The sequence below is a fragment of the Bacillus sp. USDA818B3_A genome, from assembly GCF_009928415.1.
In the GTDB taxonomy this organism is placed as follows: Bacteria; Bacillota; Bacilli; order Bacillales; family Cytobacillaceae; genus Neobacillus.
The window spans coordinates 549,188-606,858 of sequence record NZ_JAABNN010000003.1 but is presented as its reverse complement, the minus strand read 5'-3'; the positions used below and the strand labels follow the sequence as shown (position 1 = coordinate 606,858).

Annotated in this window: 51 protein-coding genes, 1 other RNA gene, 4 pseudogenes and 2 other annotated features (2 of these 58 running past the window's edge); of the genes and pseudogenes, 49 read left to right on the top strand and 7 right to left on the bottom strand. The window is 41.4% G+C overall.

Going from position 1 to position 57,671, the window contains the following annotated elements:
* From pilM to pheA, 23 genes and pseudogenes are all read left to right on the top strand, one after another.
* Positions 1–978 carry the 3' portion of a type IV pilus biogenesis protein PilM gene (gene pilM / locus GXK58_RS09370; RefSeq protein ID WP_160721987.1) on the top strand. The gene continues 18 nt to the left of window position 1, outside the view, so the window shows 978 of its 996 coding nt (coding positions 19–996); the start codon falls outside the window, past its left edge; the stop codon is at positions 976–978.
* Positions 978–1,871, top strand: coding sequence for a PilN domain-containing protein (locus GXK58_RS09365; protein WP_160721985.1), 894 nt, complete (start codon positions 978–980; stop codon positions 1,869–1,871). The genes pilM and GXK58_RS09365 overlap by 1 nt, the downstream gene beginning before the upstream one ends.
* The gene (locus GXK58_RS09360) at positions 1,868–2,659 is read left to right on the top strand and encodes a pilus assembly protein PilO (RefSeq protein WP_160721983.1); all 792 of its coding nucleotides are present in this window, start codon (positions 1,868–1,870) and stop codon (positions 2,657–2,659) included. Before GXK58_RS09365 ends, GXK58_RS09360 begins: the two co-directional genes overlap by 4 nt.
* Positions 2,660–2,793: 134 nt before the next feature.
* The gene (locus GXK58_RS09355; RefSeq protein WP_160721981.1) at positions 2,794–3,879 is read left to right on the top strand and encodes an SPOR domain-containing protein; all 1,086 of its coding nucleotides are present in this window, start codon (positions 2,794–2,796) and stop codon (positions 3,877–3,879) included.
* Positions 3,880–4,311: 432 nt separating this feature from the next.
* Entirely contained in the window at positions 4,312–4,884 is a 573-nt protein-coding gene (locus GXK58_RS09350; RefSeq protein WP_160721979.1) for a Maf family protein, read from the top strand.
* Between the two features lie 50 nt (positions 4,885–4,934).
* Positions 4,935–5,465: pseudogene (gene radC, locus GXK58_RS09345) on the top strand (RadC family protein); the annotation flags it as partial.
* 571 nt (positions 5,466–6,036) lie between these two features.
* Positions 6,037–7,919, top strand: a pseudogene (locus GXK58_RS09340) (reverse transcriptase domain-containing protein).
* Between the two features lie 79 nt (positions 7,920–7,998).
* Positions 7,999–8,139 (top strand): annotated as a pseudogene (locus GXK58_RS09335) (JAB domain-containing protein); the annotation flags it as partial.
* A gap of 166 nt (positions 8,140–8,305) precedes the next feature.
* Positions 8,306–9,328: a rod shape-determining protein gene (locus GXK58_RS09330; RefSeq protein WP_160721977.1), complete on the top strand. Its 1,023-nt coding sequence runs from the start codon at positions 8,306–8,308 to the stop codon at positions 9,326–9,328.
* Positions 9,329–9,385: 57 nt separating this feature from the next.
* Positions 9,386–10,261, top strand: coding sequence for a rod shape-determining protein MreC (gene mreC, locus GXK58_RS09325; RefSeq protein WP_160721975.1), 876 nt, complete (start codon positions 9,386–9,388; stop codon positions 10,259–10,261).
* Positions 10,261–10,779: a rod shape-determining protein MreD gene (gene mreD, locus GXK58_RS09320; protein WP_160721973.1), complete on the top strand. Its 519-nt coding sequence runs from the start codon at positions 10,261–10,263 to the stop codon at positions 10,777–10,779. The genes mreC and mreD overlap by 1 nt, the downstream gene beginning before the upstream one ends.
* 146 nt (positions 10,780–10,925) lie before the next feature.
* Positions 10,926–11,606 carry a septum site-determining protein MinC gene (minC, locus tag GXK58_RS09315; protein WP_160721971.1) on the top strand — a complete coding sequence of 227 codons (681 nt, stop codon included), beginning with the start codon at positions 10,926–10,928 and terminating at the stop codon, positions 11,604–11,606.
* Positions 11,607–12,410: a septum site-determining protein MinD gene (gene minD / locus GXK58_RS09310; protein WP_160721969.1), complete on the top strand. Its 804-nt coding sequence runs from the start codon at positions 11,607–11,609 to the stop codon at positions 12,408–12,410.
* A 111-nt stretch (positions 12,411–12,521) separates the two neighbouring features.
* Positions 12,522–13,322 (top strand): M23 family metallopeptidase, encoded by an 801-nt coding sequence (locus GXK58_RS09305; protein WP_202171324.1) that lies wholly within the window; start codon positions 12,522–12,524, stop codon positions 13,320–13,322.
* Positions 13,315–14,184, top strand: a complete 870-nt coding sequence (locus GXK58_RS09300) for a M50 family metallopeptidase (RefSeq protein ID WP_160721967.1) — start codon at positions 13,315–13,317, stop codon at positions 14,182–14,184. The genes GXK58_RS09305 and GXK58_RS09300 overlap by 8 nt, the downstream gene beginning before the upstream one ends.
* Positions 14,185–14,629: 445 nt before the next feature.
* Positions 14,630–16,081: an Rne/Rng family ribonuclease gene (locus tag GXK58_RS09295; protein WP_160721965.1), complete on the top strand. Its 1,452-nt coding sequence runs from the start codon at positions 14,630–14,632 to the stop codon at positions 16,079–16,081.
* An 81-nt stretch (positions 16,082–16,162) separates the two neighbouring features.
* Positions 16,163–16,251, top strand: a sequence feature (ribosomal protein L21 leader region).
* Between the two features lie 13 nt (positions 16,252–16,264).
* On the top strand, positions 16,265–16,573 hold the full coding sequence (rplU, locus tag GXK58_RS09290) for a 50S ribosomal protein L21 (protein WP_160721963.1): 309 nt from the start codon (positions 16,265–16,267) through the stop codon (positions 16,571–16,573).
* A 15-nt stretch (positions 16,574–16,588) separates the two neighbouring features.
* The gene (locus GXK58_RS09285) at positions 16,589–16,930 is read left to right on the top strand and encodes a ribosomal-processing cysteine protease Prp (protein WP_160721961.1); all 342 of its coding nucleotides are present in this window, start codon (positions 16,589–16,591) and stop codon (positions 16,928–16,930) included.
* Position 16,931: 1 nt separating this feature from the next.
* Complete coding sequence (gene rpmA, locus GXK58_RS09280; protein WP_160721959.1) at positions 16,932–17,225, top strand: 50S ribosomal protein L27; 294 nt, start codon at positions 16,932–16,934, stop codon at positions 17,223–17,225.
* Positions 17,226–17,428: 203 nt separating this feature from the next.
* Complete coding sequence (locus GXK58_RS09275) at positions 17,429–17,965, top strand: Spo0B C-terminal domain-containing protein (RefSeq protein WP_160721957.1); 537 nt, start codon at positions 17,429–17,431, stop codon at positions 17,963–17,965.
* Between the two features lie 47 nt (positions 17,966–18,012).
* A complete protein-coding gene (obgE, locus tag GXK58_RS09270) occupies positions 18,013–19,302 on the top strand; it encodes a GTPase ObgE (protein ID WP_160721955.1) in 1,290 nt (429 codons plus the stop codon).
* 30 nt (positions 19,303–19,332) lie between these two features.
* Positions 19,333–19,782 (top strand): ACT domain-containing protein, encoded by a 450-nt coding sequence (locus tag GXK58_RS09265; protein ID WP_160721953.1) that lies wholly within the window; start codon positions 19,333–19,335, stop codon positions 19,780–19,782.
* A 69-nt stretch (positions 19,783–19,851) separates the two neighbouring features.
* Positions 19,852–20,706, top strand: coding sequence for a prephenate dehydratase (pheA, locus tag GXK58_RS09260; RefSeq protein WP_160721951.1), 855 nt, complete (start codon positions 19,852–19,854; stop codon positions 20,704–20,706).
* A 41-nt stretch (positions 20,707–20,747) separates the two neighbouring features.
* Here the strand turns inward: pheA and GXK58_RS09255 are convergent, their stop codons facing one another.
* Both GXK58_RS09255 and GXK58_RS09250 read right to left on the bottom strand, forming a co-directional pair.
* Complete coding sequence (locus tag GXK58_RS09255) at positions 20,748–21,284, bottom strand: transcription repressor NadR (RefSeq protein WP_160721949.1); 537 nt, start codon at positions 21,282–21,284, stop codon at positions 20,748–20,750.
* A 59-nt stretch (positions 21,285–21,343) separates the two neighbouring features.
* On the bottom strand, positions 21,344–22,486 hold the full coding sequence (locus GXK58_RS09250; RefSeq protein ID WP_160721947.1) for an IscS subfamily cysteine desulfurase: 1,143 nt from the start codon (positions 22,484–22,486) through the stop codon (positions 21,344–21,346).
* Between the two features lie 99 nt (positions 22,487–22,585).
* Between GXK58_RS09250 and nadB the strand changes: the two genes are divergently transcribed.
* The 12 genes and pseudogenes from nadB (at position 22,586) to yajC (ending at position 35,277) form a co-directional block, all read left to right on the top strand.
* Positions 22,586–24,163 (top strand): L-aspartate oxidase, encoded by a 1,578-nt coding sequence (gene nadB, locus GXK58_RS09245; protein ID WP_160721945.1) that lies wholly within the window; start codon positions 22,586–22,588, stop codon positions 24,161–24,163.
* On the top strand, positions 24,132–24,980 hold the full coding sequence (gene nadC / locus GXK58_RS09240; protein ID WP_160721943.1) for a carboxylating nicotinate-nucleotide diphosphorylase: 849 nt from the start codon (positions 24,132–24,134) through the stop codon (positions 24,978–24,980). The genes nadB and nadC overlap by 32 nt, the downstream gene beginning before the upstream one ends.
* 1 nt (position 24,981) lies before the next feature.
* Positions 24,982–26,076: a quinolinate synthase NadA gene (gene nadA, locus GXK58_RS09235; RefSeq protein ID WP_160721941.1), complete on the top strand. Its 1,095-nt coding sequence runs from the start codon at positions 24,982–24,984 to the stop codon at positions 26,074–26,076.
* A gap of 296 nt (positions 26,077–26,372) precedes the next feature.
* Positions 26,373–26,520, top strand: a pseudogene (safA, locus tag GXK58_RS27690) (SafA/ExsA family spore coat assembly protein); the annotation flags it as partial.
* A gap of 1,830 nt (positions 26,521–28,350) precedes the next feature.
* The gene (locus GXK58_RS09225) at positions 28,351–29,340 is read left to right on the top strand and encodes a phosphotransferase (RefSeq protein ID WP_160721937.1); all 990 of its coding nucleotides are present in this window, start codon (positions 28,351–28,353) and stop codon (positions 29,338–29,340) included.
* 87 nt (positions 29,341–29,427) lie between these two features.
* Positions 29,428–30,111, top strand: a complete 684-nt coding sequence (locus GXK58_RS09220; RefSeq protein WP_160721935.1) for a YhcN/YlaJ family sporulation lipoprotein — start codon at positions 29,428–29,430, stop codon at positions 30,109–30,111.
* 126 nt (positions 30,112–30,237) lie between these two features.
* The gene (locus GXK58_RS09215) at positions 30,238–30,780 is read left to right on the top strand and encodes an intercompartmental signaling factor BofC (protein ID WP_160721933.1); all 543 of its coding nucleotides are present in this window, start codon (positions 30,238–30,240) and stop codon (positions 30,778–30,780) included.
* Between the two features lie 179 nt (positions 30,781–30,959).
* Positions 30,960–31,571 carry a Holliday junction branch migration protein RuvA gene (ruvA, locus tag GXK58_RS09210; RefSeq protein WP_160721931.1) on the top strand — a complete coding sequence of 204 codons (612 nt, stop codon included), beginning with the start codon at positions 30,960–30,962 and terminating at the stop codon, positions 31,569–31,571.
* A 10-nt stretch (positions 31,572–31,581) separates the two neighbouring features.
* On the top strand, positions 31,582–32,583 hold the full coding sequence (gene ruvB / locus GXK58_RS09205; RefSeq protein WP_160721929.1) for a Holliday junction branch migration DNA helicase RuvB: 1,002 nt from the start codon (positions 31,582–31,584) through the stop codon (positions 32,581–32,583).
* A gap of 51 nt (positions 32,584–32,634) precedes the next feature.
* Positions 32,635–33,663: a tRNA preQ1(34) S-adenosylmethionine ribosyltransferase-isomerase QueA gene (gene queA, locus GXK58_RS09200; RefSeq protein ID WP_160721927.1), complete on the top strand. Its 1,029-nt coding sequence runs from the start codon at positions 32,635–32,637 to the stop codon at positions 33,661–33,663.
* Positions 33,664–33,806: 143 nt separating this feature from the next.
* Positions 33,807–34,946, top strand: coding sequence for a tRNA guanosine(34) transglycosylase Tgt (gene tgt / locus GXK58_RS09195; protein ID WP_160721925.1), 1,140 nt, complete (start codon positions 33,807–33,809; stop codon positions 34,944–34,946).
* 28 nt (positions 34,947–34,974) lie between these two features.
* The gene (yajC, locus tag GXK58_RS09190) at positions 34,975–35,277 is read left to right on the top strand and encodes a preprotein translocase subunit YajC (protein ID WP_160721923.1); all 303 of its coding nucleotides are present in this window, start codon (positions 34,975–34,977) and stop codon (positions 35,275–35,277) included.
* Between the two features lie 45 nt (positions 35,278–35,322).
* On the opposite strand, the gene GXK58_RS09185 is transcribed toward yajC, so the two are convergent.
* On the bottom strand, positions 35,323–35,685 hold the full coding sequence (locus GXK58_RS09185; protein WP_160721921.1) for a TIGR04086 family membrane protein: 363 nt from the start codon (positions 35,683–35,685) through the stop codon (positions 35,323–35,325).
* Positions 35,686–35,930: 245 nt separating this feature from the next.
* On the opposite strand from GXK58_RS09185, the gene GXK58_RS09180 reads away from it, so the two are divergent.
* A complete protein-coding gene (locus GXK58_RS09180) occupies positions 35,931–36,593 on the top strand; it encodes a DUF421 domain-containing protein (protein ID WP_160722216.1) in 663 nt (220 codons plus the stop codon).
* Positions 36,594–36,631: 38 nt separating this feature from the next.
* On the opposite strand, the gene spoVB is transcribed toward GXK58_RS09180, so the two are convergent.
* The gene (gene spoVB / locus GXK58_RS09175) at positions 36,632–38,182 is read right to left on the bottom strand and encodes a stage V sporulation protein B (protein ID WP_160721919.1); all 1,551 of its coding nucleotides are present in this window, start codon (positions 38,180–38,182) and stop codon (positions 36,632–36,634) included.
* Between the two features lie 153 nt (positions 38,183–38,335).
* Here spoVB and GXK58_RS09170 point away from each other — a divergent pair, with 153 nt between their 5' ends.
* The 6 genes from GXK58_RS09170 (at position 38,336) to dtd (ending at position 47,101) form a co-directional block, all read left to right on the top strand.
* Positions 38,336–38,632 (top strand): post-transcriptional regulator, encoded by a 297-nt coding sequence (locus GXK58_RS09170; RefSeq protein WP_160721917.1) that lies wholly within the window; start codon positions 38,336–38,338, stop codon positions 38,630–38,632.
* Between the two features lie 129 nt (positions 38,633–38,761).
* A complete protein-coding gene (gene secDF / locus GXK58_RS09165; protein ID WP_160721915.1) occupies positions 38,762–41,026 on the top strand; it encodes a protein translocase subunit SecDF in 2,265 nt (754 codons plus the stop codon).
* Positions 41,027–41,127: 101 nt separating this feature from the next.
* Positions 41,128–43,479, top strand: coding sequence for a single-stranded-DNA-specific exonuclease RecJ (recJ, locus tag GXK58_RS09160; RefSeq protein WP_160721913.1), 2,352 nt, complete (start codon positions 41,128–41,130; stop codon positions 43,477–43,479).
* Positions 43,480–43,481: 2 nt separating this feature from the next.
* The gene (locus GXK58_RS09155; protein WP_160721911.1) at positions 43,482–43,994 is read left to right on the top strand and encodes an adenine phosphoribosyltransferase; all 513 of its coding nucleotides are present in this window, start codon (positions 43,482–43,484) and stop codon (positions 43,992–43,994) included.
* Between the two features lie 285 nt (positions 43,995–44,279).
* Positions 44,280–46,475, top strand: a complete 2,196-nt coding sequence (locus GXK58_RS09150) for a RelA/SpoT family protein (RefSeq protein WP_160721909.1) — start codon at positions 44,280–44,282, stop codon at positions 46,473–46,475.
* Between the two features lie 185 nt (positions 46,476–46,660).
* Positions 46,661–47,101, top strand: a complete 441-nt coding sequence (dtd, locus tag GXK58_RS09145) for a D-aminoacyl-tRNA deacylase (protein ID WP_160721907.1) — start codon at positions 46,661–46,663, stop codon at positions 47,099–47,101.
* Between the two features lie 76 nt (positions 47,102–47,177).
* On the opposite strand, the gene GXK58_RS09140 is transcribed toward dtd, so the two are convergent.
* Positions 47,178–48,917: an SH3 domain-containing protein gene (locus tag GXK58_RS09140; RefSeq protein WP_160721905.1), complete on the bottom strand. Its 1,740-nt coding sequence runs from the start codon at positions 48,915–48,917 to the stop codon at positions 47,178–47,180.
* A 155-nt stretch (positions 48,918–49,072) separates the two neighbouring features.
* Here GXK58_RS09140 and GXK58_RS27000 point away from each other — a divergent pair, with 155 nt between their 5' ends.
* The 7 genes from GXK58_RS27000 to GXK58_RS09110 all read left to right on the top strand — a co-directional run bounded on the left by GXK58_RS27000 (position 49,073) and on the right by GXK58_RS09110 (position 56,016).
* A complete protein-coding gene (locus GXK58_RS27000) occupies positions 49,073–49,249 on the top strand; it encodes a hypothetical protein (RefSeq protein WP_202171323.1) in 177 nt (58 codons plus the stop codon).
* Positions 49,250–49,309: 60 nt separating this feature from the next.
* Positions 49,310–49,547 (top strand) — a binding site (T-box leader).
* A 104-nt stretch (positions 49,548–49,651) separates the two neighbouring features.
* Positions 49,652–50,923, top strand: coding sequence for a histidine--tRNA ligase (gene hisS / locus GXK58_RS09135; protein ID WP_160721903.1), 1,272 nt, complete (start codon positions 49,652–49,654; stop codon positions 50,921–50,923).
* An 11-nt stretch (positions 50,924–50,934) separates the two neighbouring features.
* Positions 50,935–52,704 carry an aspartate--tRNA ligase gene (aspS, locus tag GXK58_RS09130; RefSeq protein ID WP_160721901.1) on the top strand — a complete coding sequence of 590 codons (1,770 nt, stop codon included), beginning with the start codon at positions 50,935–50,937 and terminating at the stop codon, positions 52,702–52,704.
* A 67-nt stretch (positions 52,705–52,771) separates the two neighbouring features.
* Positions 52,772–52,966: non-coding RNA, 6S RNA (ssrS, locus tag GXK58_RS09125), on the top strand.
* Positions 52,967–53,267: 301 nt separating this feature from the next.
* The gene (locus GXK58_RS09120; protein ID WP_160721899.1) at positions 53,268–54,035 is read left to right on the top strand and encodes a tRNA threonylcarbamoyladenosine dehydratase; all 768 of its coding nucleotides are present in this window, start codon (positions 53,268–53,270) and stop codon (positions 54,033–54,035) included.
* A gap of 111 nt (positions 54,036–54,146) precedes the next feature.
* Positions 54,147–55,073, top strand: coding sequence for an ABC transporter ATP-binding protein (locus GXK58_RS09115; protein WP_160721897.1), 927 nt, complete (start codon positions 54,147–54,149; stop codon positions 55,071–55,073).
* Complete coding sequence (locus GXK58_RS09110; protein WP_160721895.1) at positions 55,066–56,016, top strand: ABC transporter permease; 951 nt, start codon at positions 55,066–55,068, stop codon at positions 56,014–56,016. Before GXK58_RS09115 ends, GXK58_RS09110 begins: the two co-directional genes overlap by 8 nt.
* 54 nt (positions 56,017–56,070) lie before the next feature.
* On the opposite strand, the gene GXK58_RS09105 is transcribed toward GXK58_RS09110, so the two are convergent.
* Together GXK58_RS09105 and GXK58_RS09100 are read right to left on the bottom strand one after the other, a co-directional pair.
* Positions 56,071–57,342 (bottom strand): replication-associated recombination protein A, encoded by a 1,272-nt coding sequence (locus GXK58_RS09105; protein WP_160721893.1) that lies wholly within the window; start codon positions 57,340–57,342, stop codon positions 56,071–56,073.
* A 134-nt stretch (positions 57,343–57,476) separates the two neighbouring features.
* Positions 57,477–57,671, bottom strand: the 3' portion of a protein-coding gene (locus GXK58_RS09100) for a class D sortase (RefSeq protein WP_160722214.1). The gene runs 453 nt beyond the window's last position; 195 of the gene's 648 nt are visible here — the last part of the coding sequence; its start codon lies off the right edge, out of view; the stop codon is at positions 57,477–57,479.

Sequence of the window (57,671 nt, the reverse complement as noted above, 5' to 3'; positions counted from 1 at the left end):
TCTTCTAAAAACAAAATTATCAATATAGTATTCAATGATCATTCAATTCGTATGCTTGAATTAAAACAGGTGAATCCTCCCGTTGCTCAGAGATGGTTTGAGCGCTTTTTGCCGCCCGGAATCATTATAGAAGGGAAAATTACCGATCTGAATTCCTTGGAAAACATAATAGATGAGTGTATCAATGATTGGAAGATTCAACGGCGTCAAGTTCGGTTCCTGGTACCAGACCAACTGGTCATTATCCGAAAAGTATCTGTTCCTGCTGAAATTCAGGACGATGAAATTCAGGGATACCTGTATTTGGAGCTTGGTTCTAGTATCCACTTGCCTTTTGAAGAACCAGTTTTTGATTATTATCCACTCGAAGGTAGTGGGGAAACGAGGGATTTATTGTTATTTGCAGCGCCGGAACAGCATGTGATGGACTATGCTAAGTTATTCTCAAAGCATAAATTAGATCCAGTTGCAGCGGATATTTCCCCGCTTGCTTTATACCGTTTGTACTATCAAATGGACAGAGCAAGTGTAAATGAAGTCCTTTTCTCTGTGCAATTTGATTTAACCAGTGTGAATTTATCTGTTTTTCAAGATAATATTCCATTAGTCATGCGGCAATTTGCTTTACCGTTTAACGTTGACAGTTGGGATATCAAAAAAGATCTTTTGGGTGGATTGGTCTACAAATACAAAGGTGATATGGATGAACTGGTAATCCAGTTTGAGGATATTCTTAGAGAGATAAACAAGTTAATCGACTTTTATCGTTATTCCTTAAATAGTGAACAGCATGATATTACCAAGTTTCTTTTAAACGGTGATCACCCAATGCTTCAAGCCATCTATGATGAAATGAAAGAGCGATTTGAAATTCCTGTCGATGTGATTTCACTTGAAACAGAAACAAAAGGAAATATAACTCAGACTCCTATCAGTTTATTTCTTTCTCTAGGTCTCGCTCTAAAAGGGGTGCAATAATGCTAGTCGAAATTAACCTGCTTCCCCAAAAAGAACCGAAAAAAGTAAAACTTATCATTGCGCTTTCAAGTTTACTGTTGATTATAATCCTTGTCGGTGCTTTTTACCTTTGGCAAATCAATACCATTAAAAGTGAAGTGGCTTCCTTAGACCAACAAATTGCCATGACAAAGAAAGTGGCAGAAAATCAAGAAAAAACGAGTAGCACTGCAGAAGCAGCCAATTCAGTTAGTCAATTGAAAAGTGCGATTGACTGGGCGAGTGACTATCCAATCCAAACAATACCGGTTATGCAGCACCTGACTTCGCTTTTGCCAGAGCGCGGTTTTATCCAAAGCTTTGCTTATACGGAAGCGGGTACCATAGCCTTAACCGTTCAATTTGATAGTGCCCGTGAGGCGGCGTACTTCTTAGATGATCTCGAGGATTCTAAATGGATCTCAGAAGCGAGCTTAAGCTCATTATCTACATCTGAAACTACTGCGACAAGTACTAGTGCAGGTACAGCGAGTCAAACGAATACGACAAGTACGTCAACTACGGCAACAAATCAGACTACTTCAACAAATACAACAGCTGGTACTGCCAACGATACTAGTAATGCAGCTACAAGTCAGACGACTGCTGGTCAGACTGTGGAAGAAAATGAGACAACTACAAGTGGCAGCAGTCAAAACACTGCGGGTACAACTAACGCTGTCCAAGGTACTGCAGCTACGACAACAATAACCAATACAAATACAGTGGCTACAACGAACACGGTAACTGGTACTGAAACGAATGTAAATGTTCTTCCGCGTTACACAGGCCAATTTGAAATCAAGTTGGATAAAGAGTACGTGAAAAAAGAAATTAACAAAAGCAAGACTGATAAAGGAGTGACCGGTTCATGAAGCTTCATTTCTCTAAAAAAGATAAATGGATACTGGCTGCCGGTGCTCTTTTGTTAGTTCTAATCTTCGTTTATGCTCAGTTCTTTTCTCTTTCACCCTTGAAATCAGAACTAAGTGTAAAACAGCAGTCATTGGAATCGGAACAAAAATTGCTTGAAACTATAAGTGAAAAAAATGCTGAAACGACCAGTCAAACAGCTGAAGATACAAAAGAGTTACAAAAGAAACTCCCTGTAAAGCCGCTTCAAGAACAGCTAATTTTAGACCTTGAGAAAGCAGAAACACTTTCCAATAGTAAAATAAGTTCAATGGGTTTTTCAAAAGATGTTGATGTCAGTACGGCATCCGCAGACACCAACACAAGTAATCAGCAAACGTCTGGTACGCAAGCAACAACTAACAAAAGTCCAACAGCACAAAATACAACCACACAACAAACAACTGATCAACAAACAGCAGCAGCTCAAACTCCTGCATTAAAAAAGCTAACTGTTTCTTTGAAAGTCGAATCTCCAACTTATAAGGATCTAGAGAAGTTCATTGAAACACTAGAATCATTACAGCGGATTGTAGTGATTGAATCTATTAGTTATTCAGGAGGTCAAGAAATAACTAGTTTGGTTCAAGAAACCCAGCCACTAAGCTATAGCCTGACATTTTCAGCATTTTATATGCCTGGTTTAACGGACCTAGTTGCACAGCTGCCAAAAATAGATTCCCCGGCACCAGCTGGCAAGGAAAATCCACTAAGCGAGTTCCCAGACACAACCGCAACAACACAGCCATAGTTAAAACAATGACGAACTAAAAAACAATTTGACGAAACTCTACGATAACAAGACGACAAAAGTCTTGTTATTTTTTTTTGCCTCTATGTTAGGATGTATCCAATGACCCTTCGATAGAGAGAGGAGTACAAACAGTGGACAAGCCTAACAAAGGCAATACGATCAAGATCAAATTAAATGGAGAATCCCAGGCCTACCAGGAAGAACCAAAGAAAATCGAACCCGAACCCGAACCTATCATTGATACTGCTCCAAGAGTAATAAAAATAAATTCGGAAGAATTGGACTCAGATGTATTTTTAGAAACGGCAGCAACACAGGAATCTGTTGATGAAAGCTTCGACTGGATTATTCCAGAATCCTCCGATCAGGATATAGAAGAATTTTCAATCGTACCTAATAAAAAATCCCAAAAAGCCAGCCTCCCCAAAATAACCACCTTTTCAACCAATCAAAAAAAGAAAAAGGATCGTAATTTCGTATCCATTCTTATCTCAGCTGCCTTCGCAATATTAATAGGCACTACCATTGGTGTGGTTATGTTGAAATTGTTCATCACAGGACCTTCAGATAATAATGGAACCGAAACGATCTCAACTATAGCGGAGCAAGGAACTACCACACCGGTTGAAGAAACGGGAGAAAAAACAAACACGGTCACCTTAGAGCAGATGACGACCTATGTGATCCAAGGAGGGGTGTTCACCTCGAAGGAAGGCGCCAAGGAAACATCTACTCAAGTTGCCGCAAAAGGAATGCCAACCCAATTGGTTGAAATAAGCGGGAAACAATTTCTATTCCTCGGGGTTGCGGATTCTATTGAAACAGCCAAATCACTTGGCAATCAATATAAAGCAGATGGTGTCAATGAGGTCTTTGCCAAGCCCCTATTACTTGATGAAAAAGAAGTAACGGATGTAAATGCCAAAGAGAAGGCCTTCCTTGAAAATGCACTTTCAATCTATCAGACCTTATCATCAGCCACTTCAACTGCGCTAATAAATAATAGCTTATCTGAAGAATCAACAAAGGCTATCGCTAGTATGGATAAACAATTGCCTGCGAGTGGTCTAAAGAATGCGAAAGTAAAAACATTGAAAACAGAATTAAGCAATGCGTCAGCTAAGGTAAAATCCTTTCAAAAATCCAAAGATTCCGAGAGCTTAAATGAAGCCCAGCAGCACCTATTAAAATTTTTAAATGCCTTTTATGCATTATAATCGACAATCCTTGATATTTTCCGGGAAATAAGTCTTGCCAATTTGAGAGGTACTGAAAAAGTCCTATTGATAAATTTGCCTATTTAAAAGAACGTCTGTTGATTGGAGCGGAAGGCACGCAGACTCCTGCGGGAGTACGGGGCTGGGGATACCCCGCAGGCGCTTTAGCGGCGAGGAGGCTCCCCGGCAGGCCCACGAACCGCTTGTGCCTGGAGCGGAATTCAACAGCCAAGTTAGTCCGTAAATAAAATTTATATGACTTTTTCAATGCTCTGACCTAGTTGGCGGGGCTTATTTCTGTTTTAATCAAAAACTTGCATAATTTGACAATAATCTTCAAAATTTAAATATATTAAAATTGTTTGCTTGGACAATTTCTGATACGATTAGCATGTATCTCCCTATACAAAATGCAAAAGGTAAGGTGATCGAATGCAAAACCTCATTTTAGCCTCTTCTTCTCCACGGCGAAAAGAACTTCTAGAAAATCTCCGCTTATCATTCACGATTTCAAGCAGTGATGTTGATGAAAGCTTTGATCCTAGACTCTCCCCTGACGAAGTAGTAATGGAGCTGGCTGAACGTAAAGCACAGGTCGTCTCTCAACAAAATCAAGACGCCTTTGTTATCGGCTCCGACACGGTTGTCGTCGCGGATCAGCAAATCTTAGGAAAGCCAGCAGATGAAGCAGAAGCCATTCACATGTTAAAAAAGTTGTCAGGCCGGAAGCACGAAGTATTCACTGGTGTTGCAATCGTTTCTGCAACAGGTACGACTAGATTCTATGAAAGAACAGAAGTATGGTTTTGGGAGTTAACAGATAAAGAAATCAACGCTTATGTGCAAAGTGGTGAACCATTTGACAAAGCAGGTGCCTACGGAATTCAGCAGTTTGGCAGCATGCTTGTCAAAAAAATAAATGGAGATTATTTTGCGGTTGTCGGCCTGCCTGTGGCACGGACCATCCGCGAATTAAAGAAAGCAGGCTACCAGTTGCCATATTAGAAAAGACTCCCGTTAAAAAGGGAGGAAAAGAAGTGTCCACTAATTCATTAATGATCCGTGATTTTCCGCAAGACGAAAGACCGAGAGAGCGCTTTGTTAAACATGGCCCGCAAAGCCTATCGAATCATGAGCTGATTGCAATCTTGCTACGAACGGGCACAAAGGACGAATCGGTTCTGCAATTATCCAATCGGCTTCTGACCCACTTTGAGGGGCTGCGCCTGTTAAAGGCGGCTACCCTAGAAGAAATGACGGAAATCAAAGGGATTGGCTCTGCAAAGGCGATTCAGATCCTCGCAGCCGTAGAGATTGGCAGAAGGATCGCTAATCTCAATTACACAGATCGCTATGTGATACGCTCACCGGAAGACGGAGCGAAGTATGTCATGAATGATATGCGCTTTTTGACTCAGGAACATTTCGTATGTTTATTTTTAAACACGAAAAATCAGGTCATTCATAAACAAACTGTTTTTATCGGCAGCTTAAATGCCTCGATAGTGCACCCTCGAGAGGTGTTCCGCGAGGCCTTAAAGCGTTCAGCAGCATCGATTATTGCGCTGCATAATCACCCCAGTGGAGTGCGCCTGTAAGGTGCGTAATTTTAGTGATTTCTAAGGAAATCTAGAACTCCTTACAATGTTCTATGGTCAGCATCTTACCTTGAGGGGAAACCCGTAGAGGGAACAGAGCATGATGTGAAAAGGAGAAAAGACGACAAAACTATCTAAAGTCGAGTCAGTTCTTCAGACCAAGTGATGTACGGTAAAAGCTATACTGCTTGAATCCTAGATGAATGAGCGATGGGTGCGCCTTTGTCTACGATAGTTAACAGGCAATGAGGACAAAATGGGGGACGTATCTCCGGAGCGTCCATTGGAAATCGCCGCTTTCCTGTCCATAGTAAGGTTTGTCCTTCAATCCTCCACTAGAGGAAACCATCGAAAGGGATACCTAACCATCACGTTTCTAAAATTATGTATAATGCAGGGATTACCTAAGTGCAAGTGCCATTTGGCTATTAGACGTAGGTCTATGAAAATTGCATATGGTAACGGAGTCTCCGTAGTACCCAACGTTTGCTTGTAATGAGTTTAGCAGGGGGAAGGGAGACAGGTTGATGTTAACGTCAATAGGAAAGGAGTCATGAATATGGCGACAAATCCATTTCGACAATTGGACGTTATAAGGAATGCTTCTAAAGAAGGAAAGATAATAACGGATTGTTATCGGCTCATGTACAAAAGAGATTTATGGATTAAGGCATATGCAAAATTGTACCCAAATTCAGGGAATCTAACAAAAGGAACATCAGAAGAAACAATCGATGGATTCAGCTTACAAAAGATTGACGAAATTATCGAAGAACTCAAGGTTGGAACATTCCGTTTTGCTCCAGTGAGAAGGGTTTATATTCCTAAAGCAAATGGTAAAAAGAGACCCTTAGGAGTTCCCAACTTCAAGGATAAGCTAGTACAGGAAGTCATGAGAATGATTTTAGAGAACGTATATGAACCAACATTCTCAGAAAATTCCCATGGATTCAGAGAAGGCAGAAGTTGCCACACGGCACTCTCACAGATAAAGAACACATGGAAAGGTCTAACATGGTGCATTGAAGGTGACATAAAAGGCTTCTTTGATAACATTGACCATACTGTACTATTAAAACTTATATCAAAGAAAATTAATGATTGTCGATTCCTGCTTCTTATACACAATGCACTTTCTAGTGGTGTTATGGAAAATTGGACTTTTCATAAAACATACAGCGGAACACCACAAGGCGGAATCATCTCCCCTTTATTAGCGAACATGTACCTTGATGAGTTCGACAAATTCATGGAAGGACAAATGAAAAAGTTCGATAAAGGGAAATTGAGAGAGAGAAACAAAGACTACACAAAAATCCGTTCAGATATTAGGACAAAATCAAGGAAAATAGAAAGTCATGATAAAAGAAATGGACATACAGACTGGAAGGGTCGAGAGGAATTAATTCTAAACATACAAGAACTGAAACAGAAACAAATAGAAATACCTTCAGTTGACCCAATGGATAAAAACTATCAAAGAATGAAATATGTCCGATACGCTGACGATTTTGTTGTAGGAATAGCAGGTTCCAAAGAAAGTGCGATAAATATTAAGGAAGCAATCAAAAATTATCTCAAAGAGGAACTTCTTCTTGACCTAAGCGTTGAAAAGACTCTTATAACACATTTGGAAAATCCAATTCCTTTTCTTGGATATGAATTTTGCAAGTGGAATGAGACCAAGGTCACGAGGGTTTTATACAAAAATCAAAAACACCCGCTGAAAAAGAGGACTCTCTCAGGGGCAATCAAGCTAGAAATACCTGAAAAGAAATTAAAAGCATTTGCCTTAACAAACGGATACGGAAATTTAGACAACTTTAAAATTATTCACCGAGCCAAACTTATAAACAATTCGGAGTTAGAAATCCTTTATACCTATAACGCTGAGCTAAGAGGAATTGCAAACTACTACAAACTGGCTAATAATTATCATCATCTTGATAAGTTATTTTATTTAGCTGAAAGTAGTTTCATAAAAACCATTGCTAATAAACGTAGAAGCACCTCAATGAAAGTAGCATCGAGCATGAGAACTCATAAACAGGGAGTATTATGCTTGATAAGGAAGGATAATAAAGGCAATGAAAAATTACATCAATTCGTAAAACTAAAAGATTTGCCGAAACCAAAAGGTGCAATTAAAGTAGATTTACCTGAAACAGATGTATTAGTAAACTCCGTAAAATATTCAGGTAGAACAGAATTTGAACAACGATTATTAGCCAACAAATGCGAAGCGTGCGGTACAACAGAAGGTCAGATGGAAGTCCATCATGTTCGGAAATTAAAGGACTTGAAGGATAAAAAGCATTTAACATATTTGGACAAGAAGATGATTGAACGGAATCGAAAACACTTGTCCTTTGTTACAAATGCCATCACGACCATCATGAAAAACAAATTCCTTTAAATCAACTGGCGAGCCGTATACGCTGAAAGGTGTACGTACGGTTCTGAGGGGGGGACTGTGAGACCTACTTTGGAGACAAAGTAAGGCGCATGCTCCCTACCCTACGACCCTACTCCAAGCCGTGAAGACATTGAAGTTACGAAGCGTTTGGTCGAGTGTGGGAAAATCATTGGCATTGATTTGTTAGATCATCTTATCATCGGTGAAAACAAGTTTGTTAGCTTAAAAGAAAAAGGATATTTATAACACTAGGATATTATTTGACGTTGGGTTATAATATTGGGTATGATTTTTTAGGACTGTTTTTAAAAAAGTAAACACTTAAATAGTACGAAAAAAGACATGATAATTAAGGTGATTACCTGCCTATAGGAATTTGTGCATTTCGTATCAGAAAGGGAGATACAACATTATGTTTGGAATTAGACCTAGAGATCTTGGAATTGACTTGGGAACCGCCAACACCCTTGTCTATGTAAAAGGAAAAGGCATTGTCTTGCGTGAGCCATCCGTAGTAGCCATGCAGACCGATACAAAAAGTATTGTGGCAGTTGGTAACGACGCAAAAAATATGATTGGACGGACACCGGGGAACGTTGTTGCCATGAGACCAATGAAGGACGGCGTCATCGCTGATTTTGAAACGACGGCTTCGATGATGAAATACCATATCCGCCAAGCGCAAAAAAGTAACAATCTTTTTTCAGGTAAGCCTTATGTCATGGTTTGCGTGCCATCCGGGATTACTGCGGTAGAAGAAAGAGCCGTTATTGATGCTACAAGACAAGCTGGAGCAAAGGATGCCTATACGATTGAAGAGCCATTTGCGGCAGCTATCGGTGCGAACCTGCCCGTTTGGGAGCCAACCGGGAGTATGGTCGTAGATATTGGCGGTGGTACAACAGAAGTAGCGATTATCTCTTTAGGCGGAATTGTGACTAGCCAATCGATTCGGGTTGCTGGGGATGAAATGGACGACTCCGTCATTTCTTATATCCGTAAAAACTACAATTTGATGATTGGGGAACGCACAGCCGAACAAATTAAAGTAGAGATTGGTTCTGCCGGCACGCCTGAAGGAATTGAAAATATGGAAATCCGCGGACGTGATTTATTAACCGGTCTGCCAAAGACAATTGAAATTACCGCAAAAGAAATTGCATCAGCTCTAAATGATACAGTATATGCGATTGTAGAAGCTGTTAAAGCCACATTAGAAAAAACACCGCCAGAGCTTGCGGCCGATATTATGGACCGTGGGATTGTCTTAACTGGCGGAGGTGCGCTGCTTCGCAATTTAGATAGGGTTATTAGCGAAGAAACAAAAATGCCTGTGTTAATTGCAGAGAATCCACTTGATTGCGTAGCTATCGGCACAGGAAAAGCACTCGACCATATCCATCTGTTTAAAAACAAAGCTAGAGATACACGTTAAGGGTGTTAATTAAACTATTACTTTCTTATCTATATAGAAAAAAAGAGGTGTATAATCATGCCACAGTTCTTTATGAATAAACGACTGATTATTTTGCTTGTCAGCATTATCGTTCTCGTGGCATTGATTGGGTTTTCTTTACGGGAGAGAAGCAAACTAACCTGGCCGGAACAATTTGTTAAAGATACAACCGGCTGGGTTCAATCTTTGGTTGCAAAGCCTACCAACTATGTTGCAGGCTTTTTTGAAAATCTCCAGGACCTTACCAATACATACGAAGAGAATAAAGCATTAAAATCACGAATTGAAAATTTGGCCAGCCTTGAAGCAGAAGTTCAGGAGCTGAAGAAAGACAATAAAGAATTACGTGACGTTCTCGATGAAACAAAAACTCTGAGAGACTATGATCCACTCTCAGCAACTGTTATTGGAAGAAACCCTGATCGTTGGCATGAAATGATTATCATTGATAAAGGAACATTAAACGGAGTCAAGAAAAATATGGCGGTGGTCACTGCGAACGGATTGATTGGTAAAGTGAAAAGTGTCACGCAATTTAGCTCGACTGTCCAATTGTTGAGTTCAAATGATCCAAAGAACCGGATTTCTGCTATCGTCCAAGGGAAAACAGATGTCTATGGACTTGTTGAAGGCTATGATGACAAGAAAAAATTACTCCAAGTCAAAGCCATTCCTTCTGGTGCTGAAATCAAAAAAGGACAGACCGTCATTACCTCAGGATTGGGAGATGTTTTCCCTAAGGGCTTAATGATCGGGAAAGTGGTTGAGGTAAAGCAGGATCAATATGGATTGAACCAAACGGCTTTAGTCAAGCCAGGAGCTGACTTTTACGATATCAAAACCGTGATTGTCACCAAAAGAATCATGAAACAGGCTGATGAAACCGATACGACGACAGAGGAGGAGGAATAATGAAAAAATTCCTGCTTCCTCTTTTGTTTCTGTTTTTATTTTTATTTGAAAGCCTATTCGTTCAATATGTTCCAACAAATCTTTTTGGCGATAATAAAATCATAGCCCCTCACTTTCTTTTTGCTGCACTGTTATTTTTAGCGATATTCGTCAGCCGGAAAAAAGGGTTAATTTATGCTGCCATCTTCGGTCTTTTGTTTGATATTGTTTATATTGAAATTATTGGGATCTACTTATTTCTTTTTCCATTCGTCGTTTATATCGCGTCCAAATTACTGAACATCCTGCAAAACAACTTTTTCATTGCCATCCTTGTTTCGATTGTCGGGATAGCGTTATTAGAAGTGGGCGTTTATGAGATGGACCATCTCATCGATGTGACAGATTTAGACTTTATGAGCTTTATTGATTTACGGTTTTATCCAACTCTACTCTTAAATACTTTGTTTGTTATTATTTTTGGATATCCACTGAAACGATTGTTTGAAAAGCATAGTGAAGCAATCCGGGCTGAATAGTTCTATCACAGTTTTCTTTTTTAAAAAAAGGAGAACGGACCCTTCGTGTCGAATTTTTATTTAATATCTGTATTCTTTGATTTGAAATAAGACAATGGACTGTTTATTTCGAAATTGTTTTCTTATTATGAGGTGAAAAATTCTCCATGAAAAAGCGGCAAAATGTTACAATAAAAGGTACGAAGGAAGGCCTTGTCCTTCATCTTGACGATACATGTTCGTTTCAAGAACTGAAAAGGGAACTAGATGAAAAGCTATCAGAAAACTCCCGTACACAGGATGAGCGTAATCTTATTTATGTAAAAGTAAATATGGGCAACCGTTATATAACCGAAGAGCAACGGGAAGAATTAAACGAATTAATCCGCCTGAAAAAGAACTTAATCGTAGATGATATTGTTTCGAATGTGATTACGATGGAAGAAGCGGAACAACTAAAAAAAGAACATGAGGTAAAGACCGTTTCAAAAATTATCCGCTCAGGGCAGGTGCTCGAAGCCCCTGGTGATTTATTATTAATTGGTGATGTAAACCCTGGTGGTACAGTTATCGCCGGCGGAAATATTTTTATCATGGGAACATTAAAAGGTGTGGCGCATGCAGGCTGCTATGGCAACGAGGAGGCAGTCATTGCTGCGTCTAGCATGAAACCATCACAGTTAAGGATCAGTGATCAAATTAATAGTGCACCCGATCATGCAGAAAACAATGAACCACGGGAAATGGAATGTGCATACATAGATGAGAACCGGCAGATCATTGTTGATAGATTACAAGTTTTAGTTCAATTAAGGCCGAATTTAAATAGATTCGAAGGGGGACTTTAAGTGGGAGAGGCAATCGTAATTACATCCGGTAAGGGCGGAGTGGGAAAAACCACTACTTCTGCTAATATTGGTACATCATTAGCCCTTCAAGGTAAAAAGGTATGCTTAGTAGATACAGACATCGGTCTTCGAAATTTAGATGTAGTCATGGGTTTAGAGAATCGAATTATTTATGACTTGGTCGATGTAGTCGAAAAAAGATGTAAAATCCATCAAGCCTTGGTAAAAGATAAGCGATTTGATGGTTTATTATATTTACTGCCAGCGGCACAAACTGTTGATAAATCAGCCGTTACGCCTGACCAAATGAAAGAACTGATGACCGAATTAAAACAAGATTATGATTATATTATCATCGATTGTCCGGCCGGTATTGAGCAGGGCTTCCAAAATGCGATTGCAGGGGCTGATAAGGCGATTGTTGTGACAACGCCTGAGGTTTCTGCTGTTCGTGATGCTGACCGAATAATTGGTCTGATTGAAAAACAGCAGCATATGGAGGCACCAAGATTAGTCGTCAACCGGATTCGCAATCATATGATGAAGAGCGGCGATATGCTGGATATTGATGAAATTACCCAGCATTTATCGATTGAGTTGATGGGGATTGTGGCCGACGACGAAGAGGTCATTAAAGCCTCCAATCACGGTGAGCCGATTGCCCTTAATCCAAACAGCAAAGCATCGATTGCCTACCGGAATATCGCCAGAAGAATTCTTGGTGAATCCATTCCGCTCCAGCCGCTTGAGGAAGCAAACAAAGGTGTTTTTACCAAACTTAAAAAGTTTTTTGGCGTTAGATAAATTAAATTACCAACCTGTCCGATAAATAATGGACAGGTTTTTTTTATACAGTCATACTCTTTCATTCTCGTACATAAACTTGTACAAAAAGCGGGAAAAGGGTTGATGGGTATGGCGCGGTCTACACCGGAAGAAATACGGCGGCGTATCGCCAAAAGGAAAAAGGAACAAGGGAATAACTCAAAAGGTCCAGAACGAATGCCTGAACGCCAAATTACTTGGCCGGGTGCGGATGATCACTATGATTTTAAGAATATGAGTCCTTCAGGAAACGGAGGGGATGATGCGGGGCATCCGCTTTTTAAAAAGGAAGTCTTCTTTTTCAAAATATTAGCCTCAGCACTGCTATTCTTAGCGATAGCAATTTTATTTCGTAATCATACCGCAAAACTCGATCCTGCCAGGGACTTCATTACAGGTCAAATGGACAAGGATTTTGAATTTGCTGTAGTCTCGAATTGGTATGAAGAGAAGTTCGGCAAACCATTAGCGCTGCTGCCATTTACAGATAGTGATAAAGCGGAAGAAAAAACAGTAGCTGAGAATCAGAATTTCTCTGTTCCAGCAATGGGAAAAATCCTTGAAAACTTCGAAAAAAATGGCCAAGGCATTATGATTGAAACAGGGAAGGGTGCAGCCGTTCAAGCGATTAATGATGGACTTGTTACGTTTGTAGGTGTAAAAGAAGGAATAGGCAAAACCATTATCATCCAGCATGCAGATCAATCAGAAACATGGTACGGTAATTTAGACGAAGTAAAGGTTAAATTATATGAGTATATTGACAAAAGGGCAGTAGTTGGAACGGTTTCCACCTCAGCGAATGAAGATAAGACAAAGGGCAAATATTATTTTGCCATTAAAAAGGGCGATAATTTTATCGATCCTATCCAGGTGATCCGCTTTGAATAGGGCGATTACACTTTTAAAACTGATTTCAATCCATCCCTTGCTGTGGATTGTCATTGCGTTATCAATCGCTACAGCACATTTTCTAGAGGTCTCCATGCTTCTTGGTATTATCTTTATACACGAGATGGGACATGCTGCTGCAGCTTCTTTTTTTTCGTGGAGAATTAAAAAAATTTCGCTGCTCCCGTTTGGCGGGGTGGCGGAAATGGATGAGCACGGTAACCGCCCGCTGAAGGAAGAGACGATTGTCGTTCTTGCCGGTCCACTGCAGCATGTTTGGATGGTTGCGCTTGCCTACGGCCTATTTTCGCTGCAGATTCTCCCGGAGGATTTATTTCAATTATTCATCCATTATAATGTGATGATTCTAGTGTTCAACCTCTTTCCAGTCTGGCCGCTGGATGGAGGGAAATTGGTATTTTTGCTTCTTTCCTTAAAAGATTCATTTCCTAAGGCCCATCAAATGACTTTGGTGATATCGCTGATTGGCTTAGGGTTGTTTTCCATGATTATTTTGTTAACAGCACCATTGCACTTGAATGTGTGGGTGGTCATCTTCTTCCTGTTTTTCTCGCTTTACCATGAATGGAAGCAGCGCCGCTATATCTTTATGAGATTTTTACTTGAGCGCTATTATGGAAAAAAATCGTCCCCAGACAATTTGAAGCCAATCCAAGCCAATGAAGAGGACTTAGTCATACATGTTCTCGAAAAATTCCAGCGGGGCTGCAAGCATCCAATTATTGTGGAGGCAGATGGCAGGGAGACCGGAACGCTTGATGAAAATGAACTCTTACATGCTTATTTTACCGAAAAGCGGCTGACGGATAAAATCAGCGACCTTCTTTTTTCCTATTATTAGGGTATAATATATAAAAGCAGGAGAAGCGCCCGGAGACCGAGCGCTTCTTCTGTGATTAGAAAACCTAAACAGATAGGCGGCTCTTGCAAAAGGTACATTAAGAACATATAAACATGAGAGTCGATATTGAGTAACCGCTGTTCCCAATAACGGCTTCCATGGATATATTAAGTGAAGGTTTGTTAAGATGTCTTTTGTTAGGTTATTGGGGACAATCAAGAAGGGAACCCGTGAGAAAGTGTCCTCAATGAGTGCACTTGAGGACAATCAAGAAGGGAACCCGTGAGAAAGTGTCCTCAATGAGTGCACTTGAGGACAATCAAGAAGGGAACCCGTGAAAAAGTGCCCTCAATGGTTGCTCTTGAGGACAATCGAAGGAAAATACAAGAAGAAATGTCCTCAACGGTTAGTTTAATATATTGTAAATAAGTGAGGAAAACGTCATTTGGAAACCTTAATTGTGAATTACAATTCGCGCGAAAAGCGCTTTGCTTATTTAAGAGACAACCGGGTTGAAACCATTGTCATCGACAGACCAAGCAATCGCTCGTTAGTCGGTAATATTTATTTTGGGACCGTCACAAAGGTCCTCCCGGGAATGAATGCTGCCTTTATTGATATCGGTGAGGAGAAGAATGCCTATTTAAACCGGAATGTCCTCCCGTCCTATGTCCAGTCCACTGATAAACAAAAGAATATCACATCATTCGTCCATCAAGGCGAAAAGATGCTGGTACAGGTGGAGAAGGACGCAACAGGCCCCAAAGGTCCAAAGGTTAAGGGGATAATCGAAATAGAGGGGAATCACCTTATTTATATGCCGCAGGGACGATATGTGGCGGTATCAAAAAAGATCGCCGATGAATCGAAAAAATCGGCACTAAGGCGAATCGGAAGTCAGTTAAAAACCGATGAAGAAGGGTTGATCATCCGGACCTCTGGAATTTATAGTTCAGAAGAAGAACTTGCAAGCGAACTTCAGACACTAAGAGACCAATACCAACATCTCTTACATAAAGCTTCATCCTTAAAAAAGCCCGGGTTAATTTTTCAAAGAGATACCTTTGTTGATAGGATTTCCTCCCAAGCTGCCAGGATGAAGTCCGGCGAAATACTCGTGGATGATATTTCTCTAAAAAAATTACTTGAGCCGCTCAATAAACACATTAAAGTTACCTATTACAATGGGAAAGAGAATATTTTTTCAACGAACAAAATAGACCATGAAATCGATAAAGCACTAAAGCGGATTGTCTGGCTTGACCACGGGGCTTACTTGATCTTTGATGAAACAGAGGCCTTAACGATCGTAGATGTAAATACAGGAAAGTTTTCTGGCAAGGCAGATTACCAGGAAACCGTCCTAAAAACGAACCAGCTTGCGGCCAAAGAAATTGTCAGGCAGCTTCGCCTTCGCGATATTGGCGGAATCGTCCTGATTGATTTCATCGACATGACTCGGGAGCATGATAAGCAGTCGATTCTCGATACGATGGAAAAAGAATTAACGAAAGATGAAAGAAGAACCAAGATGATTGGATTCACGGAGCTTGGTATCCTTCAGCTCACGAGGAAAAAGACAAAGGTGACAATTTCAGAGGCACTGAAAGATAAATGCCCCGTCTGTGAAGGGACTGGCCGGATCCTTAGTCCGGAAACAGTTGCTTTCCGGCTCGAACGAGAGCTGATTGAGCACCGTCATGCCGATTTTGAGGCGGTTCTCATCGAAACAACACCGGAAGTAAAAGAGATGCTGCTTGGTGTAGATGGGGCTCATAAAGATATGCTCGAAGAACTGCTCAAGGTTAAACTTTATTTTACCCTTCAGCCTGCTTTGCCGCATTATTATCAGCTAAATCAGTTTGGGGATGCTGATGAACTTGCACTGAAGGAATAGGACTTAAAAAAATGAAGTACCCAAATTCTATTGACACATTCAATCAATCTATGTTAACATCTTACTGTTATGTTTGTAGCACCCGTGCTACAACCGCACAATCCAGGTACTAAGTCTTTTGCCTTTAAAAAGTGCATGAGCGCCTGTATTTGGCGAGTCTGAGTTTATAAGGAGGTGCAGTTCATGTACGCAATTATCGAAACTGGCGGTAAGCAATTGAAAGTTGAAGAAGGCCAAGCTATCTACATCGAAAAATTAGATGTTGAAGCTGGTGAAACAGTTACTTTTGACAAGGTTCTTTTCGTTGGCGGTGAAACTGTAAAAGTTGGAAGTCCTGTTGTTGCAGGCGCTACTGTTACAGCTAAAGTTGAAAAACAAGGCCGTGCGAAGAAAATCATTGTTTTCAAGTACAAAGCGAAGAAAAACAACCGTAAGAAACAAGGTCATCGTCAACCTTACACTAAAGTTGTCATCGAAAAAATCAACGCGTAAGGTGTTGAATCATAGATGATTAACATTACGATTTATCGTACTGAGTCCGGCTCTATCCAATCGTTTGAAATAAGCGGTCATGCTTTTTTTGCCAATCGGGGACAAGACATTGTCTGTGCAGGAGCATCTGCAGTTTCCGTTGGGGCAATTAATGCCGTGCATGCCATTACAGGCATCACTCCAGAGATTGAACAAGGAGATGGCTTTCTCCGCTGTGTCCTCCCGGAAAATATTCCGGTAGACATAAATGAGAAAGTTCAGCTTCTTCTTGAGGGGATGACTGTTTCATTACGAACGATAGAAGAAGAGTACGGAGAGCACATTAAAATAACCTTCAAAAAGCAGGAGGTGGAATGAAATGTTATTAAAATTAGATCTTCAATTGTTTGCATCTAAAAAGGGAGTAGGTTCTACAAAGAACGGACGTGACTCTATCGCGAAGCGCCTTGGTGCTAAGCGTGCAGACGGTCAATTTGTAACTGGTGGTTCTATCCTTTACCGTCAACGCGGTACAAAGATTTACCCAGGTGAAAACGTTGGCCGCGGTGGGGACGATACTCTTTTTGCAAAAGTCGACGGCGTTGTTAAATTCGAACGTTTAGGTCGTGACCGCAAACAAGTAAGTGTTTATCCTGTAGCTCAAGAGGCTTAAGGTTTGCTTAGAAAACTCTAACCTGTTTGGTTAGAGTTTTCTTTTTGTCTTGAAAAAGATACCTCTCGCTTTCCACTTCAGGGACTCTTCATAGTAATTTTTGCCTCTTATCAACATTTCTTAGCGAAAAAAGTCTACTCATGTTTGTTTTTTTGATATACTTACAGCAAACAGTGTCAACACTTAAATGTGGGAGTGTACATATGGAGAAAGAATGGGATATTGTTGAGGTGCTCCGGCACTCACGGCATGATTGGTTAAACAAGCTGCAGCTAATTAAGGGGAACCTGGACTTAAATCGAATTGACCGGGTGAAACAAGTAATTGATGAGATTGTGATTGAAGCCCAGCATGAAACAAAACTATCAAATTTACATATGCCTTTATTTGCTGCGCTGCTGTTAAAATCCAACTGGGAGAATCCTTCTTTTAAGTTGGAATATGAGGTCCTGTTTGATTCAGAGTCCTCAAAAATTAATGATTTGGCTGTCACGAATTGGACGAACAACTTTTTTTGGAGTTTGAACCAAGCGATTGAGCCCTTTCAAGAAAATAATTTATCGATTACCATTGAACCGCAATCAGACGGGATTCGTTTCTTTTTTGATTTTAGCGGAATAATAAGTAACAGAGAACTGATCGAGAACTTCCTATCTGAAAAAAAGATTGATTTAATCATTAAGGAATTTTCAGAAACGGAGCTCTCGCTAGAGCTATTTATGCCCATACTAAAAGAATAATACGAACTGCGATCAGTTTATTCATTGTGCAAGACTGGAGGAATTAGATGTTTGTCGATCAAGTCAAAATATATGTTAAAGGCGGAGACGGCGGTAACGGGATGGTTGCCTTCCGCCGTGAGAAATATGTACCAAATGGTGGTCCAGCTGGCGGGGACGGCGGAAAAGGAGCCAATGTTGTTTTTGAAGTAAACGAAGGACTTCGTACCTTAATGGATTTCCGTTATAAGCGTCATTTCAAAGCAGAGCGCGGTGAACACGGCATGTCCAAAGGGATGCACGGCCGAGGCTCTCAGGATATGATTGTCAAGGTGCCGCCAGGAACGGTTGTCACTGACGCCGAAACAAAAGAGGTTATTGCCGATTTAGTGGAACACGGCCAACGGGCGATTATTGCCAAAGGCGGCCGCGGCGGCCGCGGAAACACTCGTTTTGCGACCCCGCAAAATCCTGCTCCCGAGATAGCGGAAAATGGTGAGCCAGGACAAGAGCGTGATGTTATCCTTGAATTAAAGCTGCTCGCTGATGTGGGTCTTGTTGGTTTCCCAAGTGTAGGAAAATCGACATTACTATCCGTTGTTTCATCAGCAAAGCCTAAAATTGCTGAATACCATTTTACAACGATTGTTCCGAACCTAGGAATGGTAGAAACAGAAGATGGCCGAAGCTTTGTCATGGCCGATCTCCCTGGATTAATTGAAGGAGCTAGTGAGGGGGTAGGACTGGGTCATCAATTCTTGCGGCATATTGAACGAACAAGAGTCATTGTCCATGTGATTGATATGGCAGCGACCGAAGGACGAGATCCATATGAGGATTACCTAACCATCAACAAAGAGTTAAAAGATTATAACCTTAGATTGACCGAACGTCCGCAGATCATTGTGGCCAATAAAATGGATATGCCGGATGCAGAAGAACATTTGGAGATGTTTAAAGAGCAGTTAGAAGAGGATTATCCGATCTTCCCAATTTCAGCCCTTACTAGACAAGGACTGCGTGATTTATTATATGCGATTGCCGATAAGATTGAGGAAACTCCGGAGTTCCCGCTTGATTATGAAGAAGAGGTTACCGGCGTCCATCGTGTATTATATAAACATGAAGCCGATCCGGATGCCTTTACGATTACAAGAGATCCAGATGGTTCCTATGTCCTCTCGGGTGAAAAGTTAGAAAGATTGTTTAAGATGACAGACTTTTCAAGAGAAGAATCCGTGCGCCGTTTCGCACGTCAGCTGCGCGGTTTTGGAGTAGATGATGCCCTTAGACAAAGAGGAGCAAAAGATGGGGATATCGTTAAGTTAATGGACTTCGAGTTTGAATTTGTTGAGTAGTTTTCTGTGAAAGATCGAGGTAGAGTTGGCATGGATAATTTGGATAAGAAGTTTTACTTGGTCCGTGAGGATGTTTTGCCAGAAGCGATGAAAAAAACCATTGAAGTGAAAGAAATGCTTGAAAGAGGCAAAGCTGAATCGATTGCGGATGCGGTTTTAAAAGTGGACTTGAGCAGAAGTGCTTTTTATAAATACAGGGATACGGTTTTTCCTTTTTCATCCATACAGAAAGAGAAAATCATCTCCCTCTTCTTTCACTTGGAAGACCGCTCTGGAACATTGTCTAACTTGTTAAGTGTTGTGGCTCGGTCCGGCTGTAATTTGCTGACCATCCATCAAACGATACCGCTTCAGGGCAGGGCCAATGTGACATTGTCATTAAATACTTCGAATATTACAACTAAATTAGATGATTTCCTTACAGAACTAAGAAAACTTGAATTTGTAGATAAAGTGGAAGTGCTGGGGACAGGGGTGTAGCGGACGAGGTCTGGTTAGCTCCTGCTCTTTGGCCTTCCTTTTTAAAAATACAGGGGAGTGTAGAAAGTCATGAAGGTTGGTTATTTAGGACCCAAAGCAACATTTACAGAATTAGCAGTAAGTAAGGTTTTTCAAGGGCTTGAATATGAGCCATATCGGACGATTCCGGAAAGTATTGATGCCCTTGCTGCGAAAGAAGTGGATCTGGCCGTTGTTCCGGTTGAAAATGCCCTTGAAGGTTCCGTAAACATTACACTAGATTATTTAACACATGTTGTTGATATTCCCATTGTCGGTGAAATTACCCTGCCAATCAAACAGCATTTGATGGTTCATCCTGAAAATCAGAATAAGTGGCGGGAAGTTTCCAAGGTATACAGTCATTCCCATGCAATCGCACAGTGCCATAAATTTTTACATACCCATTTTAAAGGTGTACCCATTGAAAGTGTCTCATCAACAGCAGCAGCGGCTAAGATGGTGATGGAAGAGCCCGGAATGAATGCAGCTGCGATTGCGAATGAACTTGCAGCAAAAGAATATGGACTGGCGATTGTCCAAAAGAGTATCCATGATTTTGATTTTAACCATACCAGCTTTTTCGTATTATCCGAGCAGGGCTTAGATTTTGAGGAAATCAGCAGTTCCTCCCATTATAAAACGACCCTAATGGTTACACTGCCATCTGATCAGGCGGGGGCATTGCATCAGGTATTGTCGGCGTTTGCCTGGAGAAAATTGAATCTTTCCAAAATTGAATCAAGACCAATGAAAACGGGGATAGGCAATTACTTCTTTATCATTGATCTTGAAATGAAACTTGACGATGTGTTGATTCCAGGCGCCATTGCCGAGCTTGAAGCCCTTGGCTGTGGCGTTAAAGTCTTAGGAAGCTATCCATCTGTAGTGGTAAATCTCGATTAAAAAATAGAGACCCGTGCTTTTCTGCGCGGGTCTCTTGCGTTTTATTCTATGATGAATCCTTCTGCCTTTAAGGCTTGTTCCGCTTGGTCTAAAACTTGCGAACTTGAAGCAGAAATCGTATGAAGGTGGAAGCCGCCCGTTAGTTCAGATAATAGGGATGCCTTCGAGTTTTTTATATTTTCCATGAATTGCTTCACTTCACGGCGGTTGGATACCATGATGGAAGCCGTTAAATCACCGTAAACGGAGTGCTCAATTTTTACATCTTTGACAAGCACACCATGGTCAACAAGTAAATTCAATTCTTTCTCGGTATCTCCCGGCGAATGCTTGCAGGCGATGGTTCTTTCAAAGACTTGAGCCCCAGTGTTGGTTTTTAAATAAATATAGCCTTGGCTTGTGGCGATAATCGGTTCATTTTTCGCTTTGAGAAGGGTCATATCCCCAACAATTACTTGTCTGCTTACATTGGTTTTAGCTGCTAGTTCACTGCCTGTGAGCGGTTCAGAGCTGTCTTTCAGCTGTCGGAGAATGTACGACCTTCTTTCCTCTCCCAAAATTTTCTTTTGTTCAGCCATAATAGCTCTCCTTTAAATTTAATCTATCTACTTATTCTAGCACAGTTCGATTCTTTCTATCACGGAAGCCGTTTAAATGATTTAACAATCCTGACCATCGTTTCCCCAAGCTTTACCACTTCATCTAGTGTGGACGTCGAACCGAATGAGATTCGGATAAATTCCTTGGCTGCGTCTTTTTCTAACCCAAGTGCGTCGGTTACCTTTGCGGGGGCTTGCATCCCGATTTGGCAGGCACTTCCCGTTGAGATCGCAAATCCCTGCCGGTTACATTCGAGCATCATCCATTGACCCTCGATACCAGTAAACCGCAGCCCAATAATATTGGCTAGCTGGCGGTCATGAAGAGCTTGATAAATCTCGACAGATTCTCTTACCGGCTTTAGAGTTTCGATTAATGTATTTCGCAGCAATTGAAATTTAGTTTGCTCCTCTTCCAGTTGTCCGAGAATTTTCTTGGCTGCTGCTGTCATGGCAGTGATCGCCGGAAGATTGACTGTGCCGGGGCGAAAGCCGCTTTCATGAGTACCCCCTGGAAAAAATGGCTCCCAAGCAAGGTTTGGATTCAGATAAACTCCGCCAATCCCTTTTGGCCCATAGATTTTGTGCCCTGAAAAAGAAAAGCTGCTAACTAATGGCGTGATGTTTTTTACATTTATTTTTCCAAAGGACTGAACAAAGTCGCTGTGGAGATGAATATTGTTTGTACGGGCTATTCTCGCCATTTCCTCGATAGGCTGAATCGTTCCAATTTCCGAATTCACATGCTGCACTATCATTAAAATCGTATCCTGTCTAATCGAACTCAGGACGAGGTCAACGTTAAGCAATCCATTTGAATCAAATGGTATGAGGGTGACCTCGTAGCCATCCTGTTTGAGCCGATTTAACACACCATGGACAGAGGAATGTTCGGCCATGCCTGCAATAATATGTTTGCCAGCCTTTAATGGAGCAGACAAAAGGGCCTCGATTGCTAAGAAGTTTCCTTCCGAGCCGCCGCTTGTAAAATATAAGCCTTTTTTATCAATACCAAGCATATTGGCTAATTCTTCACGGCAATTTTCCAGTAATTGTTGAGCCTGTCCGCCGATATCATGCAGACTTTGGGTGTTTCCAAAGTATTCAGTTGCCACTTTTACATAAACCTCAGCCGCATCCTGATCCAGTGGTGTTGTCGCAGCAAAATCAAAATATATCATCCTATTTCTCCAATAATCTATTTTTTTGGTACTTGTTTTTAGTTTAATTCTGTGTAAATATATATGTCAAGACACCTGTTAATGTCAGGAGGTTTATCCATGACAAATGATGATGTAGTAATTATTGGTAGTGGAATTGCCGCGTTACAGCTGGCTGTTCAATTAAATAATCATTTAAATGTGAGAATACTCACAAAGGGGAAAGTACGAACAGCAAACTCCTATCTTGCCCAAGGCGGCATTGCTGCCGCTATAGGCGTAAATGACCATCCATCCAAGCATATCGGGGATACGCTTGAGGCGGGAAGATTTCATAATAATCTCGATACCGTCCGGGAAATCATTACTGCAGCTCCGTCCCTGATCCGAAACCTGTCACAGCAGGGGGATGTGTTTGATAGGGATTCGAACGGAGAGTTATTTTTAGGGATGGAAGGCGCCCATAGCGAGCATAGAATTGTCCATGGCGGCGGTGATGCGACAGGTAAAAACGTCATAGAACATTTAATCGGCAGGCTCCCAGAAAATGTAACGGTTGAAGAGGATGTTTTTGCTTACGAATTGTTATTAAATGCCGACAAAACCCGCTGTATTGGCGTTAAGGTGAAACAAACGGATGGTGTAATCCAAAGATTTTATGGAAGCCATATTATTATTGCTGCCGGAGGCTGCGGGCAATTGTTTACCTACACCTCAAACGCAGAAACGGTGTGTGGGGACGGCATCGCGATGGCCTACTTAGCTGGAGCGGAAATCGTTGATATGGAATTTATTCAATTTCATCCGACCCTTTTGTCTATTAACGGTCAAACAAAAGGATTAATTTCTGAAGCTGTAAGAGGGGACGGGGCGATCCTTGTGACAGAAGATGGAACCCCAATTATGGAAGGGATTCATCCGATGAAGGACCTGGCGCCAAGGCATGTGGTATCCCAGAGAATCTATGAATTTCTTAAAAAAGGAAAACAAGTATATTTAGATATTCGCAGCATCAAAGAATTTAGCAAAAGATTTCCTACGATTACGGCGATTTGTGAAGAAAATGGAATTTGTTTAGCCGACGGGAAAATCCCGGTAGCCCCGGGCAGTCATTTTTTAATGGGCGGAATTAAAACGGATTTAGCAGGCAGGTCTTCCATTAGAGGGTTATATGCGATCGGCGAGGCAGCTTGTACGGGTTTACATGGTGCCAACCGCTTGGCAAGCAACTCTTTATTAGAGGGGCTTTATCAAGGAAACCAACTAGCAAAATGGATTAATGGCACGAGAACAGAACATCAAGAATTAGACTTTAGTCATTCATTTCAACCTGTTTTTTCCGAGCAGGCGGACTTGCCGGATATTTTGCAAATCAAGGATTCCATGATGGAACAGGTCGGTATTGTCAGAAATGGAGCCAATTTGAAAAAGCAGCAAGCCTGGCTCGCCCAATTTAATGTTGATGACATCCGCTTAGATACATGTTCTACAGCAGACTTAACAAAGATTTTTATGGTGATTACCGCAAGTCTGATAACAAAAGCGGCTTTACAAAGGACAGAGAGCCGCGGCGGTCACTATCGAAGTGACTTTCCGATAGAAGACAATCAGCATTGGTTACGTAAATCAATTATTCATAAAAAGGATCGGGGATTGGAGAAAAACAATGAACTCATTAAAACTGCGCTCGCAACTTGAGGAATTTTTTATCGAAGACATTGGGGAACAGGATTTAACTACTGATTATATTTTTTCGGATGAAACCGAAGGGAAAATTGTTTTCCTTGCAAAGGATGAGGGAGTCTTTTGCGGGGAGGAAGTAATCAGGACTGGTTTTCACCTTTTAAATCATGAGATTGTGGTTGAGCTTTTTGTAAGGGATGGTCAAGCGATTGCTAAGGGTCAGGAGCTGGCCCATGTCTCAGGCAAAATCTCGGATTTATTAAAAGGAGAGCGGGTGGTCCTTAATCTTCTTCAAAGGATGAGCGGCATCGCCACCTTAACGCAGAAGACGGTGCATACGCTGGACAGCGGTCATACAAAGGTATGTGATACACGGAAAACGACGCCAGGTTTAAGAATGCTTGAGAAATATGCGGTCCGCTGCGGAGGAGGTTTTAATCACCGCTTTGGTTTGTATGATGGGGTCATGATTAAGGATAACCATATCTCGTTTGCCGGCTCCATTTCAAAGGCAGTGGAAGCGGTCCGAAAAAAAGCGGGTCATATGGTAAAAGTTGAGGTTGAGGTCGAAACGGAAGTACAGGTGCTAGAAGCCGTTCAAGCTGGTGCGGATGTGATTATGTTTGATAACCGTACACCTGATGAAATTAAGGAATTTATTAAACTGGTTCCGGCTGGTATTATTACCGAGGCTTCCGGCGGGATCCAATTATCGAACATCGCTGACTATCGAGATACAGGAGTAGATTATATTTCACTTGGGTATCTGACCCATTCCTATAAAGCACTGGATATTAGTGTAAAAGTGTTATGGACGAAAGGTGATGAGTAGAATGAGCTTTTTAGAGACGTTACAAAAGAATATGATTCCTGAAAAATATAAGCAAATGACACGTGAAGAACTTGAAAGCCGTGTCATCGAGAAAAAAAAACAGTTGGGCTCACGGCTCTTTATTCCGGGCCATCATTATCAAAAAGATGAAGTGATTCAGTTTGCCGATGCTACTGGTGATTCGTTAAAGTTAGCACAATTATCGGCTGAAAATACCGAAGCCGAGTTTATTATCTTTTGCGGTGTTCACTTTATGGCAGAGACTGCCGACATTCTAACGAATGACAATCAAAAGGTGTTTCTGCCTGATATGCGTGCCGGTTGTTCGATGGCGGATATGGCTGATATACAGCAAACAGAACGAGCTTGGGAAAAGCTTCAAGAACTTTTTGGTGACACGATCCTTCCATTAACATATGTCAACTCTACAGCTGCGATTAAGGCGTTTGTCGGGGATCATGGCGGAGCAACCGTTACATCCTCTAATGCAGAAACAATGGTGAAATGGGCTTTGGACTTAAAAGAGCGAATTTTATTTTTACCTGATCAGCACTTGGGACGGAATACAGCAGCTGATTTAGGGATTGGCCTAGATGAAATGGCCATTTGGAACCCGATCACAAATGCTCTCGAATTTGAGGGAGAGGTTTCAAACATCCGCGTAATCCTATGGAAGGGTCATTGCTCTGTCCATGAAAACTTTACTGTTCAAAATGTGACCGAAACTCGTAATCTTTACCCAGATATGAAAATTATCGTCCATCCGGAATGCCGTCGTGAAGTGGTGGAATTAGCGGATATGGCGGGTTCAACAAGCTATATTATTAATGCGATCGAAAACGCTGAGCCGGGGTCATCCTGGGCGATTGGAACGGAAATGAACCTTGTGAACAGGATTATTAATGAACATCCGGATAAACAGATTATTTCATTAAATCCGCATATGTGTCCGTGCTTAACCATGAATCGAATTGATTTGCCGCATTTGGTTTGGAGTTTGGAGACATTAGAAGAAACCAATAATATAATTAAAGTTAGTCCAGAAATGGCCGAAAAAGCAAAATTAGCGCTAGAACGGATGCTGAAAAATTCATAAACAGCTTTAAATGGATGCAATGAAGTTAAGTTGCATCCATTTTTTTATGTTAATTTTAAAATTTGCAATTTTATCGGCGTAATTTTTTACTTTTTCAGCGAAAATAGAGATTTATCAGCGAAAATGGAAATATATCAGCGGATTTTTAATTTTATCAGCGATACGTAAAAACCGCCTTTCTTTGGGAACAGATTCATATTTTGTTAGTTAGAAGCATAGATTTTTTTGAAGAAGGTTAGCACTTTGCCCATTTTGACATACACTATATGGACTTATGCCATAGGAGGGAAATCAGAGTGAAGATCCATATCGTACAGAAAGGGGATACTCTTTGGAAGATCGCCAAGAAGTACGGCGTGAATTTTGAAGAGCTGAAAAAGATGAATTCACAGCTCAGCAACCCTGATATGATGATGCCCGGAATGAAAATTAAAGTTCCAACTACAGGTGGATCCATAAAAAAAGAAGCACCGATGGGAACAAAACCGGAAACTTCGTTAGGAGCCAAAAAGGAAATGCCAATTGCTGAGCATCCGTTTGCCAAAGAGAAACCAGTACCGCTGCCAGCCAAAGAAGTACCGATAGCGAAAGAACAACCGATCGTAAAGGAACAGCCGATAATAAAAGAGCAGCCAATTAAGGAACAACCAATTGTAAAAGAACAACCAATCAAAGAACAGCCGATTATCAAAGAAGCACCAAAAGCACCCTATACTCCAAAAATGCCTCTGCAAATCATCCCAGAAATCGACATTAACAATTATTACATGACCAACATGACAAATATGACCGTTCAGCCACAACTTCCACCAAAACCTGCTAATATACTCCCAGAGGTCAAAGAAGTACCAAAGAAAGAGATACCAGTTCCACCTCCTGCAAAGGAGATGCCTATAAAGGAGATGCCTATAAAGGAAATGCCTATAAAGGAGATGCCTGTACAGGAAATGCCTGTTCAGTCACCGCCGCCACCGCCGCCGCAAGATTATTGTGTGCCGATTACTCCTGTTATGCCAGGTCCGGGTTTCTGCCCGCCGCCTTTTGGAGGAATCCCAATCCAGCCATTTATGCCGCCAATGCAGGGAGCCGCTTTTGCACCGCAGCCTGACATGATTCATGGGATTCCGGGATCCGCACCTTCTTTTGCGGGGCCTTCCGTTATGCCAGGGCAGTTTTATCATGATGAATCGTCATCCTTTATGCCGCAAATGCCGCTTATGAATCCGGCTTACGCTCCAGGATCTGTCATGGGAGTGCAGCAAAATCCAGGATTTCAACAAGCGCCAACCGATCCGGCTATGTATGGCCAAATGCCGATGGGATACGGAGGAATGCCAGCGGGTCCAGGCCAGATGCCGATGAGTTATGGAGAGATGCCGGCAGGTCCAGGCCAGATGCCGATGGGATACGGAGGAATGCCGGCAGGCACAGGTCAGATGCCGATGGGATACGGAGGAATGCCAGCGGGTACTGGACAAATGCCAATGGAATACGGAGGAATGCCAGCGGGCACAGGTCAGATGCCGCCAATGGGATATGGAGGAATGCCGACAGGCACCGCAGGCCAGATGCCAATGGGATACGGAGGAATGCCAGCAGGCCCAGAACAAATGCCGATGGGATACGGAGGAGCACCGGCAAACCCAGGGCAGATGCCAATGGGATATGGAGGAATGCCAGCGGGCCCAGAACAAATGCCGATGGGATACGGAGGAACGCCGGCAAACCCAGGGCAGATGCCAATGGGATATGGAGGAATGCCAGCAGCAGGCCCAGGCCAAATGCCAATGGGTTATGGTGAGATGCCAGGAGGAAGTCCCGTCGATCCGATGGCAGGGGCAGGATATCCGGGTGCCTACCAAGGCGGCATGATGCAAGGATCACCAGGTATGCCTGGAACAACGTATGGTAACCCGGGGATGGTTAGTCCTTATGGAACAGGAATGACACCTTACGGTTATCCGCAAATGGGCGGCCCAGGACCTCAAGGAATGGGAATGCATGATTTTGAATCTTCCGACCTTCACACAGGCCAAATGCCATTTATGCCATCAGCACCAGCACAAGCAATTCCAACAGTGAGTGGCGGTGACTGTGGATGCGGCGGTGGAGCGCAGCCCGCCGGAATAGCGCCATCCAGCTTTGTACCTCCAACACCGCCTATTTACAGCGCCCCATATGCAGGACCGTATAATGCCGCACAGCCGCCTTATATGAATCCTTACGGTATGGGACCAGCTGGAACAAATCCTTACGGTATGCCAGGTTACCGTGATGAGAGCAATTAATTCACCTGGCAGCCAAAAAGGAGACGATGATTATTTAAATCGTCTCCTCTCTTATTTTCAGGTCCAGTTCCATGAAAAAGTGATTCAGCTCGTTCCTGTTCGGAAGTCTGTTTATTTACTAAAAACCGATAGGAATAGGTATATTCTGAAAGGATTTTCTTCAAATAACCGGTTGAAACTGCAAGAGGCGTTTACGGCCACATTAAGAACAGAAGGATTTTTTAAAACCTATCTGTTTTTAACACATCCCATCAAAGATCAGCTTTTCTTTGAGGATACCTACTTCGGATGTATTGAATATATCCCGCCGCATAAAACAGGCTTTTCCTATCAAACCCCGCACAACCGGCAAGAGGGACTTGAGTTATTAAAGGAATTTCATGATACCACTGCTTCATTTGAAAGCCGGTATAGAACCTTGCTTTCTAAAGGTCAATTATTGGAAAAATGGACAGAAAGACTTCATATATTTACACGCAATCTTTCTTATATTAAATACTTTATTGATGAGTCCATCATTTCAGATATGATTTCATGGGCCAAATGGTCCCTTGCAGGTATGGTGAAAAATGAACGGTTTTTTAAAAAGGAACCAGCAGTCATTCTCCATGGTGATGTTGCCCATCATAATTTTTTGCGCGATCGAAATGGGCAGCTGAACATTATTGATTTTGATTTAATTAGTATTGGCCCGCCATCCTATGATTATTTACAATATGCCAATCGAATCCTTCCCAATTTAGATTGGTCGCTGGGGAAATTGGGAGGTTTGAAACAAATAGGAAGATATTTAGATGAAGAAGCATTTTTGTATGCGTTAGCCTTTCCAGCAGATATTTTTCGGGAATGGAATCGGCTGATTAGGGAAAAATCCTATAACGACCAGGCGAAAATCAGGCAGGTTATCGATTTAACCATTAATCAGTTTTACCTGAGAAAAAAATTTATTAGTCAATTACAGGAAAAAGTGAAATGATTTTATCAGAATGAATTCCAACCAAAGATAACACCCTATAAATGAGCATGATTCTATGTTCAGATTGTTTTCTAGGGGGTTTATCAATTGCAGCAAAAACAGTGGATGATTCCTCTTTCCCTTTCCTTGTTATTAGGTGTAACCGGATGTGCCAATAATAATGAGGGTAAAGGGAGTAATAATGTTGCTCGGCCGCTTGGCTATTATTCCAATGAAAATCACCCCAATAACGATTATGAGTTATTAAGGGATAATGATGGAGCCATGACAGAAATCATGGACCATAATCTTGGAGTAGAAGACCAAGTCATTGATGAAAATACCAGAAAGCAGATGCAAACTAGAGACGAGAACGGGAATCCCCAAAACCCAACCGTCCCTAGGGCAAAAACCGACCGGAACTTCTTCCAGCGGGATAATCGTTTTAGTACAAGTGATTTGAATTATCATGGTCACTTAAGTACAAAAAATGGGAAAAATGGTGTTGTAACAAATCCTGATTTTCAAGATCGTGTGACGGCGAAGATTAAAGATAAAGTAGAAAATATTGAAAATGTAAGAAATGTAAGATCGGTTGCTTATGGAAATACAGTAATTGTTTCCGTTTCCTTACATGACAAGGATCAGGCATCCGAAACCAAACGGGCGATTAAAAGTGCAGTTAAGCCATACGCCGATGGAAAAACTGTACAGGTGCTCGTGGATGAAGGAACTATGGGCCGCGACAAAAATATTCATAATGATTTCCAGCGGGAGAAGGGCGGCAACTGACCATCCCCCGCTAAAGAGGCAAGCACTTGTGCTTGCCTCTTTCATTTTTCAAAGGATAAAAAGGCAAATAAAGGCTAAACTAGTACTGTAAAGATTAGTCAATTAAAACAGTAAGAGGTGAGTGACATGAGGGTCATAAACATAGCAATATATCGGTATACCATCGCCGCATTTGCTGTTATTCTCTTCATGTTTTTCGGCAGTATTTCTGGGTTAATAACAACAAGCTCGGCTGCGCAGCAAGATAGTCAAAAAGTAGAGCCATTACACTTAACCGTTATTTTAGAAAGAGTCTATCTTGATGGAGAAGTAAGTCAGGAATTGGTGCACGAGACCTGTTGGAACATGGAGAACTTTTGGGCCAAATATGACCAATGGCAGCTTACCGACACCAATAAGTCAACATACGTCTTCCGAAAACAAGTGGATGATATTTCTCCATTATTAAAAGCTAATGGATTTTTCGGTGTAACAGACCAGGGCGTTTTGACCATCTTTAATGGCAGGCCAGGACAATCACGTATCATCCAGTCTTTTTTTCAAATAGATATCAAGAAACTTGAGAGTAAAAAACAAGAAGAATTAATCCAGGGCATCCCCATTAAATCCAAGGATCACTATGTTGAGGTTTTAGAGACATTTGAACCTTACTCGGTAAAAAAAGAATAGTTAAGCAAATTCAGACTGATTGAGACATATCAGCCTGTTTTTTTATGTTTAGCCTGAATTATTAGACTTTTCCCCAAAAGGCGATTTCCTTCAATAACTTTCTGGACTTATGTTAAAATGAAAGGCAGCCTATTTTAAACAGAACAAACCTTTGAACTCTATCTGGGGAGAGAATACGATTGTATGAATTTATAAAAGGGACGGTCGACTTCGTCGGACCAGAATATATTGTGATCGAAAATAATGGGATCGGTTACCAAATCTCCACACCCAATCCGTTTATTTTTGCTGGAAAAATGGAATCATTGATAACAGTATACACTTACCATTATGTCCGCGAAGATATCATCGCCTTATACGGTTTTGAAACGAGAGAAGAAAAAAGATTATTTACCAAACTATTAAATGTCTCGGGGATTGGCCCTAAAGGAGCTTTAGCCATTTTAGCTTCGGGTGAAGTTCAGCAAGTGGTCAATGCGATTGAAAATGAGGATGAAAGCTTTCTTGTCAAATTCCCTGGTGTCGGTAAAAAGACAGCCCGGCAAATGATTCTTGACCTGAAAGGGAAATTGCAGGATATTGTTCCAGATTACTTCCCTAACCTTTTCAATTCCGAAACCTTCCCGCTTCAGGAGAAGGCAGTCAATTCGGCCTTCGAAGAAGCCATCCTTGCCTTGAAAGCTCTTGGCTATTCAGATAAAGAAATTAAAAAGATTTCGCCTGACTTACAAAAAGAACAGCTTTCAACCGATCAATATATTAAAAAAGCCCTTCAGCGGCTTTTGAAATAGGTGATAATTCATGGAAGAGCGGATCATATCTGGTGAAGTGACTGAAAGCGAGATTAATATTGAACAAAGCCTGCGTCCACAAACCCTAAAACAATATATTGGGCAAACGCAGGTAAAAGAAAATTTGGAGATATTTATTAAGGCGGCAAAGCTGCGCAAGGAAACGCTTGATCATGTTCTCCTCTATGGTCCTCCTGGATTAGGGAAGACCACCCTTGCTGTCATTATTGCCAATGAAATGGGGGTTAATATTAGGACCACCTCAGGACCTGCCATCGAAAGGCCAGGGGATTTAGCAGCTATTTTAACCTCGCTTGAACCGGGTGATGTCTTATTTATTGACGAAATACACAGGCTTCCAAGGTCGATTGAAGAAGTCCTTTATCCCGCAATGGAGGATTTTTGTCTCGATATTGTCATTGGCAAGGGACCAAGCGCCAGGTCAGTCCGGCTTGATCTTCCTCCGTTTACCCTTGTTGGTGCGACAACCCGGGCAGGCTCTTTATCCGCTCCGCTAAGAGACCGATTTGGAGTTTTGTCGAGGCTCGAGTATTATAAAGAAGATCAGTTGAAAAATATTGTGATAAGAACGGCTGATTTGTTTGACACGGAGATTGATGAGCCTTCTGCTGCTGAAATTGCCAGAAGAGCAAGGGGGACCCCGAGGATTGCCAACCGGCTTCTTCGCAGGGTGAGGGATTTTGCTCAAGTGAAAGGAAATGGTACAATTGACCTGCCTCTCGCTAGAGAAGCATTGGAATTGCTTCAGGTTGACCGCCTTGGTTTAGATCATATTGATCATAAACTTCTTAAAGGGATTATTGAAAAATTCCGTGGCGGACCGGTCGGGCTTGATACGATTGCAGCCTCGATTGGGGAAGAGGCTGAAACGATTGAAGATGTTTATGAACCATACCTCCTTCAAATTGGTTTTTTACAGCGAACACCAAGGGGAAGGGTCGTAACTGGTGCAGTATATCACCATTTTGGTATAGAGGTGCCGAGGGAATAAACTTAAGTTTTACCTTTTTGGAAGATTTAATAGAAATAAGGTGTGTTAAATATGAAAGTAGATTTATTTGATTTTCATTTACCTGAGGAATTAATTGCCCAGGTTCCTTTAAAAAACCGAACCGACAGCCGGTTGATGGTTTTGAACAAACAAACTGGTGAAATTAACCATGAAGTGTTTAAAAATATCACTGAATATTTTCGTGAAGGGGACTGCCTTGTCTTAAATGACACAAAGGTATTACCTGCACGTCTTTTTGGTGTGAAAACCGATACAGGTGCAAAGATTGAAGTTTTACTGTTAAAACAACTAGAAGGTGATCAGTGGGAAACACTGGTGAAACCGGCAAAACGAGTGAAAAAAGGGACAGAAATCGTCTTTGGTGATGGACTGCTTACAGCTGTTTGCATGGAGGAGTCAGACCATGGCGGAAGAGTATTAGAGTTTAAGTACACCGGAATATTTTATGAAGTGCTTGATGCTCTGGGTGAAATGCCGCTTCCTCCCTACATTAAAGAGCAGCTGGAAGACCGTGACCGATATCAAACCGTTTATGCCCGCGAACCAGGATCTGCCGCTGCACCAACAGCAGGCCTGCATTTCACTGAAGCCCTATTGGATCAAATAAGAGCAAAAGGGGTACATATTGCATTTATCACGCTTCATGTCGGTCTTGGTACGTTCCGTCCTGTCAGTGTCGACGATGTATTGGAGCATGATATGCATGCTGAATTATATATGATGACAGAGGGAACGGCCCAATTGCTTAACGAGGTAAGAGAAAATGGCGGCAGAATCATTACTGTCGGAACCACCTCTACAAGAACATTAGAGACTATTGCATCAGCAAATAACGGACAGTTTAGGGCTGGAAGCGGCTGGACAAGTATTTTTATTTATCCTGGTTATGAATTTAAGGGGATTGATGGAATGATTACAAATTTCCACCTGCCTAAATCAACTTTGATCATGCTTGTCAGTGCCTTGGCCGGAAGAGAAAATATTTTACATGCCTACAATACGGCCGTTGCCGAACGTTACCGCTTTTTCAGTTTTGGTGATGCCATGCTGATTCTCTGATGTCCAGCTCCAGGCGCCATCGGCTCGAGGTCACAAGTCAATCCGTCCAAAAGGTTAAAGAACAACCTTTCGGCCGGCTCGTCTTGTGCTTGTCGCCGATAGACGGGCGCCTTACGCTTTTCTTATAGGAAGGAGACAACAATTTGACAGCTATTCGCTATGAATTAATTAAAACATGTAAACAGACAGGAGCAAGGCTTGGGAGGGTCCACACTCCGCATGGATCGTTTGACACACCTGCCTTTATGCCGGTAGGCACCCTTGCAACTGTAAAAACGATGTCACCTGAAGATTTAAAAGAAATGGGTGCCGGGATTATTTTAAGTAATACCTATCACTTATGGCTAAGACCGGGTCATGAAATTATTAAAGAGGCTGGCGGCCTTCATAAATTCATGAATTGGGACCGGGCCATTTTAACAGACTCAGGCGGTTTTCAGGTATTCAGTTTAAGTGAATTCCGGAAAATTGAGGAAGAGGGAGTTCATTTCCGCAATCATATGAGTGGTGAAAAGTTATTTTTATCACCGGAAAAGGCAATGGAAATTCAGAATGCACTTGGTTCTGATATTATGATGGCCTTTGATGAATGTCCGCCATTTCCTGCCACTTTTGAATATATGAAGAAATCTGTTGAGCGGACGTCAAGATGGGCAGAGCGCTGTTTAAATGCTCACCAGCGTCCGCAAGATCAAGGGTTATTTGGGATTGTCCAAGGCGGCGAATATGAAGAACTCCGCAGGCAAAGTGCAAACGACCTTGTTTCGCTTGACTTCCCTGGTTACGCTGTAGGCGGGTTATCAGTCGGAGAGCCTAAGGATGTGATGAACCGGGTCCTTGAATTTACCACACCGATGCTGCCGTCAAATAAACCACGGTATTTAATGGGTGTCGGCTCGCCGGATTCCCTTATTGATGGTGCGATTCGCGGGATTGATATGTTTGATTGTGTATTGCCGACACGTATCGCTCGAAATGGTACATTAATGACAAGCAGCGGCCGCCTTGTGGTAAAAAATGCCCAGTATGCCCGCGATTTTGGACCACTTGATCCAGAATGCGATTGCTATACATGCCGAAACTACTCGAGAGCTTATATTCGTCACTTAATTAAATGTGATGAAACGTTTGGAATTCGTTTAACGTCTTACCATAATCTCTATTTTCTGTTAAGATTAATGGAGAAGGTCAGACAAGCCATTATGGAAGACAGGCTTGGAGATTTCCGTGAAGAGTTTTTTGAACGTTACGGTTTTAATAAACCGAACGCGAAAAATTTCTAATAGCTATTTTTGAAAGGAGGGAAACAAGATGTCAGGTGGTATTGGAACAATCATTCCATTAATTTTAATGTTTGTGTTATTTTATTTCCTATTAATCCGTCCGCAGCAAAAACGCCAAAAGTCAGTTGCGAACATGCAAGGCTCATTGAAAAAAGGGGATAAAATCGTCACGATTGGTGGTCTCCATGGCTTTATTGATTCAATTGATGAAAATAAAGTAGTGATTAAATGTGGCGACGGAAGCCGTCTTACATATGACCGTAATGCGATCCGTGAGGTAACAGAATCCGCGGCTGGTACGGCTGAAGGAAGCGTAAACCTTTCTAAATAATGAATGAAAAAAGGAAGCCATATTTTGAAATGGCTTCCTTTTCATTTAAGCAGATCTGTGTGAGTGATTGGAGGAGATATTTACTCCCAATATTCCACCCATCATTGCGATTAATGTATAGCAGGTGTGATAGATGACTTGTTCCGCGTCAAACAAGCGGTCATAGCCAAGGTATTGAAATAAAAAAACAACAACTGAATAAATAAGCCCTGTTAATCCTCCAATGAGCCAGCCCTTTTCTTTCCGCTTGCCTCCAGAGAGAAATCCGCCGCCAAACAGTCCGATGAAAGATAAGGCTGTTATCACATATTGAAGTGATCCTTCTCGAACGGATGTAAACCGAAGGATAGACGCAAAAATAATACTGGAAATCATAACAAAGGCTAAAATAAAAATTAATCCATACAATATGGATATCCCAAAGCTTTTCGATTCGATTTTAACTCTCCCCCTTTATTCCAAGACCACACCGTCCTCTTTTTCTTAGCCGGCAAGGTCCTGAACAGTTATTCTTCCTAGTACAAGCGTATTCACGCAAAGTACAAAGTAGAATCGATATTTCCTCCTCTCACCTTTTATTTGGTACTAACTTCCTTTCATAAAAGCCTATATATTTTCCGATACTATTCTTTGATTAAAAAAAGGGGCGACCAATAGTGGAATATGTATCCATCGTGTTACGAACCATCTTGTTTTATTTTCTAATTCTCATTATTTTTCGTGTAATGGGCAAACGTGAGATTGGAGAATTAAGCATACTGGATCTAGTCGTTTTTATTATGATTGGTGAGATGGCGGTGGTCGCAATTGAAAAACACCACTCCCCATTGTTACACACCATGATTCCAATGATTGCATTAATGACCATTCAAATCATTATGGCTGTTATTTCTTTAAAAAGTAAACGGATTCGGGATTTAGTTGATGGGAAACCAATTATTATTATTAATAGAGGGAAAATAGATGAGACGGCCATGCGAAAGCAGCGCTATAATTTTGATGATTTAATGGTGCAATTAAGAGAAAAGGACATCCGCAGTATTACTGATGTAGAGTTTGCTATTTTAGAGCCCTCTGGCAGTTTATCAGTTATTGAAAAATTAAAAAATCCTGATGGTCCGTCAAAAGAAGGGGATATCACGATCCCTTTAATAATGGATGGACAAATTGATGAAGAAAACCTGAAGCGGATTAATAAAACCAATCTATGGCTGCGCCAGGAATTAAAAAAGAAGGGATACAGAGAGATAAAAAATATTTCTTTCTGCAGTTTTGAAAATGGAAATTTTTATATTGATTTAAAAGATGATGTTTAAGAAGACACGCCCACATGGCATGTCTTCTTTTAGTTAAACTATGAAGGAATCAGATTTCCAATCCAAGGGATCCGTTTCAATTCCTCTTTTTTAATGAGCCGGAATAGGATGAGCATCACTAGATAGGAAACCATCATGGCAATTGCAGCTGATACTACTCGAAGGATTAAATTTTCCTGTAAAAGGGTATGTTCAAAAAGCCAATAGCCTAACCAGCCGGATAGCCCCATTACAAGAAATCCTTTTAGATAATCTCTGATATAGAAGGAAAAGGATACCTTTTTTAATACGGTCGCAAAATGTAATCCCGTGACTAAGACAAACCCAACGACAATTCCTAATGCAGCACCGCTAATACCGAAAGTAGCCTGTGAGGCGAGCAAAAATATGACAGCAGTTTTTACAACAGAACCAACAAGGCTATTGATCATCGCTGCTCGTGCCAGATTTAAAGCCTGTAAAACAGCCTGAAGGGGACCCTGATAGTAATAAACCAACATAAACGGGGCCATAAGGCGAATAAAAAAGGATCCTTTTGTTGAGCCATACATGAGCTGCATGAGCGGGTCTGCCAATACATAAAGAAGGATGACGGCAAGCCCGCCCGTTAAAAAAACAAACCGCAGCGCTTGCTGCAACCGGTATTCGATTACTTTGTGATGGTTCTTTGAATTAGCCTCACTGATCGCGGGCACAAGTGAAGTTGCTAATGAAAAGGTAACAAAGGACGGCAGCATCAACAATGGCATCGCATAACCGGTTAAGGCCCCATACTGTTTTGTAGCCTCCCCAGCTAATACACCTGCGAGTGCGAGGCTATGGGCGACTACAATCGGTTCAAAAAACCAGGAGATCGAACCAATCATTCTGCTTCCTGTCGTAGGAAGGGCAATCTCCATTAAATCTTTAAATGTTTTTTTTCCTTTGTGAACGAATTGAAAAAAGTTTTTTCTAAGCCTAAACCGCTTTTTTAATTTAAAGGTCGTTAGTAAATAAAGCAATGAAAGTAATTCACCTAAAACAGATGCACCCATTGCCGCAGCCGCCCCATATTCTACCCCATATGGGAGGAATGTTTTTGTTGCGGTTGCAATTAAGGTTATCCGGACAAATTGTTCTAGTATTTGAGAGATGGCTGAGGGACGCATGTTCTGCCGGCCTTGAAAGTAACCTCTCAATACGGATGCAACTGCAATGATTGGAAGAGCTGGTGCAATCGCAATGAGTGGATAGTAAGTTCTTGAATCGGTAAATAGAGTAGTAGATAAAATCGGTGCCAATAAGATAAGTGCAGGTGTAAGAATAATGGATAAACCAACTGTAATCGCCAAGGAAACGACGAGAATTTTTTTGATTTCAGCATAATCCCTTCTTGCTTCTGCCTCTGCAATATTTTTCGAGATGGCAACTGGAAGGCCTAACTGGATAATCGTCACCACGAGGATAAACGTAGGATATGCCATCATATATAAACCGACGCCTTCTTCACCAATACTTCTTGCAAGAACAATGCGGTAGATAAAGCCAAGGACTCGAGTGATAAAGCCTGCTATTAACAGGATAAAAGTCCCTTTTAAAAACTTTGACATTTAGGTTCCCACCTTCTCAAAAAAGAAGAATTCATATACAATTATCTATATGCCTAATGGTGGACAAAGCATGACAAGTAGTAAGACCTTTTTCAAATGTGTTACATAAAAAGAGGCGAATCTTTTAGGAGAGATTCGGAGGGGGCAGTGAGAATGGATATTAGCCAAATTAGCGAAGATTTGCAAATTCAGGTACGTCCGGCCTTAAAAAGTAAATTAGAAGAGTTTCGCTTGCTGGGGCTTGATTCAGTTTCCGAACAAGGATTCTGGGAATTCTTAGTGAAGAAAAAATGGAAAAAGGTAAAACACGAGATGAGGCTATATGAAATGATCCAGGAAATTCTCTCTGTTAAGGCGAGTGATTATCTCAATTATGTCACCATTGAGTCGTATAAAACTTCCGAATTTTCCATCGAAAATGAAGAGGAGCTTAAAGAACTGTTAAAATGAGAAAAAATGTTAAATTGACAGCTTGTTCAACTTATTTCATAATGAATTTGTGACTTTTTTTATGTTAATTAAATAGTACGAGACGTACCAGTGCAGGTGTGCACATGCACTAAGGAGGAACAATACATAATGGTAAAGCGCAGTAGAATTATTGCTTTCTTTCTTCTAATCATCATTCTTGGAAGCACAATGGGAGCAACAACAAAGAATATCTTAAATAATATTAAGCTTGGACTGGACCTTCAGGGCGGGTTTGAGGTTTTGTATGAAGTTCAGCCTGCGAAAAAAGGACAGAAAATTACCCAGGAAGTTTTGGCTAGTACCGCTGAAGCCTTGGATCGACGGATTAACGTCCTTGGCGTGAGTGAGCCAGTTATTCAAATTGAAGGGACTAACCGAATCAGGGTGCAGCTGGCCGGCGTTAAAGACCAAAACCAAGCAAGGGAAATCTTGTCAACCCAGGCTAATTTATCTTTCAGGGATGCTAATGACAAACTAAAGATGGATGGTTCTGATTTAAAACAGGGCGGAGCTAAGCAAACCTTCGATGAAAATGGCAAACCAAGTGTAAGTCTGACATTAAAGAGTGCGGATAAATTCAGGAAAGTTTCTGAAGAAATTATGAATATGTCGCCAAATAATTACCTTGTCATTTGGCTTGACTTTGAAGAGGGAAAAGATTCCTTTAAAACGGAAGTAGCCAAAGAGGATCCCAAGTTCTTATCTGCTCCAACTGTAAACCAAATCTTTAATCAAAATTCAGTTTCCATTGTCGGCAGCTTTACGGCCGAAGAAGCCCAAACATTAGCTTCCCTATTAAATGCAGGTTCCTTGCCTGTAAAACTGAAAGAAGTATACTCTACTTCTGTTGGAGCTAAATTTGGAGAGCAAGCTTTAAATGAAACCATTTTCGCTGGACTTGTCGGAGTGGCTATCATTTATTTATTCATGATTTTCTATTACCGTTTTCCAGGTTTTATTGCTACGATTACTTTAAGTATTTTTACTTATCTGGTGCTATTAATATTCGATTGGATGAATGGGGTTCTGACTTTGCCGGGGATTGCGGCGATTATTCTCGGGATCGGTATGGCTGTTGACGCCAACATTATTACCTATGAACGCATTCGAGAAGAGCTAAAGGTTGGTAAATCAGTTAAAGCCGCATTTCAAGCTGGTGAGAAAAATGCCTTTACATCCATACTTGACGCAAACTTGACGACATTACTAACTGCTGCTGTATTATTCTTTTACGGGACAAGCTCTGTAAAAGGGTTTGCAACCATGTTAATTATCAGTATTCTTATGAGCTTTTTAACATCGGTTTACGGTGCACGTCTATTATTGGGATTATGGGTTCACAGTAATCTCTTTAACAAGAAACCAAGCTGGTTTGGTGTAAAACAGGCTGATATACACGACATTAAAGAAAGCTTTGATACATTAGATTTACCTACTCGCTTTGATAAACTTGACTTTGTTAAGCCAAGGAAGAAATTTTTTGGGATTTCTGCTATTTTAATCGTTGCTGGATTAATCGTATTAATTGTCTTTAAACTAAACCTGGCGATTGATTTTTCAAGTGGTACCCGTGTGGAAGTACTCTCTGATAAAGCACTAACCACTGAACAAGTAAACACAGCATTTGAAAAACATGATTTAACGGCAGACGACATTGTCATTTCCGGGGACAATAATGAACGTGCTTCTGCCCGCTTCGTAGGTGTCCTTAATAAGGATGAAATTGCTAAATTAAAATCAGATTTTAAAAAGGAATTTGGTTCTGAACCAAATGTAAGCACCGTTTCTCCGACTATCGGTAAGGAATTGGCGAAAAATGCTATTATTGCCCTTGCAATTGCATCGATTGGGATTATCATTTATGTAACAATTCGTTTTGAAATCTCAATGGCGATTGCAGCAATTGTTTCGCTGCTCCATGATGCATTCTTTATGGTTGCCCTATTCAGTCTGACAAGACTTGAAGTTGACTTAACGTTTATTGCGGCGGTATTGACCATTGTTGGTTATTCCATTAACGATACCATTGTTACCTTTGACAGAATGCGTGAAAACATGCGTAAGAAGAAAAGGCTTAAAACAAATGAAGATATTGCTGATGTGTTGAATACAAGTATCCGTCAAACCTTGACGCGATCCGTTAATACAGTTTTAACCGTATTAATCACGGTAGTTGCTTTAATTATTTTTGGCAATGAATCGATCCTTAATTTCTCAATTGCCTTGTTCATTGGTTTAGTAGTGGGAGTTTACTCTTCTATCGGTATTGCCGGTCCGCTTTGGTATGTGTTCAAGACGCGCGAACTTAAGAAAAAGGGTACTATTCGTACGGTAAAGGAAAAGAGAAAATATTCCGATCAGCCACAGGTATAGATTTTACGAAAAAACTGCAAACCATTTTGCAGTTTTTTCTTTTGATTGAAACCTCTGACCTGCTCCTGTATAATTAGTAAGTCTGAGGGGTGAACCTACCAGTGTTAAAGTCAAAAACAAAATGGATTGTACGCAATTCTGATTATAATAATGTTGATATGCTCGTTAATGAGTTGAAAATAACACCTCTAGTTGCATCACTACTTGTCAACCGTGGACTCAATACCGTAGAATCTGCTCGGTATTTTTTATTTGGAAAAGATGGGTTTCATGATCCCTACCTGCTTAAAGGGATGGAAACGGCTGTTAATCGAATTCGTGAAGCGATTGAGAAACAAGAACCAATTCTCATCTACGGAGATTATGATGCAGATGGTGTAAGCAGTACTACTGTGTTAATGATTACACTGCGCGATCTAGGGGCGAACGTCCAATTTTATATACCTAATCGTTTTTCAGAAGGCTATGGTCCAAACGAAGCTGCCTTCCGTCATGCAGCAGAGAATGGCATTAAACTGTTGATAACGGTAGATACAGGAATCGCGGCTGTTCATGAGGCCTCAGTTGCCAAAGAGCTTGGGATGGATCTGATAATTACTGACCACCATGAACCTGGACCCGTCTTACCAGAAGCATTGGCTATCATTCATCCCAAGCTGCCAGACAGTACGTATCCTTTTCGCGAACTGGCAGGAGTGGGTGTAGCCTTTAAACTTGCCCATGCGTTATATGGAGAAGTTCCAGAGCACTTGTTGGAAATTGCCGTGATTGGTACGATTGCTGACCTCGTCTCGTTAAAAGATGAAAATCGCTTAATTGCAAGAAAAGGCTTGGAAAAACTAAAAACGACCGAAAATATTGGTTTGAAGGCTATTTTAAAACTAGCAGGTGTGGATTTTAAGTCGATCAACGAAGAGACGATCGGCTTTACGCTTGCACCTAGAATCAATGCTGTCGGCAGACTTGAAGATGCCGATTTGGCGGTTCAGCTGCTCTTGACAGACGATCAAGATGAAGCAGCTGCTCTTGCAGAAGAAATGAATGCCTTAAATAAGACGAGGCAGGAAATTGTTAATACAATTACTGCCGAGGCCATCGAAGAGGTCGAGAAAAACTTCCCAATTGAGACTAATAAAGTGCTTGTGATTGGCAGAGAAGGCTGGAATGCCGGTGTAATCGGGATTGTAGCCTCAAGGCTTGTTGAAAAATTTTACCGGCCGACTATCGTGTTAAATTTCGACCCTGAAAAAGGCGTTGCTAAGGGTTCGGCAAGAAGTATATTTGGTTTTGACTTATTTAAAAATTTATCTACTTGCAGAGAACTTCTTCCACATTTTGGCGGACATCCTATGGCGGCAGGGATGACATTGAAACTTGAGGATGTTGCAGAGCTCCGTCAGCGTCTCAATCTCCTTGCGGACGAGCAACTTTCAGAGGATGATTTAATACCAATCACCCAGCTTGATGAGGAAATACATCTTGAAAATATCAGCTTAAATGCCTTAGATGAGCTTAGTCTTCTGGCGCCATTTGGTGTGGACAATCCAAAACCAAAAGTGTTAATCAATAATGTGGCGATAAAAAGTATCAGAAAAATTGGCAGTGAGCAAAACCATCTTAAACTTTTAATAAATGAAGAAGGCGCAAGCCTTGATGGCATCGGATTTGGTTTAGGGCCGCTGGTGGACCATATCTCTCCTGCTTCCAAAATTTCATTAATTGGAGAATTATCTATTAATGAATGGAACAATATACGTAAACCGCAAATCTTTATCCACGATGTAGCGGTCAATAAGTGGCAGCTATTTGATTTTCGTGGACAAAGGAGAACGCATCACTTACAAAACACAGTACCGGCTGAAAACAGGAAGATTGTTGTTTTCAATAAAGCGAACCTTGAAAAAATGAACCCAGAATTACAATCAGAGGCCATTTTAATTCAAGACCTGGAAGAAGCCAAAGTCTTTGATGGAAACGGGGCCAATATTGCATTAGTGGATTTTCCGCCGTCAAAAGACCTTCTTAAAGAATTAATTGCAGGGGAAAAACCAGCCAGAATCTATGCGTATTTTTATAAAGAAGCAAGCGATTATTTTTCGACGATACCAACACGTGATCACTTTAAATGGTTCTATGCCTTGCTGTTAAAAAAGGGTCCCATTGACTTGAATCTTCATGGCGAAACAATCGCTAAACACCGCGGCTGGTCACAGGAAACGATTAAATTTATGTCAAAGGTGTTTTCTGAACTGGATTTTGTTACAATAAACAATGGATTTATTACTTTAAATACGGGAGCGCAAAAGCGTGACCTGACTGATTCACACACTTATCAAACAAAACAGGCCCAGTATACTCTTGAAAGAGAGCTATTGTTTTCCTCCTTTCAAGAATTAAAAGGCTGGTTCGATCAAGTCATCCAAGAATCAGTTGAATCTGAGGAGGCAATTTAACAATGGATTTAAGAGAATATATTACAATCGTACCTGACTGGCCAAAACCAGGAATTAAGTTTAAAGACATTACTCCTTTAATGAATAACGGAGAAGCTTATAAATACGCAACGGATCAAATCGTTTCTTACGCAAAAGAGAAACAAATTGATATTATCGTTGGACCTGAAGCACGCGGCTTTATTATCGGCTGCCCTGTTGCCTACTCATTAGGGGTTGGATTTGCACCAGTCCGTAAAGAAGGTAAGCTGCCTCGAGAAACCATTAAGGTAAGCTATGGTTTGGAATATGGTAAAGATGTTCTTACTATTCACAAAGATGCCATTCAGCCTGGTCAACGTGTGTTAATCACAGACGATTTGTTAGCTACCGGCGGAACCATTGATGCCACTATTAAATTGGTGGAAGAGCTTGGCGGTGTGGTTGCTGGGATTGCTTTCTTAGTAGAATTAAGCTATTTAGAAGGCCGCAGCAAATTAGACGGTTACGATGTTCTTACATTATTGCACTACTAAATGATGCATGAGGGCACTCAATTTACGAGTGCTCTCTTTATATAATTTTTAAATACGTTTTAACAGGCAAAATAGCCTATAAAAGCCGCTAGAAGTGACAAAGATTTCGTAATTTAGTAAAAAAACAGTACAATCTCTTTACAATTTCGCTATTTTTTTCGATAATAGTAACAATCATTCTAATTTAGTAACAATTTTTTTTAGGAAAATATTTATATAAAAAGATTCTCTCGCAGCTTGGCGGGATTTTGATATAAAAATTGAGATGAAGATAAAGGTGATTTCATGGCGAACGATCAAGTGTTAACGGCCGACCAAGTCATCGACAAGACTAGAAAATATTTAAATGATGAGCATGTGGAACTGGTGAAAAAAGCCTATGAGTACGCGAAACATGCCCATCGTGAACAATATAGAAAATCGGGAGAGCCATACATTATTCATCCCATTCAAGTTGCCGGTATTTTAGCCGACCTTGAAATGGACCCGGCAACTGTGGCGGCTGGTTTTCTCCATGACGTTGTTGAGGATACCAATGTAACCTTAGGGGATATTGCAGAGGCTTTTAACGGCGAAGTGGCAATGCTTGTTGATGGAGTGACGAAGTTAGGAAAAATTAAATATAAGTCTCATGAAGAGCAGCAGGCAGAGAATCATCGAAAGATGTTTGTTGCAATGGCACAAGATATCCGCGTCATCCTGATTAAACTGGCGGACCGTTTGCATAATATGCGGACACTAAAACATCTTCCTGTCGAGAAACAACGCCGGATCTCCAATGAGACACTTGAAATTTTTGCACCTTTAGCTCATCGTCTTGGTATTTCTAAGATTAAATGGGAGCTGGAAGATACCGCATTAAGATATTTAAATCCACAGCAGTATTACCGGATTGTGAACTTAATGAAAAAGAAACGGGCAGAGCGTGAGCAATATCTTGATGATGTCATTGACGAAGTAAAGGGCCGTTTAAGTGAAGTATCCATTAAAGCGGAGCTTTCAGGACGTCCTAAACATATTTACAGCATTTATCGGAAGATGGCCTTGCAAAACAAACAATTCAGTGAAATTTATGATTTGCTTGCCGTCCGGATTGTGGTGAATAGTATTAAGGATTGTTATGCGGTTCTTGGCATTATTCATACTTGCTGGAAACCGATGCCCGGCCGGTTTAAAGATTATATTGCGATGCCTAAGCCAAATATGTATCAGTCCTTGCATACGACCGTCATAGGTCCAAAAGGGGATCCGCTTGAAGTGCAAATTAGAACGGATGAAATGCACCGAATCGCGGAGTTCGGGGTTGCAGCTCACTGGGCTTATAAAGAAGGAAAAGCGATTAGCGACAGTTCCACCTTCGAACAAAAACTTACCTGGTTTAGGGAAATCCTAGATTTTCAAAACGATACCGCCAATGCCGAAGAATTTATGGAATCATTAAAAATCGATTTGTTCTCGGATATGGTGTTCGTTTTTACGCCAAAAGGCGATGTCATCGAATTGCCGTCTGGTTCTGTTCCTATCGATTTTGCCTATCGGATTCACTCTGAAATCGGCAATAAAACGATTGGTGCAAAAGTGAACGGAAAAATGGTGACACTCGATTATAAACTGAAGACCGGTGATATCATTGAGATCCTGACTTCTAAACATTCCTATGGACCTAGCCAGGACTGGTTGAAGCTGGCTCAAACCTCGCAGGCGAAAAATAAGATTCGAGCGTTTTTTAAGAAGCAGCGCCGTGATGAAAATATCATTAAAGGCAAAGAGTTAGTTGAAAAAGAAATTCGCAGCATGGAATTCGACATTAAGGAAATTTTAACAGCTGAGAACCTGAAAAAGGTAGCTGAGAAGTTTAATTTTTCCAATGAAGAAGATATGTATGCAGCCGTTGGTTATAATGGTGTTACTGCATTGCAGGTGGCCAACCGCCTGACCGAGAAGTGGCGCAAAAAACGGGATAAAGAACAATCGGCAACGATTGCGAATGCCATTACCGATTTGAAGTCCTTTCCATCGACGAAAAAACGGGAATCAGGTGTACGCGTCCAAGGGATCGATAACCTGTTGATCCGCTTGTCAAAATGCTGTAATCCTGTTCCGGGGGATGAGATTGTCGGGTTTATTACCAAAGGCCGCGGTGTCTCTGTCCATCGCTCGGATTGCCCAAATATTGATTCAAATGATGCCCAATCAAGATTAATCCAGGTTGAGTGGGAATCTTCCTTAAATGACCGTAAGGAGTATAACGTCGACATTGAGATCAGCGGTTATGACCGTCAGGGACTGCTTAATGAGGTTCTTCAAGCCGTTAGTGAGACCAAAACAAATATCTCAGCGGTTTCCGGAAAATCAGACCGTAATAAAATGGCGACCATCATCATGTCGATTGCGATCCACAATGTCAGCCATCTCCAAAAAGTTGTCGACCGAATCAAGCAAATCCCTGATATCTATTCCGTTCGCAGGATTATAAGTTAAATTTTGTTAATGCACATTGTTGATTGGAGCGGAAGGTGCTCCACTCCTGCGGGAGTACGGGGCAGGGGAGACCCCGCAGGCGCGAAGCGGCGAGGAGGCTCCCCGGCACGCCCGCGGAAAGGGAGCACCTGGAGCGGAAATCAACATTCTAGATTAACAGAGCCATAAGTTAAGGAGTTTCTAGCATGAGAATAGTAGTACAACGCAGCAAACAGGCAAAAGTAACGGTTGACGGAGAAATCACCGGAAAAATAACCAAAGGGTTTGTCTTGCTGGTTGGGGTGACCCATGAAGATAAGGAAGAGGATGCTGCCTACCTAGCTGACAAAATAGCTAATTTACGGGTCTTTGATGACAATGCGGGTAAAATGAATCTTTCTTTATTGGATGTTGGCGGGGAAATCCTGTCTGTATCACAGTTCACTTTATTTGGCGACTGCAGGAAAGGCCGCAGACCAAACTTTATGGAAGCGGCTAGACCTGAACAGGCCGTCATATTGTATGAAACCTTCAACCAGATGCTTCGTGATAAAGGAATTACCGTTGAAACAGGCGTATTCGGTGCCATGATGGATGTAGAATTAGTCAATGATGGTCCCGTTACGTTAATTGTAGAAAGTAAGTAAGAAGCCTAGGCAATCGTGCCAGGCTTTTTTGCTGTTTAAAAAAGCCCCGGAAGAGAATTCTTCCAGAGCCTTATGCTTAGTTGTTTTTAAAATATCTAGCTAATCCATTATATAGACCCGATGCTGCATTTTCTTGAAAGACCCCGGAGTTTAATGTGATTTCCTCCTGCGGGTTGCTTAAGTATCCCAGCTCAATCAGGGCAGCTGTTTGACTGTTTTCCCGAATCACATGAAAATCACCGAATCTAACCCCGCGTCCATCCAAATTGGTTTGCGCAACGGTTGAGGAATAGAGAGAATCAGCTAGACCTTCTTGATAATCGTAAAAGTAATAACCTGTCATACCTCGCGCACTTCGGTCAAGACTGCTGTCATAATGCAAACTTATAAAGGCATCTGCATCTCTTGCAGCAGCGGCACTTACACGGGATGGAAGGGTAATAAAAGAATCACTGCTTCTGGTAAGATAGACATTGGCTCCGGCAGCACTTAATTTATCATATAAAAGCCGTGCAGTTCTTAAGGTAAGTTCCTTTTCTAATGTACCATTTGCACCAGTGGTCCCGTTATCGCCGCCGCCATGACCTGGATCAAGGACAATCGTTTTGTTTTTCAGATAGCCTTCGGCGCCGCCTTTATGGATTTGAGTTGTTGACCCATTGCTAGACACAATCCATCCAGCTACATATCCCGTGCTTCCATCGTTTAACTCAATCTCGTACCAGTCATTCACAATCCCTTTTACAGGAAAAGAATCTCCTTCGTTTGCCAAGGCAGCCACTTGAGAATCGGCCGTTGCTTCCTCTCGAATATTTGTTCCGTTATGTAAGATAGTGACCGTACTGCCCTGTAACTGTGAAGGTTTTGATTCAGTGGATTTCTCAAGGTACAGGCTTGAAATCCAGCCAAAACTACCAGACTCAAACTCTACTTTTGAAAAATTATTATTTTCTTCCAAAATAGCAAATCGCTGATCCTTTGACACACTGCTAATGATGTCTGCATTTAATGAGGGCTCTGACCGGACACTAAGACTTCCGGCTGTTACAGTGCCATAAACGCCTGTTAATTTTTTCTTAGGCGTATTCTGTGATGTTTTTGATTGGGTATCAATAAACTCTGCTTTTACCCACCCGCTAAGGTCTGAATAACGAATCTCCAGCCAATTATTTTCTTTCGAAACAATCGTAACATCCGTACCATTGGTTAATTTTCCAAGAATCGGACTAGTCTCGGAAGCTTCTTCCCTTATATTTATGGTATCAGCGTTTACAGTTCCCATTTCGGTGGAGTTTGATGAATCAGAGTAATTTTCACCAGATTGTACTTGTAAAAATTCTCGAAGGACCCATCCTTCACCGAAGTCTGAAGTGATTTTATACCAATTTTCATTTTGATCAAGGATCGTTACTTCCTGCCCTTGATTTAGAGAACCAACGATTGGGAAGCTTGTCCCAGGGCCTGAACGAATTCTTAATTGATCGGTGTTGGCCTTGGCGGCATTTCTTCCAGCAGATCCTGATGTTGTTCCCGATTCTTCTTCATTATCTTTTGTGACCAGCCAACTGACAACCCAGCCGGTTTGTCCCACCCCGAGCTTGATTTCAAGCCAATCACCCTTCTCACTAACAATGGAGTAACTTTCACCCCGTACTGCGGTCAAAACAAGGGGGTAGCTTAATCCCGGTCCGCTGCGGACATTTACCGTGTCAGTGGAAATAGTAACTGTTCCACTTGAAGCCATCCCTCCTTGTGGCAGGAAGGTACCAAATAGGAGAATAATAGAGAATAGAAGTAGAGTTAACTTTTTTGACATGACAACCTCCTTTACCCATCTATTCTATCGTAAAAAAAACAGAAATTCATTCCTTAAATGGCTATTTTAACTAAAATTACTAGAAATCCTCTCTCTAATAAGAATTTTTTTCTGATGGATGGAAATAATAGAAAAAAAACTGAGGTGATTGTGATATGAGGTCAAGTGAAAAGGGAATGAATATACAATCCATGGACTGCCGCCTATTTGGGGTAGACTTTCATGACTTTATTCAAAAAGAAGGACACACAAACTCGTTTGAACTTGCATCTGAATTTGGGCTTACGATGGGCGATGTCAGAAAGTTAAAAAAACATCTAGGAAGGTCGTAAATGTCTCTTGACATTAGTTTAGATGCTCCGTATTATTATATAAATATAAGTCATATTCGAAAATAACCAATGATGGAGCACAGTAATTAAGATTATCCATGAAAAGAGAGGGAATGCCTTAGGCTGAAAGCATTTCTACATGTACCTTAGTGAAAGAACACTCCGTAGGCTTCTCTCTGAAAAAGCAAATGCTTTAGTAGGAGTTGAACGTTGCAGGCGTTAACTGTTTAAGAGGAAGGGCATGTTCATGTTCTTCAACTAGGGTGGCACCGCGGGATTTTAAACTCTCGTCCCTTGTATGTATACAAGGGATGGGAGTTTTTTTGCGTTTCCAGAAAAAAGAAAACTATCCAATTAACAATATCTACATACGCGTTATGTTTATAAAGGAGGTCTATCACCATGTCTATTAGCATCCCAAGAGGCACGCAGGACATACTGCCAGGTGAAGTAGAAAAGTGGCAGCTCATTGAAGCAAAAGCAAGAGAACTTTGTGAAAAATATCAATATCAAGAGATTCGTACACCGATTTTTGAACATACTGATCTTTTCTCAAGAGGTGTTGGCGACAGCACTGATATTGTCCAAAAGGAAATGTACACGTTTGAAGATAGAGGAAAACGAAGTATTACGCTAAGACCAGAAGGGACGGCGGCGGTTGTCCGCTCCTTTGTTGAGAAGAAAATGTTTGGGCTGGCTAATCAGCCTGTAAAACTTTACTACATGGGGCCAATGTTCCGTTATGAACGCCCCCAGGCTGGCCGCTTCCGTCAATTCGTTCAATTTGGTGTCGAGGCATTAGGAAGTAACGATCCGGCGATTGACGCAGAAGTTATTTCTCTAGCCATGAATCTTTATAAAGAAATGGGACTACAAAAGTTAAGGCTTATTATCAACAGTTTGGGTGATAAAGAGAGTCGGACCGCACATCGTGAGGCCCTTGTGAATCATTTCAAACCGCGGATTGGAGAGTTTTGTCATGACTGCCAAAACCGTCTAGAGAAAAATCCGCTTCGGATCCTTGACTGTAAGCAAGACCGTGATCATGAATTAATGAAAACAGCACCATCGATTTTGGATTATTTAAATGATTTTTCAAAGACCTATTTTGAAAAATTACAGAACTATTTAACTTTGCTTGATATTCCATTTGAAGTGGATCCAAACTTAGTCCGCGGCTTAGATTATTATAATCACACGGCTTTTGAGATTATGAGTAATGCTGAAGGCTTTGGAGCGATTACTACCCTTTGCGGAGGCGGCCGCTACAATGGATTGGCAGAAGAAATTGGCGGTCCTGAAACACCTGGTATCGGCTTTGCCTTGAGTATTGAACGGTTTATTGCTGCCCTTAATGCAGAGGGCATTGAACTAGAAATCAACCAGGGGATTGACTGCTATGTAGCAGCGCTTGGGGAAGCTGCTAAAGATTATACAGTAGGACTCTTGCAGCAATTACGAATGGCCGGATTTTCTGCAGAAAGAGACTATCTGGATCGGAAATTCAAGGCACAGTTTAAAGCGGCTGACCGCTTAAAAGCCAAATATGTAGCAATACTCGGAGACGATGAGCTTCAAAATAATAAAATTAATGTTAAAAATATGGCTACAGGTGAACAGGTAGAATTAGACCTAAACACATTTATAAAACAATTCAAGGAATTGCAAGCTTAAGGGGGATAATCATGTTTGGCAGATCGTATTTTTGTGGAGAAGTTCCAGAGTCAGCAGTTGGTGAGAAGGTAACTTTAAAAGGCTGGGTTCAAAAGCGCCGTGACCTTGGCGGGTTAATTTTTATCGATTTACGTGACCGTTCTGGAATTGTTCAGGTTGTATTCAATCCAGATACATCAAAGGAAGCACTCCAATTAGCTGAAACTATTCGAAACGAATATGTACTTAATGTAGTCGGAACAGTGATCAGCCGCGAAGAAGGTACCATAAATGAAAATATTTCAACTGGTACGATTGAAGTTCAGGCGGAAGAAGTAACGATTATCAATGAAGCGAAAACACCGCCATTCCAGATTTCTGATCGGACAGATGCTTCGGAAGATGTTCGTTTAAAATATCGTTATTTAGATTTCCGGCGTCCGGCTATATTTGAAACATTGAAAATGCGCCATCAAGTAACGAAACATATTAGAAACTACCTAGACAGTGAGGGTTTCTTAGATATTGAAACACCAATTTTAACAAAAAGCACACCGGAAGGAGCACGTGACTATTTAGTTCCAAGCCGTGTCCATCCGGGTGAATTCTACGCATTGCCGCAATCGCCGCAAATCTTTAAGCAATTGCTTATGGTAGGCGGAGTCGAGCGTTATTATCAAATTGCCCGCTGTTTCCGTGATGAGGACTTGCGCGCTGACCGTCAGCCTGAATTTACTCAAGTCGATATTGAAACGAGCTTTATGAGTCAGGAAGACATTATGGGCATGATGGAAAACATGCTGTCAGGCTTAATGAAGGAAATAAAGGGAGTAGAAGTTCCTAAAAACTTCCCACGGATGACCTATGCGGAAGCAATGAGCCGCTTTGGATCAGATAAACCTGATACACGTTTTGGCCTAGAACTAGTTGACCTATCTGAAATCGTAAAGGAATCCGGCTTTAAAGTATTTGCAGCTGCAGTTGCAAACGGAGGCCAAGTAAAAGCGATTAATGTAAAGGGTGCAGCCGACAACTATTCTCGTAAGGATATCGATGCCTTAACTGAGTTTGTTGCTGTATATGGCGCCAAAGGCCTTGCTTGGTTAAAGGTAGATGCGGAAGGCTTAAAAGGGCCGATTGCTAAATTCTTCTCTGAAGAGGATGCAAAAGCAATCAAAGCTACGCTTGAAGCGGCTGAAGGCGATTTATTGTTATTTGTTGCAGATAAGAAGAGCGTTGTTGCAGATGCACTTGGTGCGTTAAGACAAAAACTTGGAAAGGAATTAGGCTTAATTGATCCTGACAAGTTTAATTTCCTTTGGGTTACGGACTGGCCGCTTCTTGAGTATGCTGAGGAAGAAGGGCGGTACTATGCCGCACACCATCCATTCACGATGCCGTTTAGAGAAGATCTTGAACTTCTGGAAACTGACCCTTCAAAAGTTCGCGCTCAAGCCTATGACATTGTTTTAAATGGGTATGAACTTGGCGGTGGTTCGCTAAGAATATTCGAACGTGAGGTTCAAGAAAAAATGTTCAGCGTGCTGGGCTTTACTCCGGAAGAAGCAATGGAACAGTTCGGATTCCTTATGAATGCTTTTGAATATGGAACACCTCCGCACGGGGGAATCGCCATCGGCCTTGACCGTTTGGTTATGCTGCTTGCCGGCAGTTCTAACCTGCGGGATACGATTGCCTTCCCTAAAACAGCCAGTGCAAGCTGCTTGTTAACAGATGCACCTGGTGAAGTTTCTGAGGCTCAACTGAAAGAATTATATTTGTCACTAAATGTTAATAAATAACAGGAATTCGCTTTCATTTTATCCTTGAAGACCATTTTTAATTGTGGTATGATAAAGGCAATTAGGAAGAGTCCTGAAATGTACGTTGTGTTACCTGAAGTTTTGACCGAACATTTAAGATTCGGGAGTCCAGAGTTTTCTGATATGCGTAAATGCCCCACCTATACGGTAAAGGGACTTACAATTTCGGAAACAGGGCACCCACCTGCTAGTAGCGGGATCAAAACGAAGGATCAAGAGCGACGGCACCATTGGGACTCTTTATTATTTTTAAAAAATACCTTCTGCTTATGCGGAAGGTTTTCTTTTGTAGATAAAGGAAGTATAAACATAGAGAATTGTCTAGCTCCAGCGCCTAGGGGCTCGGGGTCATAAGCCAATCCGTCAAGAAGGCTAAAGAACAGCCTTCTCGCCGGCTCGTCTTATGCCTGTCGCCCCTGTTCAAGGCGCTTCCGCTTTTCTATTACATAAATCCTACTGAATTACTTGTTTTTATAGGATGGTATGATATATCCTAATGTAGAAAAATATATAAAAGTGAATATTAATTTGGAGTGAAAATCATGCTGCATCAATTTTCTCGTAATGAGCTTGCTATTGGTAAAGAAGGATTAAATATTATGAAGAACAGTACGGTTGCTGTTTTAGGAATCGGGGGTGTTGGTTCATTTGCCGCTGAAGCTTTGGCCCGTTCTGGTGTTGGTAAATTAATTTTGATTGATAAAGACGATGTGGATATAACGAATATTAACCGTCAGCTGATTGCCCTATTATCTACGGTTGGGAGACCAAAAGTAGAAATCATGGAGGAGCGGATTAGGGACATTAATCCTGATTGTGAAGTTATCTCTTTAAAAATGTTTTATACAGAGGAAACGTATGAAGAAATCTTTAGTCATAATTTAGATTTTGTTGTTGATGCCTCTGATACGATTGTTTATAAAATTCATTTAATGAAGGAATGTTTAAAAAGAAATATCCCCATCATTTCGAGTATGGGTGCAGCGAACAAAATGGATCCGACCCGTTTCCAAATTGCCGATATTTCAAAAACGCATACTGACCCGATTGCAAAGGTTATTCGCACCAGACTTCGTAAGGAGCGAATCCATAAGGGAATTCCTGTCGTCTTCTCGGATGAAAGTCCAATTGTGATTCGCGAAGATGTCAAAAAAGAAGTTGGAAATGAGAATGCACCAATCCGCAAAGCGCAAATGCCGCCAGCGTCCAATGCATTCGTCCCTTCTGCAGCCGGCCTCATCATGGCAAGCTATGTGGTAAGACAATTATTAAAAGACATTAAGATACAGCGCGTTTCCGATGAAAAATAAACGAGGGGCTCTAAACTATTATAGTTTAGAGCTTTTTTCAATAGGGCAGGAATACTTTGTTAATTTCAGGTAAAATGGATAAGGATAGTTTGTTTAGAGAGGAGTGAGAACTTGGAAACAATCGTAGAATTAAAAAATGTGACAAAGGTAATTAAAGGGAGAACAATCATAGATCAGATCAGCTTCCAGGTTAATAAAGGGGAGGTCTTTGGTTTTTTAGGCCCAAACGGAGCAGGGAAAACGACTACGATTCGAATGATTGTCGGTTTGATGGGCATAACCTCTGGTGACATTACAATTGGCGGCTGCAGCATTAAATCGCAGTTCGAGGATGCCGTACGTCATATCGGAGCCATCGTTGAAAATCCAGAAATGTACAAATTCTTGACGGGTTATCAGAACTTGGTTCATTATGCACGCATGGTTAAAGGAATCACTAAGGAAAAAATTGATGAAACAGTAGAATTGGTAGGATTAACCGAACGAATAAATGACAAAGTAAAAACTTATTCGCTTGGAATGAGGCAGCGATTAGGGCTGGCTCAATGCCTCTTACATGATCCTCAGGTGTTAATTCTTGATGAGCCAACGAATGGTTTAGATCCTGCGGGAATTAGAGAGATACGTGACTATGTCCGTCTGCTAGCCAGAGAAAAAAATATGGCCGTGATTGTATCTAGTCATCTACTGTCTGAAATGGAAATGATGTGTGACCGAATTGGTATCATACAGGATGGCAAGTTAATAGATGTAGAACTTGTCCGGGAATTTGTACATAATGCAAAAACAGCCTTTGAACTTGAAGTAGTGCCAAGTGAAAAAGCACTGGATCTGTTGGAGGAGAATTACCCCAATGTTAAGGCCGGCCGTTCGAGAAACGGCTTAACCATTGAAATGAAAAAAGAGGAAGTTCCAGATTTAGTTAAATTATTGGTTGCGGAAGACATTTCTATTTTTGGGGTTAGGGAAGTGGCAAAGACATTAGAGGATCGCTTCCTTGAAGTAACATCTGAAAAGGAGGCAGCTATTCGTGGTTAATTTAATAAAAAATGAGTGGATGAAAATCTTTAGACGCCCGGGAACCATTGTGATGCTTGCGATTCTTGTTTTATCCCTGTCCCTGGTTGGAATTGTGATTAAGTCACAGCATAATAGCATGGATATACAGCAGGATAAAAACTGGCAGCAGATTTTACAGGATGAAAACAATGCCTTAAAACAACAGATGGACAAAAGCCGGACTCAAGCGGAAAAACAATATTTTAAAAGAGAAATTGCCATTAACGCTTATCGAATCCAGCATAATATTCCACCTAAAGAGGAATATACGGTTTGGTCTTTTGTAAAAGATTCCTCGCAGCTTATCATGCTGGCCGGAGTATTTATTATTATCGTATCTGCGGGCATTGTAGCCAGTGAGTTCAACTGGGGGACGATTAAGCTGCTATTGATCCGGCCGATTAATCGGACGAAAATCCTATTAGCAAAATATTTGACAGTCCTCTTATTTGCCATGTTACTGATTGCGATTTTATTTGTTTTATCTAGTCTATTAGGAGCCATTTTGTTTGGGATGCCTGACAAGGCAGTTTCCTATTTGAATTATAGCAATGGTCATGTTTCAGAGCAGAACATAGTGATTCATTTATTGATCTATTATGGGCTAAGCTCGATTGATATGATTATGCTGGTTACCATGGCATTCATGATTTCTGCCGTGTTTAGAAATAGTTCACTTGCAATCGGACTCTCGTTATTTTTCTTATTTACCGGAGCTCAATTTACAGCCTTACTGGCCATGAGATTTGATTGGGCAAAATATATTCTCTTTGCCAATACCGACCTTACCCAATATCTCGAAGGTACACCACTGATTGAAGGAATGTCATTGACCTTTTCAATCATCATGCTAGCCATCTACTTCATCCTATTCCAGTTCCTAGCATTCTACACCTTCAAAAAACGAGACGTAGCGGCATAAAAACAGTGACAGGCACCATGTGAAGAATTCACATGGTGCCTGTCACTGTTTGTGCTATTTTGATCTTGTTAATTTTTCGTAGACCGAAGCTAGGGCTTGTTCAAATTTTCCTGTTTTCTTTGGCTGATAGTATTGTTTATTTTTTAATTTATTCGGCAGATATTGCTGTGGAACCCAGCCGTTTTCGTAGTCGTGCGGGTATAAGTAGCCAATCCCTCTGCCTAGGTCTTTTGCGCCTTTATAATGGGCATCTTTAAGGTGATCGGGTACTTCACCCACAATGCCTTTTTGAATATCGTCTAAAGCCGCTTGAATGGCTATTACAGCTGAATTCGATTTTGGTGATAAGCAAAGTTCGATGACAGCATTTGCGAGTGGAATTCTTGCTTCGGGAAATCCAATCCGTTCAGCCGTTTCAATCGCGGCGAGTGTCCTTGCTCCTGCTTGAGGATTGGCTAAACCTATGTCCTCATAGGCAATCACGATCAATCTTCGGCTGATACTTGGCATGTCACCGGCTTCTATTAGACGTCCAAGATAGTGGAGGGCAGCGTTCACATCACTTCCACGAATGGACTTCTGAAAAGCTGAGAGGACATCATAATGACCATCTCCATCTTTATCGGCAACCAAACTTTTCTTCTGCAAGCACTCCTCGGCAGTTTCCACATCAATATGGATCGTCCCATCATCATTTTTATCTGTCGATAGAATTGCCAGCTCCAGTGCATTCAAGGAACTACGGACATCCCCGTTAGAACCTTGAGCAAAATGCAATAAAGCTTCTTCAGAAATCTCCACTTTTTCTTTCCCATAGCCGCGTTCTTCATCCATGAGCGCCCGCAGTATGGCTTGCTTCACTTCTTCCGGAGACAAAGGCTTTAGCTCGAAGATTTGACAGCGGCTTCGGATTGCTGGGTTGATCGCGTGATAAGGATTGCTCGTTGTAGCCCCTATTAATACAATCATTCCGTTTTCCAAATAAGGGAGTAAAAAATCCTGCTTAGCCTTATCTAATCGATGGACTTCATCCAAAAGAAGGATGACCTTGCCGGACATTTTTGCTTCGGCAGCAACAATTTCCATATCCTTTTTATTGTTGGTGACAGCGTTAAGTGTTCTAAAAGCATATTTGGTACTTCCGGCAATTGCACTTGCGATTGATGTTTTCCCAATGCCAGGCGGTCCATATAATATCATGGAGGTCAGCTGTTTTGCCTTTACCATTCTGGCAATAATTTTTCCATGTCCAACTAGATGCTGCTGACCGACAACTTCTTCAATGGTTCTTGGACGCATTCGAAATGCTAATGGTTTCTGATTCATAATCATCTCTCCAACAGAATCGTTCATTCCCTAATCTTAACATATCATTATAAACACAAAAAGCGATACAGATTTGGTCCAAACATGAATAGCCTCGGGTTCCAATTTGAGGAATCAGAGGCTTTAAAGTACATTCATTCTTTACTGATTGTTTTGGAAACTAGATAGGCGACCAGTATATAGCGTTTAGGCGCTGGTCCGATATAGTTAAAGGGATAACAGGTACTAACCGTTAGTGTAGCTCTAGGTTTTGGAACAATAACAGTCCGATCATCCGCATCAACAATCCGTACTTTGTTGACTCTGTATGTGAATTCACCAGCTGACGT

Bases quoted from the DNA above. Each gene is read 5' to 3' on its own strand.
- GXK58_RS09365 (WP_160721985.1), top strand. From the start codon at position 978: ATGCTAGTCGAAATTAACCTGCTTCCCCAAAAAGAACCGAAAAAAGTA.
- GXK58_RS09360 (WP_160721983.1), top strand. From the start codon at position 1,868: ATGAAGCTTCATTTCTCTAAAAAAGATAAATGGATACTGGCTGCCGGT.
- GXK58_RS09350 (WP_160721979.1), top strand. From the start codon at position 4,312: ATGCAAAACCTCATTTTAGCCTCTTCTTCTCCACGGCGAAAAGAACTT.
- GXK58_RS09330 (WP_160721977.1), top strand. From the start codon at position 8,306: ATGTTTGGAATTAGACCTAGAGATCTTGGAATTGACTTGGGAACCGCC.
- mreC (WP_160721975.1), top strand. From the start codon at position 9,386: ATGCCACAGTTCTTTATGAATAAACGACTGATTATTTTGCTTGTCAGC.
- mreD (WP_160721973.1), top strand. From the start codon at position 10,261: ATGAAAAAATTCCTGCTTCCTCTTTTGTTTCTGTTTTTATTTTTATTT.
- minC (WP_160721971.1), top strand. From the start codon at position 10,926: ATGAAAAAGCGGCAAAATGTTACAATAAAAGGTACGAAGGAAGGCCTT.
- GXK58_RS09305 (WP_202171324.1), top strand. From the start codon at position 12,522: ATGGCGCGGTCTACACCGGAAGAAATACGGCGGCGTATCGCCAAAAGG.
- rplU (WP_160721963.1), top strand. From the start codon at position 16,265: ATGTACGCAATTATCGAAACTGGCGGTAAGCAATTGAAAGTTGAAGAA.
- GXK58_RS09285 (WP_160721961.1), top strand. From the start codon at position 16,589: ATGATTAACATTACGATTTATCGTACTGAGTCCGGCTCTATCCAATCG.
- rpmA (WP_160721959.1), top strand. From the start codon at position 16,932: ATGTTATTAAAATTAGATCTTCAATTGTTTGCATCTAAAAAGGGAGTA.
- GXK58_RS09275 (WP_160721957.1), top strand. From the start codon at position 17,429: ATGGAGAAAGAATGGGATATTGTTGAGGTGCTCCGGCACTCACGGCAT.
- obgE (WP_160721955.1), top strand. From the start codon at position 18,013: ATGTTTGTCGATCAAGTCAAAATATATGTTAAAGGCGGAGACGGCGGT.
- GXK58_RS09265 (WP_160721953.1), top strand. From the start codon at position 19,333: ATGGATAATTTGGATAAGAAGTTTTACTTGGTCCGTGAGGATGTTTTG.
- pheA (WP_160721951.1), top strand. From the start codon at position 19,852: ATGAAGGTTGGTTATTTAGGACCCAAAGCAACATTTACAGAATTAGCA.
- GXK58_RS09255 (WP_160721949.1), bottom strand. From the start codon at position 21,284: ATGGCTGAACAAAAGAAAATTTTGGGAGAGGAAAGAAGGTCGTACATT.
- GXK58_RS09250 (WP_160721947.1), bottom strand. From the start codon at position 22,486: ATGATATATTTTGATTTTGCTGCGACAACACCACTGGATCAGGATGCG.
- nadB (WP_160721945.1), top strand. From the start codon at position 22,586: ATGACAAATGATGATGTAGTAATTATTGGTAGTGGAATTGCCGCGTTA.
- nadC (WP_160721943.1), top strand. From the start codon at position 24,132: ATGAACTCATTAAAACTGCGCTCGCAACTTGAGGAATTTTTTATCGAA.
- nadA (WP_160721941.1), top strand. From the start codon at position 24,982: ATGAGCTTTTTAGAGACGTTACAAAAGAATATGATTCCTGAAAAATAT.
- GXK58_RS09225 (WP_160721937.1), top strand. From the start codon at position 28,351: ATGAGAGCAATTAATTCACCTGGCAGCCAAAAAGGAGACGATGATTAT.
- GXK58_RS09215 (WP_160721933.1), top strand. From the start codon at position 30,238: ATGAGGGTCATAAACATAGCAATATATCGGTATACCATCGCCGCATTT.
- ruvB (WP_160721929.1), top strand. From the start codon at position 31,582: ATGGAAGAGCGGATCATATCTGGTGAAGTGACTGAAAGCGAGATTAAT.
- queA (WP_160721927.1), top strand. From the start codon at position 32,635: ATGAAAGTAGATTTATTTGATTTTCATTTACCTGAGGAATTAATTGCC.
- yajC (WP_160721923.1), top strand. From the start codon at position 34,975: ATGTCAGGTGGTATTGGAACAATCATTCCATTAATTTTAATGTTTGTG.
- spoVB (WP_160721919.1), bottom strand. From the start codon at position 38,182: ATGTCAAAGTTTTTAAAAGGGACTTTTATCCTGTTAATAGCAGGCTTT.
- GXK58_RS09170 (WP_160721917.1), top strand. From the start codon at position 38,336: ATGGATATTAGCCAAATTAGCGAAGATTTGCAAATTCAGGTACGTCCG.
- secDF (WP_160721915.1), top strand. From the start codon at position 38,762: ATGGTAAAGCGCAGTAGAATTATTGCTTTCTTTCTTCTAATCATCATT.
- GXK58_RS09155 (WP_160721911.1), top strand. From the start codon at position 43,482: ATGGATTTAAGAGAATATATTACAATCGTACCTGACTGGCCAAAACCA.
- GXK58_RS09150 (WP_160721909.1), top strand. From the start codon at position 44,280: ATGGCGAACGATCAAGTGTTAACGGCCGACCAAGTCATCGACAAGACT.
- dtd (WP_160721907.1), top strand. From the start codon at position 46,661: ATGAGAATAGTAGTACAACGCAGCAAACAGGCAAAAGTAACGGTTGAC.
- GXK58_RS09140 (WP_160721905.1), bottom strand. From the start codon at position 48,917: ATGTCAAAAAAGTTAACTCTACTTCTATTCTCTATTATTCTCCTATTT.
- GXK58_RS27000 (WP_202171323.1), top strand. From the start codon at position 49,073: ATGAGGTCAAGTGAAAAGGGAATGAATATACAATCCATGGACTGCCGC.
- hisS (WP_160721903.1), top strand. From the start codon at position 49,652: ATGTCTATTAGCATCCCAAGAGGCACGCAGGACATACTGCCAGGTGAA.
- aspS (WP_160721901.1), top strand. From the start codon at position 50,935: ATGTTTGGCAGATCGTATTTTTGTGGAGAAGTTCCAGAGTCAGCAGTT.
- GXK58_RS09120 (WP_160721899.1), top strand. From the start codon at position 53,268: ATGCTGCATCAATTTTCTCGTAATGAGCTTGCTATTGGTAAAGAAGGA.
- GXK58_RS09105 (WP_160721893.1), bottom strand. From the start codon at position 57,342: ATGAATCAGAAACCATTAGCATTTCGAATGCGTCCAAGAACCATTGAA.